Source organism: Burkholderia sp. BCC1640 (genome assembly GCF_902833125.1).
GTDB lineage: Bacteria > Pseudomonadota > Gammaproteobacteria > Burkholderiales > Burkholderiaceae > Burkholderia > Burkholderia diffusa.
Genome location: NZ_CADFEF010000008.1, coordinates 56205 through 113875 on the forward strand (window position 1 = coordinate 56205; position 57671 = coordinate 113875).

At 68.1% G+C, this 57671-nt stretch carries 54 protein-coding genes (2 of these 54 cut by a window edge); 32 read left to right on the forward strand and 22 right to left on the reverse strand.

Annotation, left to right across the window (positions count from 1 at the left end):
- A protein-coding gene (locus tag HWX25_RS11100) for a DUF4148 domain-containing protein (protein WP_059528494.1) crosses the window boundary here: on the forward strand, positions 1–122 show its end. Its footprint begins 172 nt before the window's first position; only the last 122 of its 294 coding nucleotides appear in the window; its start codon lies beyond the left edge, outside the window; its stop codon occupies positions 120–122.
- A gap of 230 nt (positions 123–352) precedes the next feature.
- Here HWX25_RS11100 and HWX25_RS11105 read toward each other — a convergent pair whose 3' ends face one another.
- From HWX25_RS11105 to selD, 3 genes are all read right to left on the reverse strand, one after another.
- Complete coding sequence (locus tag HWX25_RS11105) at positions 353–1432, reverse strand: purine nucleoside permease (RefSeq protein ID WP_059528497.1); 1080 nt, start codon at positions 1430–1432, stop codon at positions 353–355.
- 235 nt (positions 1433–1667) lie between these two features.
- Entirely contained in the window at positions 1668–2264 is a 597-nt protein-coding gene (locus HWX25_RS11110) for a LysE family transporter (RefSeq protein WP_059814928.1), read from the reverse strand.
- A 70-nt stretch (positions 2265–2334) separates the two neighbouring features.
- Positions 2335–3399, reverse strand: a complete 1065-nt coding sequence (gene selD, locus HWX25_RS11115) for a selenide, water dikinase SelD (protein WP_175908508.1) — start codon at positions 3397–3399, stop codon at positions 2335–2337.
- Positions 3400–3513: 114 nt separating this feature from the next.
- Between selD and HWX25_RS11120 the strand changes: the two genes are divergently transcribed.
- Complete coding sequence (locus HWX25_RS11120) at positions 3514–4350, forward strand: DMT family transporter (RefSeq protein ID WP_175908509.1); 837 nt, start codon at positions 3514–3516, stop codon at positions 4348–4350.
- A 96-nt stretch (positions 4351–4446) separates the two neighbouring features.
- On the opposite strand, the gene HWX25_RS11125 is transcribed toward HWX25_RS11120, so the two are convergent.
- Positions 4447–5955 (reverse strand): PLP-dependent aminotransferase family protein, encoded by a 1509-nt coding sequence (locus tag HWX25_RS11125; RefSeq protein ID WP_175908510.1) that lies wholly within the window; start codon positions 5953–5955, stop codon positions 4447–4449.
- Between the two features lie 126 nt (positions 5956–6081).
- Between HWX25_RS11125 and HWX25_RS11130 the strand changes: the two genes are divergently transcribed.
- Positions 6082–7365 carry a 4-aminobutyrate--2-oxoglutarate transaminase gene (locus HWX25_RS11130; protein ID WP_175908511.1) on the forward strand — a complete coding sequence of 428 codons (1284 nt, stop codon included), beginning with the start codon at positions 6082–6084 and terminating at the stop codon, positions 7363–7365.
- 89 nt (positions 7366–7454) lie between these two features.
- The gene (gabD, locus tag HWX25_RS11135; RefSeq protein ID WP_044845770.1) at positions 7455–8924 is read left to right on the forward strand and encodes an NADP-dependent succinate-semialdehyde dehydrogenase; all 1470 of its coding nucleotides are present in this window, start codon (positions 7455–7457) and stop codon (positions 8922–8924) included.
- 116 nt (positions 8925–9040) lie between these two features.
- Here the strand turns inward: gabD and HWX25_RS11140 are convergent, their stop codons facing one another.
- Together HWX25_RS11140 and HWX25_RS11145 are read right to left on the reverse strand one after the other, a co-directional pair.
- The gene (locus HWX25_RS11140) at positions 9041–10585 is read right to left on the reverse strand and encodes a PAS domain-containing methyl-accepting chemotaxis protein (RefSeq protein WP_175908512.1); all 1545 of its coding nucleotides are present in this window, start codon (positions 10583–10585) and stop codon (positions 9041–9043) included.
- A 396-nt stretch (positions 10586–10981) separates the two neighbouring features.
- Positions 10982–12526, reverse strand: coding sequence for a PAS domain-containing methyl-accepting chemotaxis protein (locus HWX25_RS11145; RefSeq protein ID WP_175908513.1), 1545 nt, complete (start codon positions 12524–12526; stop codon positions 10982–10984).
- 485 nt (positions 12527–13011) lie between these two features.
- Here HWX25_RS11145 and HWX25_RS11150 point away from each other — a divergent pair, with 485 nt between their 5' ends.
- Positions 13012–13539 (forward strand): DUF523 domain-containing protein, encoded by a 528-nt coding sequence (locus tag HWX25_RS11150; protein WP_244138761.1) that lies wholly within the window; start codon positions 13012–13014, stop codon positions 13537–13539.
- A gap of 98 nt (positions 13540–13637) precedes the next feature.
- On the opposite strand, the gene pcaF is transcribed toward HWX25_RS11150, so the two are convergent.
- Positions 13638–14840, reverse strand: coding sequence for a 3-oxoadipyl-CoA thiolase (pcaF, locus tag HWX25_RS11155; protein ID WP_059599074.1), 1203 nt, complete (start codon positions 14838–14840; stop codon positions 13638–13640).
- 227 nt (positions 14841–15067) lie between these two features.
- On the opposite strand from pcaF, the gene HWX25_RS11160 reads away from it, so the two are divergent.
- Positions 15068–15856: an IclR family transcriptional regulator gene (locus HWX25_RS11160; protein ID WP_059528522.1), complete on the forward strand. Its 789-nt coding sequence runs from the start codon at positions 15068–15070 to the stop codon at positions 15854–15856.
- A 161-nt stretch (positions 15857–16017) separates the two neighbouring features.
- On the opposite strand, the gene HWX25_RS11165 is transcribed toward HWX25_RS11160, so the two are convergent.
- Both HWX25_RS11165 and HWX25_RS11170 read right to left on the reverse strand, forming a co-directional pair.
- Positions 16018–17133 carry a succinylglutamate desuccinylase/aspartoacylase family protein gene (locus HWX25_RS11165; RefSeq protein WP_175908514.1) on the reverse strand — a complete coding sequence of 372 codons (1116 nt, stop codon included), beginning with the start codon at positions 17131–17133 and terminating at the stop codon, positions 16018–16020.
- Between the two features lie 44 nt (positions 17134–17177).
- Positions 17178–17930: a transporter substrate-binding domain-containing protein gene (locus HWX25_RS11170; RefSeq protein ID WP_244138762.1), complete on the reverse strand. Its 753-nt coding sequence runs from the start codon at positions 17928–17930 to the stop codon at positions 17178–17180.
- A 184-nt stretch (positions 17931–18114) separates the two neighbouring features.
- Here HWX25_RS11170 and HWX25_RS11175 point away from each other — a divergent pair, with 184 nt between their 5' ends.
- Positions 18115–19035: a LysR substrate-binding domain-containing protein gene (locus HWX25_RS11175; protein WP_175908516.1), complete on the forward strand. Its 921-nt coding sequence runs from the start codon at positions 18115–18117 to the stop codon at positions 19033–19035.
- Between the two features lie 34 nt (positions 19036–19069).
- On the opposite strand, the gene HWX25_RS11180 is transcribed toward HWX25_RS11175, so the two are convergent.
- Positions 19070–20401, reverse strand: a complete 1332-nt coding sequence (locus HWX25_RS11180; protein WP_175908517.1) for an MFS transporter — start codon at positions 20399–20401, stop codon at positions 19070–19072.
- 56 nt (positions 20402–20457) lie between these two features.
- On the reverse strand, positions 20458–21648 hold the full coding sequence (locus tag HWX25_RS11185; protein ID WP_175908518.1) for a M20 aminoacylase family protein: 1191 nt from the start codon (positions 21646–21648) through the stop codon (positions 20458–20460).
- Between the two features lie 167 nt (positions 21649–21815).
- Here HWX25_RS11185 and HWX25_RS33695 point away from each other — a divergent pair, with 167 nt between their 5' ends.
- Positions 21816–21950, forward strand: coding sequence for a hypothetical protein (locus HWX25_RS33695; RefSeq protein ID WP_279610112.1), 135 nt, complete (start codon positions 21816–21818; stop codon positions 21948–21950).
- An 85-nt stretch (positions 21951–22035) separates the two neighbouring features.
- Positions 22036–22614 (forward strand): peroxidase-related enzyme, encoded by a 579-nt coding sequence (locus HWX25_RS11190; protein ID WP_175908519.1) that lies wholly within the window; start codon positions 22036–22038, stop codon positions 22612–22614.
- Positions 22615–22683: 69 nt separating this feature from the next.
- Here HWX25_RS11190 and HWX25_RS11195 read toward each other — a convergent pair whose 3' ends face one another.
- Together HWX25_RS11195 and HWX25_RS11200 are read right to left on the reverse strand one after the other, a co-directional pair.
- Entirely contained in the window at positions 22684–23559 is an 876-nt protein-coding gene (locus HWX25_RS11195; protein WP_175908520.1) for an SDR family NAD(P)-dependent oxidoreductase, read from the reverse strand.
- Between the two features lie 198 nt (positions 23560–23757).
- A complete protein-coding gene (locus tag HWX25_RS11200; protein ID WP_175908521.1) occupies positions 23758–24336 on the reverse strand; it encodes a TetR/AcrR family transcriptional regulator in 579 nt (192 codons plus the stop codon).
- Between the two features lie 202 nt (positions 24337–24538).
- Here HWX25_RS11200 and zwf point away from each other — a divergent pair, with 202 nt between their 5' ends.
- The gene (zwf, locus tag HWX25_RS11205; protein WP_175908522.1) at positions 24539–26014 is read left to right on the forward strand and encodes a glucose-6-phosphate dehydrogenase; all 1476 of its coding nucleotides are present in this window, start codon (positions 24539–24541) and stop codon (positions 26012–26014) included.
- 99 nt (positions 26015–26113) lie between these two features.
- Here the strand turns inward: zwf and HWX25_RS11210 are convergent, their stop codons facing one another.
- Positions 26114–27058 (reverse strand): LysR family transcriptional regulator, encoded by a 945-nt coding sequence (locus HWX25_RS11210; RefSeq protein WP_175908523.1) that lies wholly within the window; start codon positions 27056–27058, stop codon positions 26114–26116.
- A 101-nt stretch (positions 27059–27159) separates the two neighbouring features.
- On the opposite strand from HWX25_RS11210, the gene HWX25_RS11215 reads away from it, so the two are divergent.
- From HWX25_RS11215 to HWX25_RS11270, 12 genes are all read left to right on the forward strand, one after another.
- Complete coding sequence (locus HWX25_RS11215; RefSeq protein ID WP_059528553.1) at positions 27160–28362, forward strand: MFS transporter; 1203 nt, start codon at positions 27160–27162, stop codon at positions 28360–28362.
- 29 nt (positions 28363–28391) lie between these two features.
- Complete coding sequence (locus HWX25_RS11220) at positions 28392–28715, forward strand: hypothetical protein (RefSeq protein WP_059689337.1); 324 nt, start codon at positions 28392–28394, stop codon at positions 28713–28715.
- 16 nt (positions 28716–28731) lie between these two features.
- A complete protein-coding gene (locus HWX25_RS11225) occupies positions 28732–29688 on the forward strand; it encodes an LLM class oxidoreductase (RefSeq protein WP_175908524.1) in 957 nt (318 codons plus the stop codon).
- 149 nt (positions 29689–29837) lie between these two features.
- Positions 29838–30644 (forward strand): 2,5-didehydrogluconate reductase DkgB, encoded by an 807-nt coding sequence (gene dkgB / locus HWX25_RS11230; RefSeq protein ID WP_175908525.1) that lies wholly within the window; start codon positions 29838–29840, stop codon positions 30642–30644.
- Between the two features lie 64 nt (positions 30645–30708).
- Positions 30709–31824, forward strand: a complete 1116-nt coding sequence (locus HWX25_RS11235; RefSeq protein ID WP_175908526.1) for an alkene reductase — start codon at positions 30709–30711, stop codon at positions 31822–31824.
- Positions 31825–31844: 20 nt separating this feature from the next.
- A complete protein-coding gene (locus tag HWX25_RS11240; RefSeq protein WP_175908527.1) occupies positions 31845–32849 on the forward strand; it encodes an aldo/keto reductase in 1005 nt (334 codons plus the stop codon).
- 171 nt (positions 32850–33020) lie between these two features.
- Positions 33021–33602 (forward strand): DUF3455 domain-containing protein, encoded by a 582-nt coding sequence (locus tag HWX25_RS11245; RefSeq protein ID WP_175908528.1) that lies wholly within the window; start codon positions 33021–33023, stop codon positions 33600–33602.
- Positions 33603–34164: 562 nt separating this feature from the next.
- Positions 34165–35553, forward strand: coding sequence for an NCS2 family permease (locus HWX25_RS11250; protein ID WP_059815004.1), 1389 nt, complete (start codon positions 34165–34167; stop codon positions 35551–35553).
- Positions 35554–35789: 236 nt separating this feature from the next.
- The gene (locus tag HWX25_RS11255) at positions 35790–36383 is read left to right on the forward strand and encodes a hypothetical protein (RefSeq protein WP_175908529.1); all 594 of its coding nucleotides are present in this window, start codon (positions 35790–35792) and stop codon (positions 36381–36383) included.
- A gap of 213 nt (positions 36384–36596) precedes the next feature.
- Entirely contained in the window at positions 36597–37517 is a 921-nt protein-coding gene (locus tag HWX25_RS11260) for a LysR substrate-binding domain-containing protein (RefSeq protein ID WP_175908530.1), read from the forward strand.
- A 225-nt stretch (positions 37518–37742) separates the two neighbouring features.
- A complete protein-coding gene (locus tag HWX25_RS11265; RefSeq protein WP_059528597.1) occupies positions 37743–38525 on the forward strand; it encodes an ABC transporter substrate-binding protein in 783 nt (260 codons plus the stop codon).
- Between the two features lie 258 nt (positions 38526–38783).
- The gene (locus HWX25_RS11270; RefSeq protein WP_175908531.1) at positions 38784–39899 is read left to right on the forward strand and encodes a succinylglutamate desuccinylase/aspartoacylase family protein; all 1116 of its coding nucleotides are present in this window, start codon (positions 38784–38786) and stop codon (positions 39897–39899) included.
- A 132-nt stretch (positions 39900–40031) separates the two neighbouring features.
- On the opposite strand, the gene HWX25_RS11275 is transcribed toward HWX25_RS11270, so the two are convergent.
- Entirely contained in the window at positions 40032–40838 is an 807-nt protein-coding gene (locus HWX25_RS11275; RefSeq protein ID WP_059689331.1) for a MetQ/NlpA family lipoprotein, read from the reverse strand.
- Positions 40839–41145: 307 nt separating this feature from the next.
- On the opposite strand from HWX25_RS11275, the gene HWX25_RS11280 reads away from it, so the two are divergent.
- From HWX25_RS11280 to HWX25_RS11320, 9 genes are all read left to right on the forward strand, one after another.
- The gene (locus tag HWX25_RS11280; protein WP_059467242.1) at positions 41146–42306 is read left to right on the forward strand and encodes a porin; all 1161 of its coding nucleotides are present in this window, start codon (positions 41146–41148) and stop codon (positions 42304–42306) included.
- A 221-nt stretch (positions 42307–42527) separates the two neighbouring features.
- The gene (locus tag HWX25_RS11285; protein WP_059528608.1) at positions 42528–42788 is read left to right on the forward strand and encodes a DUF2866 domain-containing protein; all 261 of its coding nucleotides are present in this window, start codon (positions 42528–42530) and stop codon (positions 42786–42788) included.
- Between the two features lie 133 nt (positions 42789–42921).
- Positions 42922–43305, forward strand: a complete 384-nt coding sequence (locus HWX25_RS11290; protein WP_059528611.1) for a DUF6232 family protein — start codon at positions 42922–42924, stop codon at positions 43303–43305.
- Positions 43306–43376: 71 nt separating this feature from the next.
- On the forward strand, positions 43377–43604 hold the full coding sequence (locus HWX25_RS11295; RefSeq protein ID WP_059528614.1) for a hypothetical protein: 228 nt from the start codon (positions 43377–43379) through the stop codon (positions 43602–43604).
- Positions 43605–43844: 240 nt separating this feature from the next.
- Entirely contained in the window at positions 43845–46115 is a 2271-nt protein-coding gene (locus HWX25_RS11300; RefSeq protein ID WP_175908532.1) for a TonB-dependent hemoglobin/transferrin/lactoferrin family receptor, read from the forward strand.
- Positions 46116–46164: 49 nt separating this feature from the next.
- Positions 46165–47256: a ChuX/HutX family heme-like substrate-binding protein gene (locus HWX25_RS11305; protein ID WP_175908533.1), complete on the forward strand. Its 1092-nt coding sequence runs from the start codon at positions 46165–46167 to the stop codon at positions 47254–47256.
- Entirely contained in the window at positions 47253–48161 is a 909-nt protein-coding gene (locus HWX25_RS11310; protein ID WP_175908534.1) for a helical backbone metal receptor, read from the forward strand. Before HWX25_RS11305 ends, HWX25_RS11310 begins: the two co-directional genes overlap by 4 nt.
- A gap of 15 nt (positions 48162–48176) precedes the next feature.
- Positions 48177–49265, forward strand: coding sequence for an iron ABC transporter permease (locus HWX25_RS11315; RefSeq protein WP_175908535.1), 1089 nt, complete (start codon positions 48177–48179; stop codon positions 49263–49265).
- Positions 49266–49283: 18 nt separating this feature from the next.
- Positions 49284–50114 (forward strand): heme ABC transporter ATP-binding protein, encoded by an 831-nt coding sequence (locus tag HWX25_RS11320; protein ID WP_175908536.1) that lies wholly within the window; start codon positions 49284–49286, stop codon positions 50112–50114.
- 36 nt (positions 50115–50150) lie between these two features.
- Here the strand turns inward: HWX25_RS11320 and HWX25_RS11325 are convergent, their stop codons facing one another.
- Both HWX25_RS11325 and HWX25_RS11330 read right to left on the reverse strand, forming a co-directional pair.
- Entirely contained in the window at positions 50151–50762 is a 612-nt protein-coding gene (locus tag HWX25_RS11325) for a trimeric intracellular cation channel family protein (protein ID WP_175908537.1), read from the reverse strand.
- Positions 50763–50770: 8 nt separating this feature from the next.
- Positions 50771–52897, reverse strand: a complete 2127-nt coding sequence (locus HWX25_RS11330; protein ID WP_175908538.1) for a PBP1A family penicillin-binding protein — start codon at positions 52895–52897, stop codon at positions 50771–50773.
- Positions 52898–53104: 207 nt separating this feature from the next.
- On the opposite strand from HWX25_RS11330, the gene HWX25_RS11335 reads away from it, so the two are divergent.
- Entirely contained in the window at positions 53105–53902 is a 798-nt protein-coding gene (locus HWX25_RS11335; RefSeq protein ID WP_175908539.1) for an aminoglycoside phosphotransferase family protein, read from the forward strand.
- Positions 53903–54009: 107 nt separating this feature from the next.
- On the opposite strand, the gene HWX25_RS11340 is transcribed toward HWX25_RS11335, so the two are convergent.
- The 5 genes from HWX25_RS11340 to HWX25_RS11360 all read right to left on the reverse strand — a co-directional run.
- Positions 54010–54846, reverse strand: a complete 837-nt coding sequence (locus tag HWX25_RS11340) for a bifunctional allantoicase/(S)-ureidoglycine aminohydrolase (protein WP_175908540.1) — start codon at positions 54844–54846, stop codon at positions 54010–54012.
- Positions 54847–55547: 701 nt separating this feature from the next.
- Complete coding sequence (locus HWX25_RS11345) at positions 55548–55991, reverse strand: hypothetical protein (protein ID WP_059528642.1); 444 nt, start codon at positions 55989–55991, stop codon at positions 55548–55550.
- Between the two features lie 376 nt (positions 55992–56367).
- Complete coding sequence (locus HWX25_RS11350) at positions 56368–57027, reverse strand: isoprenylcysteine carboxylmethyltransferase family protein (protein ID WP_175908541.1); 660 nt, start codon at positions 57025–57027, stop codon at positions 56368–56370.
- A gap of 167 nt (positions 57028–57194) precedes the next feature.
- On the reverse strand, positions 57195–57359 hold the full coding sequence (locus HWX25_RS11355; RefSeq protein ID WP_175908542.1) for a hypothetical protein: 165 nt from the start codon (positions 57357–57359) through the stop codon (positions 57195–57197).
- A gap of 261 nt (positions 57360–57620) precedes the next feature.
- Positions 57621–57671 carry the 3' end of an HIT domain-containing protein gene (locus HWX25_RS11360; protein WP_059689320.1) on the reverse strand. Its footprint extends 369 nt past the window's final position, so 51 of the gene's 420 nt are visible here — the last part of the coding sequence; the start codon falls outside the window, past its right edge; it ends in the stop codon at positions 57621–57623.

Sequence of the window (57671 nt, forward strand, 5' to 3'; positions counted from 1 at the left end):
GCCGCGACGGCACGCTGGCCTGGCTGCGCAAGGCGAATTCGTATCCGCAAGGTCTCGAACTCGCGCAAGGCCCGTATCGCTCGATGCCGGAAAGCAACCAGCTCGCAGGCGGGGCCCGCTGAACGTCGGTAAACGCGCAACGCCGCGCAGCGGATGATCCGCCGCGCGGCGTCGCGATACCGCCGTCCAACATTCGATTAGTCAGTTAGTTGCAGGAGTCTGTGATGAACGACCACCTTCCTTCGCCGCTCGATCATTGGGACGACACCACGCCGGTGTGGACGCCGTTCCGTTCCGCGCCGCAATCGCATTGACTACTTCGCGCCGACGTCTCGTCGACAGCGTGCGCCCGTCAACGGCGCGGCACGCCGTCGCGCCATTCGCCCCAGTGCGTGACGATGTCCTGCACGAGCGGGTTGCCGGCGCGATACAGGTTTTCGGTCGCCGGCGCGAAACCGCCTTGATCCGCGTAGTTCAGCAGGTTGTCCGCGCTCGTCTGCCCCGCATACGGCCGGTCGAAATCGGAGCCCGTGCGCAGCACCGCGACGCGCGACAGGTCGACCCGCTTCACGCTCGCCGCGCGCTTGAGCGCTTCGTACGTCGCGTTGTCTTCCTGCGCAGTCATGCAGTAGGTGCCCTTGCCGTCGGTGAGGATCTTCGTCCACTGACGCGCGCGCTCGCCGATCAGCGTGCCCGAGAACCACGTATTGCCCGATGACGTGTCGCACTGGATCACCGTCGGCGGCCGGTTCGCCGGCGCATACGTGAACTTCGCGCGCGCGGCTTGGGCCTGCGCGCTGTCGGCGAGCACGACGTTGCGCGAGAGCGCATACGCCGCGTCCGTCAGCTGCGGGTTGAGCTGGAATACTTCGGTGCGGTAGTCGAGCGGCGGCTTGTCGTTCGGGCTCTTCGTATTGATACCGAGAAAGCCGGTGTTCCAGCCGGCCGGAATCTCGCGCGCATCGAGTTCCCACTGCAGGCTGAAGTCGACCAGATATTTCGACCAGGCGGCGGAACCGACCGTGCCTTGCGCGGGGTCGACGCCCGCGATGCCCGACACGAGGAAATACGTGCGGCGCAGGTCGAAGCGCTGCGAGAACGTGAGCGCCATGATCGTCGCGGAGGCGTTCGCGTAGCCCATGCCGGTCGTCACCACGCACACGTCCTGCTTGTTGCAGTGAACGGCCGGATAGTCGGGCGACAGGCCGGGCACGGTGATGTCGCGCCACGGGCCGAGCCGGTCGAGCCATGCCTGGCCCTCCGGACCGAACATCGTGATGATCATGACCTTGACCGGGCGGCCCTGTGCACCGGTCTCGGCGAATGCAGCATTGCCCGCATCGTTGCCCTGGTGATCCTGCGCGATCGACGGCGCGGTCGCACAGGCGGCAAGCGAGAATGCAGCGGCGGAAAGGATGGAGCGAGTCAGCATCGGCGTTCCTTGTTTCGGTGATGTTGGGTGAGAACGGCTCTCGGAGACTGCGCGAGGGAGTATAGAACGCGCGTGCGCGATGCGGAACCCGGCTACGAAACGGCCCGCGGCGTTCGATCACGCGGTTCGTGTGCGCGTGGTTCGAACGATATCCGACAAAAAATCAGGAATGCCATTCGATTGGGCGACGCGACATCGCCGCTATCGATCGTGACCGGCGACGGCATCCGATTCGCTAAACGCGCAGCATCCCCGCGACGCCATAACCGAGCACGACGAGCGCCGCCAGCACATGGCTTGCCACGAGCCATCGGGGCGACTTCACGATGCGCCCGATCGCGCTGCCGCCGAACGCGAACACGAGTTGTCCGGCGAGACTGCCGGCAAACACGCACGCGGCGCCGAGCAGCCAGTGCCGGTGCGCGCCGGCAGCGGCGGTGGCGGTGGCATAGCCATAAAACAGCAGGATGGTCAGCGGATTCGCGAGCGTGACGACGAACATCGACGTGAACGGGCGCGTGCCCGGCGGCGGGGCGGCGCCATCCAGCGTGCGGCGCCGATCCTTCAGCGCCTGCCACAGCATGCGTGCGCCCATGGCGAGCAACACGAGCGCGCCGACGAAGCGGAACAGCGGCAGGTACGACGCGAGCGTGCTCGCGAGCATCGCGCCGAGCGTGAACGCGACGAGCGCATAGCAGCCGTCGGCCGACGCCACGCCGACCGCCGCGCGCACGCCGCTCGCGGTGCCGGCGCGCATCCCGTGGTTCGCGATCATCAGCGCGACGGGCCCGACCGACAGCGCGATCGTCAGCCCGAACAGGAAATCGTTCATCGGTCGTCGATGCCTTCGAGAGAAGGCATCGATTCTAGCGACCGACAGTGATCCGCGATAAGGAAACGCGTCAGGCGACGTCGACGCGCGCGGGGCCGTCCACCATCTCGCCGATCACGGCCGCGCGATCGAAACCGTCGGCGCGGAAGCACGCGAGCACGTCGTCGACCGCGTCCGGCGCGCACGCGACCAGCAGGCCGCCGGATGTCTGCGGATCGGTCAGCAGCGCCTGCGCGACCGTCGGCAGCCCGTCGGCGAGCCGCACGTCGGCGCCATACGCCGCCCAGTTGCGGCCCGATGCGCCGGTGAACACGCCGTCGGCGACGAACGCCTCGACGCCCGCCAGCCACGGCAGCGACGCGTAATGCACGCGTGCGGTGAGATTCGCGCCGCGCGCGAGTTCGAGCGTGTGGCCGAGCAGCCCGAAGCCCGTGACGTCGGTCAACGCATGCACGCCCGGCAGCGCGGCGAGTTCGGCACCCGGCCGGTTCAGCTTGGTGGTCGTCGCAACCATCTGCGCGTAGCCTGCGTCGTCGAGCTGATTCTTCTTCAGCGCGGCCGACAGCACGCCGACGCCGAGCGGCTTGCCGAGCACGAGCACGTCGCCCGCGCGCGCGGCCGCGTTGCGCTTCACGCGCGACGGATGCACGACGCCGATCGCCGCGAGCCCGTAGATCGGCTCGACCGAATCGATCGAGTGGCCGCCCGCGACCGGAATGCCGGCATCCGCGCACACCGATTCGCCGCCGCGCAGCACGGCCGCGATCGTCTCGTGCGGCAGCACGTTGATCGGCATCCCGACCAGCGCGAGCGCGAGAATCGGCTTGCCGCCCATCGCGTAGACGTCGGACAGCGCGTTCGTTGCCGCGATGCGGCCGAAGTCGAACGGATCGTCGACGATCGGCATGAAGAAGTCCGTGGTCGCGACGATCGCCTGCTCGTCGTTCAGCCGGTAGACGGCCGCGTCGTCGGAGGTCTCGGTGCCGACCAGCAGGTCCGGGAACAGCGCCGGCGGCGTGGCCCGCTTCAGCAGTTCGGACAGCACGCCCGGCGCGATCTTGCAGCCGCAGCCGCCGCCGTGGGACAGGCTCGTGAGGCGCGGAACGGCGGGCGGGGTGAGGGGGGCTTCGGTCATCGTCGGCATCCGGTGAATAACAACGCTCCATTATCGACAATTCCGCGCGAGCGCGCCGGATACCCACATAATTGACGGCGCTCGCCGCTCCCCTTCCCGTCCGCGCCTTCGTTCATGGATCACCTGTTCATCGGTCTCGTGCTGTGCTCCGCGTTGCTGCACGCGATCTGGAATGCCTTCCTCCATGTCAGCGAAGACCGGCTCGTCCAGCTCGGCACGATGTCGCTGCCGTATCTCGCGTTCGGCATCGCCGGCGCCGTGCTGCTGCCCGCGCCGGCGCCCGCCGCCTGGCCATATGTCGCGGCGTCGGCGGTGCTCGAGGTCGCGTACTGCTTCACGCTGGCGCGCGCGTACCGCAACGGCGAGTTCGGGCAGATCTATCCGATCGCGCGCGGGATTTCGCCGCTGCTCGTGTCGGTGCTGGCGCTCGCGATGCTGCATGAGCGGCCGACGCCGTTCGGCTTCGCGGGCATCGCGCTCGTGTCGTTCGGCATCATGTCGCTCGCGCTGCGACGCGGCTTCCGGTTCTCCGGCGAAGGCGTGCCGTATGCGCTGCTCACGGGCGTGTTCATCGCCGCGTATTCGATCTGCGACGGAATCGGCTCGCGCGTGTCCGGCAGCGCGCTCGGCTACATCGCTTGGGTGTATCTGCTGTGGAGCGTGCCGCAGCTCGTGCTCGTCTGCGTGCTGCGCGGCGGCCCGCGCGCGGTGCTCGCGTCGCGCACCGCGCTCGCGCAGGGCGCGATCGCCGGCACGATCTCGCTCGCCGCATACGGGATCGTGATCCTCGCGTATCGATACCTGCCTGTTGCGACGGTGTCGGCGCTGCGCGAGACGAGCTCGATCTTCGCGGTCGCGATCGGCTGGTTCGTGATGCGCGAGCGGCCCGGCGCGCAGCGGCTCGCCGCGTGTGTGCTGGTGGTCGCGGGCGCGGTGTTGATTCGGCTGTAGCGCATGCCGACGATCGGTTCGCACCTCGGAGGCGATCGTTGGCTCACCTGTCGACGGCCCGCCCCGCAGCGCGCGCATGCCGCCGTGCCGTTCCCGTCAGACCGTCGCGACGACCCGGTCGAACGCCCGCTCGTCGATCGCCTCGGCCAGCGTCGCAAACGCCGTCGCGATCTCATCCTCCGGCACACACGCATAACCGAGCAGCAAGCCCGATGCCGCACGTTCGCGCTGCGCGTAATAGCCGGACAACGGCCGCACGACGATGTTGCGTTCGAGCGCGGCCTGCGCGACCGCGCGATCGTCGACACCGTCCGGCAGCCGCGTGACGAGATGCAGCCCCGCATCGCTGCCGAGCGCCTGCAGCGTGTCGCCGTAGCGGCGCGCGACCGCGTCGAGCAGCACCTCGCGGCGCTGCCCGTACAGCGTGCGCATCTTGCGGATATGCGACACGAAGTGCCCTTCCGCGATGAACTCCGCGAGCACCGCCTGCTGCAACAACTGACCTTCGCGATACAGCTCGGCGCTCGCGGTCGCGAAGCTCTCCGCGAGCGGCTCCGGCGCGACGAGATACCCGACCCGCAGCCCCGGGAACAGCGTCTTGCCGAAGCTGCCGACGTAGATCACCTGCCCGGCCGTATCGAGCCCCTGCAGCGACGCGAGCGGCCGGCTGCCGTAACGGAATTCGCTGTCGTAGTCGTCCTCGATGATCCAGCAGCCGTGCTGGCGCGCGTATTCGAGCAGCATCCGCCGCCGCGCGAGGCTCATCACCATCCCGAGCGGATACTGATGCGACGGCGTGACGAGCATCAGCTTCGGCGGCTCGGCGAGATCGGCGGCCGACGGCGCGATCCCTTCGTCGTCGACCGGAATCGGCCGCGTGGTGAGCCCCGACACGTTCAGCACGCTGCGCACGCCCCAGTAGCACGGATCCTCGGTCCAGATCGCGTCGCCCGGATCGGTCAGCAGCCGCACCGCGAGGTCGATCGACTGGTGGATCCCGGTCGTGATCACGATCTGCTCGGGCGTGCAGCGCACCGAGCGCGACGTGCGCAGATAGTCGGCCAGCGCCTCGCGCAACAGCGCGAGCCCGCCGCCCGGCGCGTAGGTCAGCAGGTCCGGACGCAGGCGCCGCCAATACTTGTTGTGCAGCCGCGTCCACACGCGCGCCGGAAATCGCGACACATCGGGCACGCCCGGCATGAACGCGCCGCCCTGGCGCTTCGACACGCCCGCGCCTTCGACGAGCCGCGTGCCGCGCGAGGACAGCCGCCGCGCGGAAGCAGGCACCACCGCCGGCCCGGCGCCCGCGTCGGCCGGCGCGCCGACGATCTCGTCCGGCGCGCTGTCGGCGACGAACGTGCCGCGCCCCGTCGCCGAGTTCACGTAGCCTTCGAGCGCAAGCTGTTCGTAAACCTGCGTGACCGTGTTGCGGGCGATCCCGAGCTCCGCCGCCAGCAGCCGCGACGACGGCACGCGCGTGCCGGCCGGCAGTTCGCGCGACAGGATCGCCTGCTGCAGCAGGCGGTGCAGCTGCCGGTAGATCGGCTGTTCGCCGCCGCGCACGAGGCGCTGCGCCAGCCAGTCCGACAACACGCTTGCGCGCATGATTGGCTCCTGAATATTTATTGAAATGGCTCTGATTGCCAGAGCCAAATGTGATTATAGTCGCCTCCATGGGCTGCCAACGCGGCCGATTTTTATCCCACCGGGCAAAACATCAAGGAGATGACCGTGAAGAATGCCGACCTGCAGGCCCGCAAGAACGCCGCCACCCCGCGCGGCGTCGGCGTAATGTGTGATTTCTACGCAGCCCGCGCCGAGAACGCGGAGCTGTGGGATGTCGAAGGCCGTCGCTTCATCGATTTCGCCGCCGGCATCGCGGTGCTGAACACGGGCCACCGCCACCCGAAGATCGTCAAGGCGATCGCGGATCAGCTGAACAGCTTCACGCACACCGCTTACCAGATCGTCCCGTACGCGTCGTACGTCGAACTGGCCGAAAAGATCAACGCGCGCGCGCCGGGCGACTTCCCGAAGAAGACCGCGTTCTTCACGACCGGCGCCGAAGCCGTCGAAAACGCGATCAAGATCGCGCGCGCGGCAACCGGCCGTCCGGGCGTCATCGCGTTCTCGGGCGGCTTCCACGGCCGCACGATGATGGGCATGGCGCTGACCGGCAAGGTCGCCCCGTACAAGCTGAACTTCGGCCCGTTCCCGGGCGACGTGTTCCACGCACCGTACCCGAACGCGCTGCACGGCGTGACGACGGCCGACTCGATCAAGGCGATCGAGATGCTGTTCAAGGCCGACATCGATCCGAAGCGCGTCGCCGCGATCATCTTCGAACCGGTCCAGGGCGAAGGCGGCTTCAATCCGGCGCCGGCCGAATTCGTGCGCGCGCTGCGCAAGATCTGTAACGAGCACGGCATCCTGCTGATCGCCGACGAAGTGCAGACGGGCTTCGCGCGTACCGGCAAGCTGTTCGCGATGCAGCACTACGACGTGCTGGCCGACCTGATCACGATGGCGAAGAGCCTCGCGGGCGGCATGCCGCTGTCGGGCGTCGTCGGCCGTACCGACGTGATGGACGCGGCTGCCCCCGGCGGCCTCGGCGGCACGTACGCGGGCAACCCGCTGGCCGTCGCGTCGGCGCACGCGGTGCTCGACATCATCGACGAAGAGAAGCTGTGCGAACGCGCGACGCAGCTCGGCGACGTGCTGAAGGCGAAGCTGAATTCGCTGCAGGCCGACGTGCCGCAGATCGCCGACGTGCGCGGCCCGGGCGCGATGATCGCGGTCGAGTTCCTGAAGCCGGGTTCGGGCGAGCCGGACGCGGAATTCACGAAGCGCGTGCAGGCGCGTGCGCTCGAGCGCGGGCTGCTGCTGCTCGTGTGCGGCGTGTACTCGAACGTCGTGCGCTTCCTGTTCCCGCTGACGATCCCGCAGGCCGTGTTCGACGAAGCGCTCGTGATCCTCGAGGAAGTGCTGAAGGAAACGGTCGGCGTGCCGGCCTGAGTTCCCGTCCGCTTCAATTGAATGCGCCGCCGCCGTCTTCGTGACGGCGGCGGCCGTTTCATCCGTCATTTTCAACGCAGGCGATTCATATGAGCACTGTTCAGGAAACCCTGGCACTGAAAGATCCGTCGCTGTTCCGCCAGCAGGCGTACGTCAACGGCGAATGGCAAGGCGCGGCGAACGGCGAGTCGTTCGAAGTCCGCAACCCGGCAACCGGCGGCCTGCTCGGCACCGTGCCGGCGATGGGCACGGCCGAGACGCGTCACGCGATCGAAGCCGCGAACGCCGCATGGCCGGCGTGGCGCAAGAAGACCGCGAAGGAACGCGCGGCGATCCTGCGCAAGTGGCACGACCTGATGATGGAAAACGCCGACGACCTCGCGCTGATCCTGACCACCGAGCAGGGCAAGTCGCTGGCCGAGGCGAAGGGCGAGATCGGCTACGCGGCGTCATTCCTCGAGTGGTTCGCGGAGGAAGGCAAGCGCGTGTACGGCGACACGATCCCGACGCCGGCGAGCGACAAGCGCATCGTCGTGACGAAGGAAGCGATCGGCGTGTGCGCGGCGATCACGCCGTGGAACTTCCCGGCGGCGATGATCACCCGCAAGGTCGGCCCGGCGCTCGCGGCAGGCTGTCCGATCGTCGTGAAGCCGGCTGAAGCGACGCCGTTCTCGGCCCTCGCGATGGCCGTGCTGGCCGAGCGCGCGGGCGTGCCGGCCGGCGTGTTCAGCGTCGTCACGGGCGACCCGAAGGCGATCGGCGGCGAACTGACGTCTAACCCGATCGTGCGCAAGCTGTCGTTTACCGGCTCGACGCCGGTCGGCCGCCTGCTGATGTCGCAATGCGCGGCGACGGTCAAGAAAGTGTCGCTGGAGCTCGGCGGCAACGCGCCGTTCATCGTGTTCGACGACGCCGATCTCGATGCGGCCGTGCAGGGCGCGATCGCGTCGAAGTACCGCAACAGCGGCCAGACGTGCGTGTGCACGAACCGCTTCTATGTGCACGAAGCCGTGTACGACCAGTTCGCGCAGAAGCTCGCGGCGGCGGTCGGCCAGCTGAAGGTCGGTCGCGGCACGGAGCCGGGCGTCACGCAAGGCCCGCTGATCAACGAAGCGGCCGTGCTGAAGGTCGAGGCACACATCGAGGACGCGCTCGCGAAGGGCGCGACCGTCGTGACGGGCGGCAAGCGCCACGCGCTCGGCCACGGCTTCTTCGAGCCGACCGTGCTGACGGGCGTCACGCCGGCGATGAAGGTCGCGAAGGAAGAGACGTTCGGGCCGCTCGCGCCGCTGTTCAAGTTCGGCAGCGACGACGAGGTGATCCGCCTCGCGAACGACACCGAGTTCGGTCTCGCCGCGTATTTCTACAGCCGCGACATCGGTCGCGTGTGGAAGGTCGCCGAGGCGCTCGAATACGGGATGGTCGGCGTCAACACGGGCCTGATCTCGAACGAAGTCGCGCCGTTCGGCGGCGTCAAGCAGTCGGGCCTCGGCCGCGAAGGCTCGCACTACGGCATCGACGATTACGTCGTGATCAAGTACCTCTGTCTCGCCGTCTGACGGTTCGGGGCCTGTCGCGTCCGTGACAGGCCCTGACCGCCCGGCCGGAACCGGGCGGTCCCGACGCGGGCCGGTGCCCCTCTCCGCCGCGCCCGCGTCACCTCCCTCCGCCGCCTTCAACGAAACACGTTCACCGCATCGACGAGCCGCGTCGCCTGCTGCTTCAGGCTTTCCGACGCAGCCGCGCTCTGCTCGACCAGCGCCGCGTTCTGCTGCGTGATGTTGTCCAGATGCACGACTGCCTGGTCGACCTGCGCGACGCCCGTGCTCTGTTCCGCCGTCGACGAGCTGATCTCCGCGATCAGGTCCGACACGCGCTTCACCTGCGTGACGATGTCCTCCATCGTCTTGCCCGCGCCGTCGACGATCCGTGCGCCCGACTCGACCCGCTCGACGCTCGCGCCGATCAGCGTCTTGATTTCCTTCGCCGCGTTCGCGCTGCGCTGCGCGAGCGCCCGCACTTCCCCGGCGACCACCGCGAAGCCGCGCCCCTGATCGCCCGCGCGCGCCGCCTCGACCGCCGCGTTCAGCGCGAGGATGTTGGTCTGGAACGCGATGCCGTCGATCACGCCGATGATGTCGGAAATCTTGCGCGAACTCGCCGTGATGTCGTTCATCGTCGTCACGACCTCGCTCACCGCCTGCCCGCCGCGCTCGGCCGCCTCGCTCGCGGAAACCGACAACTGGTTCGCCTGCAGCGCCGTCTCCGCATTGCTCGACACCGTGGCCGTCATCTCGGCCATCGACGCGGCCGTCTGCTGCACGCTGGTCGACGCCTGCTCGGTGCGCGCGCTCAGGTCGTTGTTGCCCTGCGCGATCTCGTTGCTCGCGCGCTGCACGTTGTGCACCTGCTCGCTGACGTCGTCGACGAGCCAGCGGAACATCAGCCCGAGCTGGTTGATCGTGCGCAGCGTCATGCCGATCTCGTCGACGCGGTTCATCGCCACGCCGGTGCGGCTCTCGCCGGTCGCGACGCGCAACGCCTGGTCACGCAGTTGCATCAGCGGACGCGCGATCTGCGCATCGAGCCACAGGCCGGCGGCCACCGACACGCCGACCGTCGCGGCGCCGAACGCCGCGAGTCCGCCGCCGGTCAGCCCGCATGCCCAGCCCGCGCCGACGACGGCCGGCGCCAGCACGCACAGCGTCGAATGCAGCCGCGCGCGCACCGACATCGTCTGAAACAGCGACGCGACGCGCATCAGCCCAGTCCGGACGATCAATCCCTTGTGGAAGCGGCGATTGCCGGCCTTGCCTTCGCGGAACGCGCGATACAGCGCGTCGGCCGCCGCGATCTCGTCGCGCGTCGCCTTCGTGCGCACCGACATGTAGCCGGTCGGCTGCCCGTTGCGCATCACCGGCACCGTATTCGAACGGACCCAGTAGTGGTCGCCGTTCTTGCGGCGATTCTTTACCAGTGCGGTCCATGGTTCGCCGTTCTTCAGCGTCGCCCACATGTCGGCGAACGCCTCCTTCGGCATATCCGGATGCCGCACGATGTTGTGCGGCTGACCTTCGATTTCCTCGGGGGAAAATCCGCTGACCTGAATGAACGCGGCATTCGCGTATTTGATGTAACTGTCCGCGTCGGTGGTCGACATCAGCGTCGCGTCATCGGGGAATTCGAATTCGCGTTGCGTGACAGGCTGGTTATTGCGCATGGTGTGGAGTTCCCGGTTGCGAATCTTGTGTCCGCTTGTGGATTGGATCGAGACCGTACGCATCGCGGCTGTCCCGCATGCGTTCGGTCACACTCCTGCGCTTTCGGCAAATCCGGCGAAAACATTATGCCGGCTGCGGGTAAATATGCATTAATTTCGCATCATCTTGATTCAGCCGAAAACTTTGTTTACACGTGAATCAAAAACCCCGTTTTATCAAATACTTTGCCGTCAATTGTCAGATCAATGTAAACATATCCTCCGCCCGGATTAGTGAATAAATCCGGGTTCGGAAATGAGAATCCCTCTCGTTCGATACATTCGAATCGAATCGGAAAGCCGGGATTTAACCGGCTCGCCGCGACGGAACGCGCAGACGCCCGCGCCCCCCGCCGATTACCGAAACACGTTTACCGCATCGACGAGCCGCGTCGCCTGCTGCTTCAGGCTTTCCGACGCCGCCGCGCTCTGCTCGACCAGCGCCGCGTTCTGCTGCGTGATGTTGTCCAGATGCACGACTGCCTGGTCCACTTGCGCGACGCCCGTGCTCTGTTCCACCGTCGACGAGCTGATCTCCGCGATCAGGTCCGACACGCGCTTCACCTGCGTGACGATGTCCTCCATCGTTCTGCCCGCATCGTCGACCCGGCGCGCGCCCGACTCGACCCGCTCGACGCTCGCGCCGATCAGCGTCTTGATTTCCTTCGCCGCGTTCGCGCTGCGCTGCGCGAGCGCCCGCACCTCGCCGGCGACCACCGCGAACCCGCGCCCCTGTTCGCCCGCGCGCGCCGCCTCGACCGCCGCGTTCAGCGCAAGGATGTTGGTCTGAAACGCGATGCCGTCGATCACGCCGATGATGTCGGAAATCTTGCGCGAACTCGCCGTGATGTCGTCCATCGTCGTGACGACCTCGCTCACCGCCTGCCCGCCGCGCTCGGCCGCTTCGCTCGCGGACACGGCGAGCCGGTTGGCCTGCAGCGCGGTCTCGGCATTGCTGTCGACGGTGGCCGTCATTTCGGCCATCGACGCCGCGGTTTCCTGCACGCTCGACGCGGCCTGTTCGGTGCGCGCGCTCAGGTCGTTGTTGCCTTGCGCGATCTCGTTGCTCGCGCGCTGCACGTTGTGCACCTGCTCGCTGACGTCGTCGACGAGCCAGCGGAACATCAACCCGAGCTGGTTGATCGTGCGCAGCGTCATGCCGATCTCGTCGACGCGGTTCATCCGCACGCCGCGGCGGCTTTCGCCGGTCGCGACGTTCAGTGCCTGGTCGTGCAGCCGTTTCAGCGGACGCACGATCTGCGCATCGAGCCACAGGCCGGCCGCCACCGACACGCCGGCCGTCGCGGCGGCGAACGCCGCGAGCCCGCCGCCGGCCAGCCCGCATGCCCAGCCTGCACCGACGACGGCCGGCGCCAGCACGCACAGCGCCGAATGCACGCGCGCGCGCACCGACATCGTCTGCGGCAGCGACGCGATCCGCAACAGCCCGGTCCGCACGATCAACCCCTTGTGGAACCGACGCTGGCCGGCCTTGCCTTCGCGGAACGCGCGATACAGCGCGTCGGTGGCCGCGATCTCGTCGCGCGGTGCCTTCGTGCGCACCGACAGGTAACCGTGCGGCACGCCGTCGCGCATCACCGGCACCGCGTTCGCGCGCACCCAGTAGTGATCGCCGTTCCGGCGGCGGTTCTTCACGAGCGCGGTCCACGGCTCACCGCTCTTCAACGTCGCCCACATGTCGGCGAACGCCTCCTTCGGCATATCGGGGTGCCGCACGACGTTGTGCGGCTGACCGACGAGTTCGTCGTTCGAGAAGCCGCTCACGTATTCGAACGTCGTGTTCGCGTACGTGATGATGCTGTCGGCATCGGTGGTCGACATCAGCGTGACGTCGTCGGGAAATTCGAATTCTTGTTGGGTGACAGGTTGGTTGTTGCGCATGCAAGGCTCCGAAAGGCGGATCCGTCTGCGGGATCCGCGCGGCGCGAAAATCACGCTCAGTAGCCGAAAAACGGTTTATCGCTTTACGACGGTCTCGTCCTTACTGTCGGCAATCACCGGGAAATCCTGAGTCCGAAAGCGCCGGAAAATTCGAATTCCGTCGTCGACATGATTTCGATCAAGTAATCCCGCGATAATCGCGTCCGGCGCTTTGCGGATACGGCCCGATGCTTTGCTGGATTACGTCAGGCGACGCATCGGTTCACATAACCATTGCGCACAGCGAAACGATTCAGCCTGCTCGGCTCCATTCGACCGGCATTTGAATTCGATGAAAAAATCCAACGATCAATGGAATCGGTCGTGCCGGAATGCGGCGGCGGACATGCCGCTCGGTGCGAGATCCTCCGTCATCCGTACGCGCGCGAACGCAACCCGCGCGTAGAATTTCCGCTTGCTCAACACCGCCCGCTCGGAGAACGACATTGCACAACGCGTCGCGGCCGCCGGCCTCGCCGAAGATCCTCGTCAGCATGTGCGTGCTCGGTCACCCCGTCCGTTACAACGGCTCGGCGAAGACCGCCGCGCATGAAACGCTCGCACGATGGCAGCGCGAAGGGCGCCTGGTGCCCGTGTGTCCGGAACTGGCGGGGGGATTGAGCGTGCCGCGTCCGCCCGCCGAAATCGCGGACGGGGAATCAGGGCAACGCGTTCTGTCGGGCGTCGCGCGCATCGTCGACGTGCACGGCACCGACGTAACGGCGCCGTTCATCGACGGCGCGCGCACCGCGCTCGCGCTGGCACGCGCGCACGACTGCCGCTACGCGATCCTGGCGGACGGCAGCCCGTCGTGCGGAAGCAGTTTCATTTACGACGGGAGTTTCGCGGGCCGGCGGCATGTCGGCGCCGGTGTGACGGCGGCGCTGCTGCGCCAGCATGGCATCGAGGTGTTCGCGGACACCGAAATCGACGCGCTCGTCGCACGCCTCGCGCAACGAGCGCAAGCTGAATGACGATGTGGCCGGCACGACGATCGCGTGCCGGCCACACCGTTTGAAGCGGGAACCCGGTCAAGCGGCGTGAACTCCCGCCGCTCCCCCGGATGACGCGATCAGACGCGCTCGATCGCGATCGCGATGCCCTGGCCGACGCCGATGCACATCGTGCACAGCGCGAAGCGGCCGTTGGTGCGATGCAGCTGATACATCGCGGTCGTCACGAGGCGCGCGCCCGACGCGCCGAGCGGATGGCCGAGCGCGATCGCGCCGCCGTTCGGGTTCACGCGAGGATCGTCGTCGGCGACGCCCAGCATGCGCAGCACCGCGAGGCCCTGCGACGCGAACGCTTCGTTCAGCTCGATCACGTCGAACTGGTCGATCGTCATCCCGAGCCGGGCGAGCAGCTTCTGCGTGGCCGGCGCGGGGCCGATGCCCATCACGCGCGGCGCGACGCCGGCCGTCGCGATGCCGAGCACGCGCGCACGCGGCGTCAGGCCGAAGCGCTTCGCGGTGGCTTCGTTCGCGAGCAGCAGCGCGGCGGCGCCGTCGTTGACGCCCGATGCGTTGCCGGCCGTCACCGAGCCGTCCGGACGCACGACGCCCTTCAGCTTCGCGAGCGTCTCGAGCGACGTTTCGCGCGGATGCTCGTCACGCGAAAAGACGACCGGATCGCCCTTCTTCTGCGGAATCGTGACCGGCACGATTTCCTCGGCGAGCGTGCCGTCCTGCTGCGCACGCGCGGCCTTCTGCTGGCTGCGCAGCGCGAACAGGTCCTGGTCGGCGCGGCTGATGTTGTAGTCGACCGCGACGTTCTCGGCCGTCTCCGGCATCGAATCGACACCATGCAGCTGCTTCATCAGCGGATTGACGAAGCGCCAGCCGATCGTCGTGTCGTAGATGTCGGCCTGGCGCGCGAACGCGCTGGCGGCCTTGCCCATCACGAACGGCGCGCGCGTCATGCTTTCGACGCCGCCGGCCACCATCAGCGCGGCCTCGCCCGACTTGATCGCGCGCGCGGCCACGCCGACCGCGTCCATCCCGGAACCGCACAGGCGGTTGATCGTCGAACCCGGCACGCCCTCCGGCAGACCCGCGAGCAGCGCGGACATGCGCGCGACGTTGCGGTTGTCCTCGCCGGCCTGGTTCGCGCAGCCGTAGATCACGTCGTCGATCGCCGTCCAGTCGACGTCGCGGTTGCGCTCGACGAGCGCCTTGAGCGGCACCGCGCCGAGGTCGTCGGCGCGCACGCCGGACAGCGCGCCGCCGTAACGGCCGATCGGGGTACGAATCGCATCACACAGAAAAGCTTCGGTCATCAGTGTCTCCGGTCTCATGCAAGGCTGGGAAGTTAATGAAACGCGCCCCTTGCATTGCCCGCCGGGATGCGCTTAAATGTTCTATATACGAACATAAGATCGTGTATCGAACGTTCAACGCATCATAGGGAGTGCGGGGACGACCTGTCAAGCGCCCGGTCCGCGGTGCGGTTGGCGTGTCAGGCCCCATGCGCTATCTTCTCGGCTGCACGACAATCCGACCGTTCATGACAACCGAAGACATCCAGACGAAACCGGGCGACTCCTATGTGCAGTCGTTCGCGCGCGGCCTCGCGGTGATCCGCGCATTCGACGCCCAGCGCCCGGAGCAGACGCTCACCGAGGTCGCCTCGGCCACCGGGCTCACGCGCGCCGGCGCGCGCCGGATCCTGCTGACGCTGCAGACGCTCGGCTATGTCGAGGCCGACGGCCGGCTGTTCCGGCTCACGCCGAAGATCCTCGAACTCGGCTTCGCATATCTCACGTCGATGCCGTTCTGGAGTCTCGCCGATCCGGTGATGGAGCAGCTGTCCGCGCAGATCCACGAAAGCTGCTCGGCCGCCGTGCTCGACCGCACCGAGATCGTCTACGTGCTGCGCGTGCCGACCCACAAGATCATGACGATCAACCTGTCGATCGGCAGCCGCCTGCCCGCGTACTGCACGTCGATGGGCCGTGTGCTGCTGTCCGCGCTCGACGACGCGGCGCTCGACGAAACGCTCGCGCAGAGCGGCATCCGCGCGCACACGCCGCGCACGATCACCGACATCGGCGAGCTGAAGGCGACGATCGCGCAGGTGCGCCAGCAAGGCTGGGCCGTGGTCGACCAGGAACTCGAAGTGGGCTTGATGTCGATCTCGGCGCCGATCCGCAACCGGCGCGGGCAGGTGATCGCCGCGATGAACATCAGCGGCAACGCGCAGCGGCATACCGCGAAGCAGATGGTGAAGGAGTTTCTCGGGCCGCTGCAGCAGGCCGCGCAGACGGTGTCGGAACTGGTGGCACGGCGCGGGTAAGTGCACCGCGCGATGGCCGGATCGGCGCGACGGCCATTCGCGGACACAAAAAAAGCGGGGGGCGCGTGGCCGCCCGTTCAATGCTCCGACTCTCCTGTAACGCCCGGTCAATTCAACAAGCACGACATTGCGCGGCGCCGCTCAGGCACCGTGCCCACCACTCACGCCCCGAGCAGCATCCCCGTGCGCACCGGCACCGTCCCCGTCACGCGGCCGAGCGGCGCACCGGCCGTCACGAAGCGGATCGCGCGGCGCATGTAGAACACGCCGTCGGTGCCGCTCGACACCGTCGTGATCGCGTCGGTCAGCGGATCGACGATGTCGAACAACGGATCGCCCGCGCGAATCGTCGCGCCGATCGCCGCGCGGTGCACGAGAATCCCGCTCACCGGCGCGTAGAACTGCTCGCTGCCCGCGAGCGGCGTGGCCAGCGCGGCGAGCGGCGGCAGCGGCGTGCGCTCGCCGCGCACCGCACCGCACCACACCAGATAGTCGACGAGCGCATCGGCGTCGCGCGCCGCGTATTCGTGCGTCACGTCGCGCTGGCCACGGCATTCGACGGTCACGGCCACCGTGCCCGCCGCCATCGGCGTGCGTTCCGGCAGATGCTGCCGCAACTGCGTCCACATCAGGTGATGCGCATCGTCGAACGCGTGGCCGCCGGAATCCTCGGCGAGCAGCGACACCGCCGCGCCGAGATAGCGCGCGAGCGGCTCGACCTGCGGCCATGCCGCGTCGCTCGTGTACACGTGCATCACCGCTTCGAGCGAGCAATGCAGGTCGATCACGACGTCCGCGTCGTGCGACAGCTTCAGCAACGCAAGCTGCAACGCGTCGAATTCGGTACGCGGCGCGATCTCGTCGAGCGCCGCGCCGACGCATTCGCGCACGATCGCGCGATTGCGTTCGGGATCCGTGCCGAGCCGATCGCGCGCCCGCGCGGCGATGTCGGCGAGCGGCAGGAAGCCGCGATTGAAATTGCGTCCGCTCGCGAGATCGAACCGGCCGATGAATTGCCCGAGCAGATGGTGATTGAGCCCGATCGGGTTCGCGACCGGCACCAGCACGACCTCGGCCGCGAGCCGGCCGGCCGCGTCAAGCTGTGCGAGTCGCTGCTTGAGCGCGACGGCGGCGAGCATCGCGGGCGTCTCGTCCGCGTGCAGCGCGGCCTGCAGGTAGATCTTGCGGCCGGCGTCGGCCGGCCCGAAGTGAAAGCTGGTCAGCGTGCGCTGCGTGCCGATCGACGGCGACAGGAGCGGCGTGGTGCGAATCTGCATCGAGGGTCCCGAATGAAAAATGCGAGGGAAACGGCGCGTTCGGCTCAGTCGCCGTACGGGTTGAAATCGAAGTACTGCTTCGCGATCCGCTCGTACGTGCCGTCCTTCAGCATTGATGCGATCGCGCCGTCGATCGACGCCTTGAGCGCCGTGTCCGACTGGCGCATTCCGATGCCGACGCCGCGATCGCCCAGGTCGAGCGCCGCGCCGACGAACGCGAAGCCCTTGCCCTTCGGCTGGCGCAGAAATCCGTAGTCGGCTTCCACCGTGCCGAGCAGCGCGGCGTCGAGCCGGCCGTTGACGAGATCGGCGAACACGTCGTCCTGGCTCTTGTACGGCACCACGCCGACACCGGCCGGCGCCCAGTGCGCGAGCGCCCACGATTCGAACTGCGTGCCCGACTGCACGCCGACGCGCTTGCCGGCCAGCGACGCGGCCGTGCTGCCGAGCCCGCGCTCGGGCCGCGCGACGAGTCGCGACTTGAAGCGGAACAGTTTCGACGAGAACAGGATCTGCTTCTCGCGCTTCTCGGTGATCGCCATCGACGACAGGATCGCGTCGATCTTGCGCGCCTGCAGCGCCGGGATCATCCCGGAGAATTCCAGCTCGACCCACTGGCAGCGCAATTGCGCACGGCGGCAGATCTCGTTGCCGAGATCGACGTCGAAACCCTTCAGGCTGCCGTCGGGCGCCTTCGCGTCCATCGGCGGATAGGTCGGATCGATGCCGAGGCGCACCACATGCGCATCGAGCGCGTGCGCGGACGGCGCCGCGAAACCGATGCACAGGGAAGCCAGCGGAACGAGGAAGCGGCGGAAGCGAGGGAGGCGTGGCACGCGTTTCATGATCGGCGGAAGGCGGGAAGTGGGACAACCGGGATGGGCCGGACTGCCTGCGATCGTAGTGCGCGCGCGTCGCCGCCGGAACGCGCGGCTGTCTTATCATGATCAGTATTTCCGATCACCGGCTTCACGCTCGACCATGGCGTTCACGCTGTCCCAGCTCCGCATCTTCCAGGCCGTCGTCGAACACGGCAGCCTGCGCGCCGCCGCACGCGCGCTGGATCTCGCGCAGAGCGGCGTCACGCAGCAACTGCAGAGCCTCGAAGCGACGCTCGGCGCGACGCTGTTCACGCGCACCAATCGCGGGATCGTGCCGACGGCCGTCGGCCAGCGGCTGCTCGCGCGCTCGGGCGCGATCCTCGGCGAATGCGAACAGGTCGAGCACGAGATCCGTCAGCTGAGCGGCGCCTACGAAGGCACCGTCACGCTGGGCCTCGTGACCGAACCGCTGATCGATGCGTTCGCGCCGGTGCTGACCGCGTTCCGCGCGCGCTTCCCGAAGGTCGACGTACACCTGCGCACCGGCACGTCGCGAATGATGATCGGCTGGCTGCGCGAGAACGCGGTGGATTTCGCGATCGCGCTCGTCGCGAAGCAGACCGACACGACCGATCTCGCGGTCACGCCGCTGCATGCGTCGGCGCCGGTGGTCGTGTGTCGCAGCGGCCATCCGCAGCAGCACGCGCAATCGCTTGCCGAGTTGGCCGACTATGCGTGGGTGTCGACGCGTTCGCCGAACCTGAGCGCCGATCCGGTCGTCAACCGGCTGCTCGCGTATTTCGACGCGCACGGCCAGCCCGCGCCGACGATCATCGCAACCGTGGAAGGGATGTTCGAAACGCTGCAGCTCGTCACGCAGACGGATTGCCTCGCGCTCGAATCCGAAGCCGTGACGCGGCACGGGCCGTTCGCGGGCGCGCTCGCGAAAGTGCGCGTGCGCGAGCAGGCTGAATCGCAGGAAGTCTGCCTGCTGCAGCGCGCGGCCGTGCCGTTGACGCCTGCCGCGCAGGAACTGGCGACGATGCTCGCGTCGTACCTGAGGACCGTGCGCGGGCGGTAATCCACACGCGGATCACCGCCCGCGGCGCCGCACGTCAGTCCATCGATTCGCGCGCCGTCTCGCGCAGCATCGCGACCGCGATCAGCGACAGCACCACGCACACGGCCACGTAGCCGGCCGGCGCGAGCTTGCTGCCCGTCGTCTTCACGAGCCAGGTCGCGATCAGCTGCGCGGTGCCGCCGAAGATCGTCACCGCGAGCGCATACGCGATCGAGATGCCCGTCGCGCGCACGTGGCGCGGCAGCGATTCGCACATCAGCGCCATTTCGGATGCCGAACCGAGCGAATAGAACAGCAGCATCAGCGCGGTCAGCGGCAGGATCACCGACAGCGTCGGATGATGGTTCATCAGCCAGAACGCCGGGAACAGCAGCAGAACCAGCACGCCGCGTCCGACGAAGATCGGCATGCGCCGGCTGCCGAGGCGGTCCGACAGCCAGCCGAACAGCGGACACGTCACCAGCATCACGCAACCCGACGCGACGCCGACGAACATCGACAGCTTCATCGGCAGCCCGAGCGTGTGGATCGCATAGGTCGGCATGTAGAAAGTCAGGATGTAGGTCGACACCGTGCCGCCCATCACCGTCAGCATCAGCAGCAGCACGGTGCGCGTGTGCTGCGAGAACAGCTCGCGCAGCACGCCGCGTTCGATCCCGTGATGGCTGTCGCCGGGCGCATCGTCCGCGAGCCGGCGGCGCAGATACATGCCCACCGGCGCGATCAGCACGCCCACGAGGAACGGCAGGCGCCAGCCCCAGCCCTCGAGCGCGTCCTTCGTCAGCGTGTTCGACAGCAGCGCCGCGAAGCCCGATCCCATCAGCGCCGCGCCGCCTTGCGTCGCCATCTGCCAGCTCGCGCGGAACGCGCGGTGCGACGTGCCGCCCTGCTCGATCAGCGTGGAAGTCGCCGCGCCGAATTCACCGCCCTGCGAGAAGCCCTGCATCAGCCGTGCGCAGACGACCAGCAGCGGCGCGGCCACACCGACCTGCGCGTAGGTCGGCGCGATCGCGATCAGGCCGGTGCCGAGCGCCATCAGCATGATCGTCAGGTTCAGCGCGGCCTTGCGGCCCTTGCGATCCGCATAGACGCCGAGCACGACGCTGCCGAGCGGCCGCGTGAAGAAGCCCGCGGCGAACGTCGCGACCGACAGCAGCAGCGACGTGGTCGGATCGCTCGACGGGAAGAACAGCTTGCCGATCAGCACCGCGAAAAAGCCGTACACGGTGAAATCGAAGAACTCCAGCCAGTTGCCGATCACGGCCGCCGCGATCGCGCCGCGCTTCGTGACGGCCGGTGCGCCGTGCGTATCGGCTTCGGCAGCCCCCGCCGACGCGGGGTGCAGCGCGAGATGGTCTTTCTGCATCGTTCGGTTCTCCTCTCAATGCGGCCGGAAGCGCCGGCCGCGCGCCGCCGCCGGGGCTACTGCCCGAGGTACCGCTCGACGAGGCGCGTCCAGAACGCCGCGCCGATCGGCAGGTTGCGATCGTTGAAGTCGTACTTCGGGTTGTGCACCATGCAGCCGTCCTCGCCTTCGCCGTTGCCGAGCCGCACGAACGAGCCCGGCCGCTGCTGCAGCATGAACGCGAAATCCTCGCTGCCCATCAGCAGGTCGGCCTGCTCGACCACGTGCGCGTCGCCGACCAGCTCGCGCGCGACCTGCGCGGCGAAATCCGTTTCGGCATCCGTATTGACGACGACCGGATAGCCTTCGATGTACTCGACGTGCGCGGTCGCGCCGTAACTCGCGGCCTGCGCTTCGGCGAGCTCGACGATGCGGCGCTTGAGCAGCGCGCGCACGTCGGGGCTGAACGACCGCACGCTGAGTTCGAGGCGCGCGCCGTTCGGGATCACGTTGTTCGCGGTGCCCGCGTGCATCGAGCCGACCGTGACGACCGCCGGTTGCGACGGGTCGACGTTGCGCGCGACGATCGTCTGCAGCGCCATCACGATGCTCGCCGCGACGACCACCGGGTCGACCGTCAGATGCGGCCGCGCCGCGTGACCACCGACACCCTCGATCGAGATGATCGCCTTGTCGCCGGCCGACATGAACGGGCCGCGTCGCGTGAGGAACACGCCGGGCGCCGCGCCCGGATGGTTGTGCATGCCGAACACCGCATCGCACGGAAAACGGTCGAACAGGCCATCGTCGATCATCTTCTTCGCGCCGCTGTCGACGCCGTGCTCTTCCGCCGGCTGGAAATACAGATGCACGGTGCCGGAGAAGTTGCGCGTCTTCGCGAGGTGTTGCGCGGCGCCGAGCAGCATCGTCGTGTGGCCGTCGTGGCCGCATGCGTGCATCTTGCCGTGCGTGCCGCTCGCGTACGGCAGGCCGGTCGCTTCGAGGATCGGCAGCGCGTCCATGTCCGCACGGATGCCGATGCTGCGCGTGCCGTCGCCGACGCGCAGCGTGCCGACCACCCCCGTCTCGCCGACCCCGCGCGTCACCTGCCAGCCCCATTGCTCGAGCTTGTCCGCGACGAGCGCGGCCGTCTCGTGCTCCTCGTACGCGAGTTCCGGGTGATGGTGAATATGATGGCGAATCTCGCGCAGCCCGCCGGCGGCGGGCATCAGATCCTCGATTTCGGTGAATCGGACGTCGGTGGTCATCAAGCGGCTCCTGCTGATCGTCAGCGTGTCAGCCCGCACGCGAACGGTTGCGTGCGGGAAAGCGAGCCACTATAGCGAGCCGATATCCGTTGAATAAGATGCGGAATTTTTCACCGCGATAAATTTATTTAATCAGGGTTTGTACCAGTGCGAGTGAGATCCCATGCTTGCATCGTTCGCTGACAGACTTGCTCCATCCGGCTAGAAACACGCTCTTCGGCGTCGGCAGCGTCATCCCACTTGGCGAGGAGCTGATGAACAACCCGATTCGCGGCCACATCATCGTCGACGTCAATGCATGACGCCACGGGCAACACGCGATGTTTCTTTTTCAGGCCGGCGGCTCGTGCGTCGAGACCGCCCGTGCCACTTCATCCAGGAGACCTCATGACCGCTGCAGACAACACGCCCGTCAGCCGCTTCCCCGTGCCGGCACTCGAATACCTGCCCGACGACATTCGCGAACGGATCGCGGCCGTCCAGGAAAAATCGGGCTTCGTCCCGAACGTATTCCTCACGCTCGCGCATCGCCCGGACGAGTTTCGCGCGTTCATGGCGTACCACGACGCGCTGATGGACAAGCCGGGCAACCTCACCAAGGCCGAACGCGAAATGATCGTCGTGGCCACCAGCAGCGTGAACCAGTGTCAGTACTGCGTGATCGCGCACGGCGCGATCCTGCGCATTCGCGCGAAGGATCCGCTGATCGCCGACCAGATCGCGACCAACTATCGCAAGGCCGACATCACCGCCCGACAGAAGGCGATGCTCGACTTCGCGATGAAGGTTTCGCAAACCGCGCACCTGGTGGGCGAAGCGGACTTCGATACGCTGAAGTCGCATGGCTTCACCGACGAGGACGCCTGGGACATCGCGGCGATCTCGGCGTTCTTCGGGATGTCGAATCGCATCGCGAACGTGACGAACATGCGGCCCAACGCGGAGTTCTACGCGCTGGGCCGCTGAAGGCCGCCGGCAACGGCGATCGCTGTCGACGACCGGCGCGGCGCTCAAGCGAACCCGCGATGCCCCGGCTTACCCGACCTTCTTCAACGCCTGCAGCCCATCCGGGAGCTTCGCGTCCGGGAACATCGTCGACAGCGTCGCATCGCGCCACCGCGCCGCCTCCTCCGCGCGCTGCGCTTCCGCCTGCTCGCACACGAACAGCGCATCGCCGCCGAGCAGCAGACGCATCGGCACGTCGTCGCGACGCGACAGCTCGACGATCAGCGCCGCGATCCGTGCGGGATCGCCGACCTCGTGGCCGCCATACGCGCCGAGCAATTCGAGAATCTTCCCGACCGACGGCTGATAGTCGGGCAGCAAGCCGTCGACCTCGCGCTTCGCCTGCGCCGCCCATTCGGTGCGCATCCCGCCCGGCTCCAGCGTGCACACGCGCACGCCGAACGGCGCGACTTCCTTCGACAGCACGTCGCTGAACCCGCCGACCGCCCACTTCGCGGCCTGATACGCGGACAGGCCGGCCGTCGCCGTGCGCCCGCCGACCGACGACACCTGGAAGATGTGGCCCGCGCGCTGCGCACGCATCGTCGGCAGCACTGCGCGCGTCATGTTGACCACGCCGAACAGGTTCGTTTCGATCTGGTCGCGGAAATCGTCGGCGGCCATCTGCTCGAACGGCGCCGTATGACCGTAGCCCGCGTTGTTCACCAGCACGTCGATGCGGCCGAACGCGTCGCGCGCAGCCGCCACCGCATGCGCGGCCGCGGCGGCGTCGGTCACGTCGAGTTCGATCGGCAGCAGCCGGTCGCCGTACCGCTCCTCCAGATCCGCGAGCCGCGCGGGATCGCGCGCACCGGCCACCAGACGATCGCCCGCCGCCAGCACCGCTTCCGCGATCGCACGCCCCAAGCCGCGCGCGGCCCCTGTTACCAGCCAGACTTTCGACATTTTCCACTCCTCGACAAGGTTGAAACCACAAAATGAATGATTACTCACTCATTAATATGGGCGCTGACACGATGGTTTTCACCGTGCGTCGCCCTGCCTGAAACCGCCTTCCGTCGCGGCGGACGCGCCGATCCGAACGCGCCGCCGATCATCCGCCTCGCGCTGTCCGCCGCGCAGCCCGCCCGGCGGGCCGTTCGCTCAGACCGCGTGCAGCACGGCCCACAGCGCACGAAACCCGGCCTCCCGGTATCCGTCGGCCAGCGCCGGATCGCGCGCGATCGATTCCATCGCCGTCTCCGCGATCGACGTGAACAGCGCCGCGCAGAACGCGTGCGCATCGTCGGCCTTCAGCCCGCCCGCCGCGGCAACCTGCGCGCGCAGCAGCGAGCCGATCGCGCCGAACCCTTCGGCCCCGGCCGCGCGATGCGCGTCGTCGATGCGGCCGCTCACGCCGAGCTGCTGCAACGCGCGGCGCCCGTCCGGGTTCGCGACGCCCCACGACACGTAGCCGTTCCACGCATGCCGCATCGCCTGTTCGGCCGGCGCATGCTCCGGAAACCCGGTCATCATCGCCTCGCGCATCTCGGCCTTCAGGCTCAGGTACAGCGCATTCAGCAGCGCATCCTTGGTCTCGAAATAGGTAAATACCGTGCCTTCCGCGACGCCGGCGAGCCGCGCGATGCGCGCGGTGGTCGCGCTCGCGCCGTCCTCCGCGAGCGCGCGGGCGGCGGCGGCGAGGATGGCGTCGTGCTTGTCAGGACTGCGCGGTCGGGCCACGTTCGATTCCTTTAATGAGTGAGCGCTCAATCATAATCACGGCATGCAAGCAATGCAAGTGCTGTTACAACGCGGGAACACATACGCAATCGATCAAAAGCGTGCACTATTAGCGTTTTCACGTACTGGCGCGCCAACGCACCGGCGCCCGGCGCTTCGACGTTCGTTCCACGCTCACACCGCTTCAGACCGCGATCCACTCATGACGAATAAGCCCAACCAGACCGAAGCCGACCAGCCCGTCGACATGATCATCTTCGGCGGCGGCGGCGACCTGGCCGCCCGCAAGCTGTTGCCCGCGCTGTACATGGCGCACCTGCACTGCAACCTGCCGCCGGAGACGCGCATCATCGCGGTCGGCCGGCGCGACTGGGGCATCGACGGCTATCGCAAGTTCATGGACGAGCAATCGCGTCCGTTCATCGACGACAAGGCGTTCGACGCCGACGCGTGGGCCCGTTTCCTCGACCTGTTCAAGTACGTACTGATCGACGTGAACGCGCCGGAAGACTACGCGCGCCTCGCCGACGCGGCGCGCGGCGATGCGATCCGCGTGTTCTACCTGTCGACATCGCCGGAGCTGTTCACGACGATCTGCGACAACCTGTCGGCCGCGCACCTCGTCGACGCGCGCTCGCGCGTCGTCCTCGAAAAGCCGCTCGGCCACGATCTCGCGTCGGCGCAGGCGATCAACGACGCGGTCGGCAAGCATTTCGCGGAATCGCAGATCTACCGGATCGACCATTACCTCGGCAAGGAAACCGTGCAGAACCTGATGGTGCTGCGCTTCGGCAACCCGATCTTCGGGCCGCTGTGGCAGGCGCCGAGCATCCGCAGCGTGCAGATCACGGTGGCGGAGACGGTCGGCGTGGGCAGCCGCGCGGGCTTCTACGACCATACCGGCGCGCTGCGCGACATGGTGCAGAACCACCTGCTGCAACTGCTGTGCATCGTCGCGATGGAGCCGCCGGTGTCGCTCGACCCGGACGCGGTGCGCGACGAGAAGCTGAAGGTGCTGCGCTCGCTGCGGCCGATGGCGCTGTCGGACGTCGCGCGCGACACGGTGCGCGGCCAGTACACGGCCGGCGCGGTCAACGGTCAGCCGGTCAAGGGCTATCTCGAGGAAGACAACGTGCCGGCGGACAGCCACGCGGAGACCTTCGTCGCACTGCGCGCGCACATCAACAACTGGCGCTGGGCGAACGTGCCGTTCTTCCTGCGCACCGGCAAGCGGCTGCAGCGCCGCCAGTCGGAAATCGTGATCGAGTTCGCGGACATGCCCTTCTCGATCATCCCGAGCGGCCCGCGCCACTACAGCAACCGCCTCGTGATCCAGCTCCAGCCGGAAGAGTCGATCCAGTTGCAGATGCTCGCGAAGGAGCCGGGCAGCGGGATGAAGATGGTGCCGGTGAGCCTGAACCTCGACCTGCAGCAGGCGATTCCGGAACGGCGCGCGGAAGCGTACGAGCGGTTGCTGATCGACGTGATCCGCGGCCGCCTCACGCACTTCATGCGCCGCGACGAACTCGAGGCCGCGTGGTCGTGGGTCGAGCCGATCCTCGACGGCTGGAAGCAGCTCGGCGATCGCCCGCGGCTCTACACCGCGGGCACGTTCGGACCGGCGGCATCGTCGGCGCTGCTGGCGCGCGACAACATGTCGTGGTCCGAGGAAGCGTAAGCGCTGCACGACGGCGTGCCCGCGGCGCAAGCGCCGTGCGGCACGCCGGATCACACCCGGGCCACCGCCGCCCCCCGCTTCCCTTACGGCGCGCCGCCGTTACAGCGGCCCCATCCAGGCGGCCTTGCGCCGCGTCGGCGCATCGCTGCCGCTGCTCCCGCCGCCCAGCGCTTCGATCATGTAATCGACGAACGACGCGATCCGCGACGAGATCGCGGTGTTCCGGTAATACACCGCGTTGATCGGCTGTTCGACTTCGAGCGTCTGCCGCGCGAGCACCTGCACGAGCCGGCCGGCCTCGCGATCCTGCGCGGTCATGAAATCCGACAGGCACACCATGCCCGCCCCCTCCAGCGCGAGCTGCCGCAGCGTCTCGCCGCTCGACGACCAGATGGCGGGCTCGATGCGGCTCGGCTCGCCGTCCGCGCCGAGGATCGGCCACACGTTCAGCGATTCCGGCTGCGTGAAGCCGAGCAGCGTGTGCTTGGCGAGATCCTCGACCTTGCGCGGCTGGCCGTGCGCTTCGATGTACGCGGGGCTCGCGAGGATGCGCAGCCGGCTGTTGCCGATCCGCCGGCTGTGCAGCGTCGAATCCTTCAGGCGGCCGATCCGGATCGCGACGTCGGTGCGCCGCTCGAGCAGGTCGATGATCCCCTCGTTGCTGTTCAGCTCCAGCTCGACCTTCGGGAAGCGTTCGCGGTAGCCGCGCACGAGCGGCACGATCACGTGCAGCATGAACGGCGTCGCGGCATCGACGCGCAGCCGCCCCGACGGCATCTCGCGCCGCGCGAGCATCTGCTCCTCGGCGTTCTCGACCGATTCGATGATCGCGCGCGCATCCTGCAGGAACGCGCGCCCTTCTTCGGTCAGTTCAAGCCGGCGCGTGGTCCGGCGCAGCAGCGTGGTCTTCAGCTTCTCCTCGAGCCGCGCAAGCGTGCGGCTCGCCGCCGACACTGTGACGTCGAGCTGCTGCGCGGCGGCGGTGATCGACCCGGTGTCGACCACGGCGGCAAAGGCCTGGAGTTCGTCGAGCGTGATTTTCATTGTTGACCTGAAATCAAAACAATTTGGTTTATAGACCAGTTTTTCCGCAAAAGTAAAGGCGGCACACTGCGATCCATTCTTACTGGAACCTGGATCCCGCCATGCCACTCGCCCTGCTTGCGCTGACCATCAGCGCCTTTGCCATCGGCACGACCGAATTCGTGATCGTCGGGCTGATCCCGACGATCGGCGCCGATCTCGGCGTCAGCCTGCCGTCGGCCGGCCTGCTCGTCAGCCTCTACGCGCTGAGCGTCGCGATCGGCGCGCCGCTGCTCACCGCGCTCACCGGCCGCGTGCCGCGCAAGACGCTGCTCGCCGCGCTGATGGCGCTGTTCACCATCGGCAACCTCGTCGCCTGGCAGGCGCCGGGCTACGAATCGCTGATCGTCGCGCGCGTGCTCACCGGCCTCGCGCACGGCGTGTTCTTCTCGGTCGGCTCGATCATCGCGACCACGCTCGTGCCGAAGGACAAGGCCGCCAGCGCGATCGCGACGATGTTCAGCGGCATGACCGTCGCGTTCGTCGCCGGCATTCCGCTCGGCACCTTCATCGGCCAGCACTTCGGCTGGCGCGCGACGTTCCTGATCGTCGCGCTGTTCGGCCTCGTCGCGTTCCTCGGCGCGGTTGCCTTCGTGCCGCGCGGTCTTCCGCGAACGCCGCCGGCGCCGCTCGCCCGCCAGTTCCGCGTGCTGGCCCAGCCGCGCCTGCTGCTCGTCTATGCGATGACGGCGGTCGGCTACGGCGGCTCGCTGATCGCGTTCACCTACATGGCGCCGCTGCTCGAACAGATCGCCGGCTTCACGCCGTCGCAGGTCAGCCTCGTGCTCGTCGGCTACGGCGTGTCGGTCGCGTTCGGCAACGTGTGGGGCGGCAAGCTCGCCGACCGCGTCGGCCCGGTCAAGGCGCTCAAGCAGATCTTCCTGCTGCTCGCGATCGTGCTGCTCGCACTGACCTTCACGGTGCACGTGAAGTGGCTCGCGGTGCTGACGATGCTCGCGTGGGGCGCCGTCGCATTCGGCAACGTGCCGGGCCTGCAGGTGTACGTCGTCAAGCAGGCGCGCCACTTCGCGCCGGACGCCACCGACGTCGCATCGGGCTTCAACATCGCCGCGTTCAACCTCGGCGTCGCCGGCGGCTCGTCGCTCGGCGGCCTGATCGTCGCGAACGTCGGCCTCGGCCATACGCCGTGGATCGCCGCCGTCGTCACGCTCGGCGCGTTCGCGCTGACCGCGCTGAGCGGCCGCCTCGACCGCGGCCAGGGCCTGCCCGAACGCACGGCCGAACCCGTCGAACTCGCCCATTGAACGTCACTTGTTTGCAGGAGCCGCCCAGCATGAACGCATCGACCCGACGTCCGCCGTTCGCCGGCAAGACTTTCGAAGTCCGTTACGACGGCCTCACCGCCCTCAACGCATATGACGAGGACGGCCTCCACATGCGCTACGAGATCACCGAAGGCGCGTACGCCGGCGCGACGGGCGAAGTCGCCTTCACGTGGCAGCACGTCGCCGGCGAGACCTACGCGATCTCGTGGCAGGAAGCCGACCGCGCGACGGTCGTGCACCTCGACGATTTCGCCGCCGGCACGTCGCGCGCGTTCTTCACCGCGTCGTCGCTGGACTTCTACCGGCTCGCAGGCAGCCTGCGCGCCATCTGAACGGAGACGCCCGACCATGTCCACTTCACTCGACAAGCTCGCCGACGGCGGCTTCAGCATCGGCGTCGAACTGCCGCTCGACAACGACTGGTCGCCGGCCGGCGACGCGAAGCGCCAGCATGACGGCCGCCGCCCCGGCGTGCCCGACCTGGAAATCCACGCGGAGCTCGCGCAACTGGCCGACACGCTCGGCTTCCGCGCGCTCTGGGTGCGCGACGTGCCGGTGTACGACCCGTCGTTCGGCGACGCCGCGCAGGTGTTCGAGACCTTCTCGTATCTCGGCTACCTCGCCGGCATCACGCGCGACATCCTCCTCGGCACGGCGGCCGTCGTGCTGCCGCTGCGCGAACCGCTGCTCACGCTGAAATCGGCCGCGACGATCCAGGAACTCAGCCGGGGACGCCTGCTGCTCGGCGTCGCGAGCGGCGACCGGCCGGTCGAATATCCGCTGTTCGGCCGCGACTTCGCGTCGCGCGGCGCGAACTTCCGCGACCAGATCGCGCTGCTGCGCGACGGCGCGCGCGCGCATCTGCCGCCCGGCCTCGACGTGCTGCCCGCCGCGCGCTCGCCGGTGCCGCTGCTCGTCGCCGGTCTCGCGCAGCAGACACCCGCCTGGATCGGCGAGCACATGGACGGCTGCCTCGCGTATCCGGGCACGCCGGCCGATCACGTGCAGCGCGTCGCGAACTGGCGCGCGGTGGCCGGCAGCAAGCCGTACGTGAGCTTCATCCACCTCGACCTCGCGGACGATCCGCACGAGCCGCTGCAGCGGCACCGCTTCGGCGCGCGCGCCGGACGCATCGCGCTGACGGAGGAACTCGCGGCGATGCGCGACGCGGGCGTGCAGCACATCGGCCTGCATTTCCGCCGCAACCGCCGCCCGCTCGACGAGACGATGGCCGAGATCGCGTCGGACGTGCTGCCGGCATTCCATGCGAATGCCGCTGCGAACGCGCTGACAGCCACCGCCTGAGGCCGGCACGCCGCCAGCCAGCCGAATCCACGACCGATATTTGACTTCAAATCAAATATTTTTGACCTCTAGAGGCGTTTATCTCATCAGTCCAGGACGCCAGAATGGCTTCCATAACGCAATCGGTCCACCTCTTCCAGGAACACAAGATGAGCAACATTCCCGCATTCGGCCTCGGCACTTTCCGCCTGCAAGGCCAGGTTGTCATCGACTCGGTCCGCAACGGTCTCGAAGTCGGCTATCGCGCGATCGACACCGCGCAGATCTACGGCAACGAAGCCGAAGTCGGCGAAGCGATCGCCGCATCGGGCGTGCGCCGCGAAGACCTGTTCCTCACGACGAAGATCTGGGTCGACAACTACGCGCCGGAAAAACTGGTCGCCAGCCTCGAGGAAAGCCTGCGCAAGCTGCGCACCGACTACGTCGACCTGACGCTGATCCACTGGCCGGCTCCGGAGAGCGGCGTGTCGGTCCAGACGTTCATGACCGCGCTCGCCGACGCGAAGGCAAAGGGCCTCACGCGCCGGATCGGCATCTCGAACTTCAACATCGAACTGACGAAGGAAGCGATCGCGGTGGTCGGCAAGGATGCGATCGCCACGAACCAGATCGAACTGAGCCCGTACCTGCAGAACCGCAAGCTGGTCGAGTTCATGAACGGCGAAGGCATCCACGTGACGTCGTACATGACGCTCGCATACGGCAAGGTGCTCGGCGACCCGGTGATCGGCGCGATCGCGCAACGTCACGACGCGACGCCGGCGCAGGTCGCGCTGGCCTGGGCGCTGCAGCTCGGCTACTCGGTGATCCCGTCGTCGACAAAGCGCGAAAACCTCGCAAGCAACCTGCTCGCGCAGACGCTGCGCCTGACCGACGAGGACATGGCGCAGATCGCCGCGCTCGAGCGCAACGGCCGCGAAGTCGACCCGGTCGGCCTCGCGCCGACGTGGGACTGAACGCACCGCCCCCTCAATCGAACCGTCCGCGGCCAGCCGGCCGCGGCACCGACAGGAATCCATCATGACCCAGGACCCGCTTTTTCAACCGCTGCAATTCGGTTCGCTGACACTGCCGAACCGCATCGTGATGCCGCCGATGACGCGTTCGCGCGCCAGCCAGCCCGGCGACGAAGCCAACGAACTGATGGCCGCGTATTACGCGCAGCGCGCGAGCGCGGGCCTGATCGTCAGCGAAGGTACCTACATCGCGCCGCTCGGCAAGGGCTACGCATGGACGCCCGGCATCCACACGCCGTCGCAGGTCGCCGGCTGGCGCAAGGTGACGGACGCCGTCCACGCCGCGCACGGCCGCATCTTCGCGCAGCTCTGGCACGTCGGCCGGCTGAGCCACACGAGCCTGCTCGGCGGCCGGCAACCCGTGTCGTCGTCGCCGCTCCAGGCGAAGGGCGTGAACGTGTTCGTCGCCGGTCAAGACGGCACCACGCCGGGCTTCGTGCAGGCCTCCGAGCCGCGCGCGTTGTCCGTCGACGAAATCCGCGAGATCGTCGATCAATATCGCGCCGCCGCGCGCAACGCGATCGAAGCCGGCTTCGACGGCGTCGAGCTGCACGGCGCGAACGGCTATCTCGTGAACCAGTTCATCGACTCGAACGCGAACACGCGCACCGACGCGTACGGCGGCTCGCTCGAAAACCGGCTGCGCTTCCTGCGCGAAGTCGCGCAGGCGCTGATCGAAGGCACCGGCGACGCGTCGCGCGTCGGCATCCGCCTCGCGCCGCTGACCACGCTGAACGGCTGCGTCGACGACGATCCCGAGACGACCTACCTCGCCGCCGCGAAGCTGCTCGGCGAACTTGGCGTCTGCTACCTGCACATCGCGGAAGCCGACTGGGACGACGCGCCGCTGATGCCGGTCGAATTCAAGCAGCAGCTGCGTGCAGCGTTCCCGGGCGTGCTGATCTACGCCGGCGCGTACACCGCCGAGCGCGCGCGCGAAGCGATCGCCGCCGGCTGGGCCGACCTCGTCGCCTTCGGCCGCCCGTTCGTCGCGAACCCCGACCTGCCCGAGCGCCTGCGCACCGGCGCCGTGCTCACGCCGCACGACCGCAACACGCTGTTCGGCGGCGGCGCACGCGGCCTGACCGACTATCCGACGCTCGCGCAGGCCGCGGCCTGAGCGATCGACAGGAGTCCGACATGAGAATCACGTCCCCTTCCCGCGTAGGATTCGGCACCGCGCCGCTGGGCAACATGTATCGGGACATCCCGAACGAGGAAGCGCTGGCGACCGTCGACGCGGCTTGGGAAAGCGGTATCCGCTACTTCGACGCGGCGCCGCTGTATGGCGCCGGCCTCGCCGAGCTGCGCCTCGGTGAAGCGCTCGCCGGCCGCCCGCGCGACGAATATTCGCTCGGCACGAAGGTCGGCCGCCTCGTGCTCGACGAGCACGAGGATGCGTCGCAGCGCGATCTCGGCGAGAAGGGCGGGCTGTTCCGCCATGGGCTGCCGAACAAGGTCGTCTACGACTACACGGAAGACGGCACGCTGCGCTCGATCGAGGCGAGCCTCGAGCGGCTGCGCACCGACCGCCTCGATACCGTGTGGATCCACGATCCGGCGATCGACTTCCACGGCGAGCGCTGGCTCGAAGTGTTCGACATCGCGATGTCGGGTGCGGCCAAGGCACTCACGCGGCTGCGCGACGAGAAGGTCATCAAGGGCTGGGGCCTCGGCGTGAACCGGATCGAGCCGTGCGAGCTCGCGCTCGAGCGCTCGGACCCGGACGGCTTCCTGCTCGCCGGCCGCTACACGCTGCTCGACCATGCGGGCGCGCTCGAACGGCTGATGCCGGAAAGCGCGGCGCGCGGCCTCGGCATCATCGTCGGCGGCCCGTACAACTCCGGCGTGCTCGCGGGCGGCACGCACTTCGAATACCAGCCGGCCACGCAGGAGATGCTCGGCCGCGTCGCGCGCATCCGGCAGATCAGCGAGCAGTTCGGCGTCGACGTCCGCGCGGTGGCGCTGCAGTTCTCGCTCGCGCATCCGGCCGTCGCCGCCGTGATCCCCGGCGCGAGCCGGCCCGATCGCATCGACGAGAACCTGCGGCTCGCGTCGGTGCCGATTCCGGCAAGCCTGTGGGACGCACTGAAGGCCGAGCGCCTGATCGCGGAACACGCTCCTGCGCCGGCCGGCGCGGCCTGAGCCACATCCGCTCGACCGCCGCGACGAGCGGCCGCGCACATCCCTTCCCTTGCAATCGCGGCGACTATCGCCGCGATTGCCATTTCCGAATTGCAGCCTGCGCAATCGCCGCCTAACGTTTACACGATCGACTCCGCACGACCGTCACCCGATCTGAAAGGACGCCCCGCCATGCCAAGCCGCTTTCCGACACGCGACATGCTGCGGGCCATCGCGGCCGGCCTTTCGTTCGCGGCCTGCACCCTGCCGGCCTACGCCGACGATGCAACCGGTCTCGTGCCGCCCCAGCCGGCGTCGCCCGTGCTCTCGACGACCGCGACCGGCGTTCAGATCTACGCATGCGAATACGACGCCGGACACCGGCTCGCATGGGCATTCCAGCGCCCGGAGGCGATGCTGTTCGACGCCACCGGCGCGCTCGTCGTCCGGCACGGCGCGGGGCCGTCGTGGGAAACGCTCGACGGCAGCCGCATCACCGGCAAGAAGCTCGCGGAAGCGCCCGGCGCGCGCCCGGGCAGCATTCCGCAGCTCCTGCTCGCCGCGACGCCGGCCGCAACCGGCACGCTCGCCGGCGTGCGCTTCGTCCAGCGGCTCGATACCGTGGGCGGCACACCGCCGGAGGCGACGTGTGCGACCGAGCATGCGATCGGCCGCTTTCCGTATTTCGCGCGATACGTGTTCCTGAAGCAACGCGCGGCGGCATCCCGAAGCGCGGACGCCGCCGTCAGCGTGCTGATCACCACGTCCGTTTGATCAGTGATCCTGCATTTACCGATCGGATGCCCGACGCATGCATCGTCATCGATCCGGTCACGCACGCGGCCCCGGTATCATCCGGACTCACGTTGCGCACGGCGGCGCGGCGCGTCACGCGTGGCCGCATTCACGCACCTGCGCGGCCTCGATGAAAGACATTCGTAATCCCCGATGCGTCACCCGCTCCCGCCCTGCCCGCCGACCCGGCGTTCAAATAATCGCCTTAACGGATTCGAACTAGGCGTATACACGCGTTCCGCGACGACGAAGCCCCGTTGCACGCCGATATAAGCGCTGCGACATGCGCTGCATGCTCTTCCCCCAATGGGACGTGATGGGCCGTTCGCCTAACCTTCGCTACGGCAAAGCACACGTGACGGGGTCGACCACGCCACGCGTCGTACGACGCGGCACACGCGCGCCCTTCAACGCGCGGACGACGACACGAATCACGCGTGATGCGTCCCCACGACGCTGCCGATAATTTCAACCAGATACGAGACACCCTGACGACGGCCTGCCACAGGCCGTTTCAGCATGCTGATAAAGGAGCAAGCTCATGAGTGATACCCCGGTGCAGCCGACGGTCGGCGTCGGCGCGGAAGAAACGGACTTCGGCACCAAGGGAGTCATCGACCGGTACTTCGGCATTTCGTCGCGCGGCAGCACGCAGCGTCGCGAAATCGTCGCGGGCGTGACCACTTTCCTCGCGATGGTCTATTCCGTGTTCGTCGTGCCCGGCATGTTCGGCAAGGCCGGCTTCGACACGAGCGCGGTATTCGTCGCGGTCTGCCTCACCACCGCGTTCGGTTCGCTGCTGATGGGCCTGTGGGCGAAGCTGCCGATCGCGATCGGCTGCGCGATCTCGCTGACGGCGTTCACCGCGTTCGGCCTCGTGCTCGGCAAGGGCCTGCATCCGACCGTCGCGCTCGGCGCCGTGTTCCTGATGGGCCTCGTGTTCACGGGCATCTCGGTCACCGGCGTGCGTTCGTGGATCCTGCGCAACCTGCCCGCGGGCGTCGCGCACGGCACCGGGATCGGCATCGGCCTGTTCCTCCTGCTGATCGCGTCGAACGACGTCGGCCTCGTGATCAAGAATCCCGGCGCCGGCCTGCCGGTCTCGCTCGGCCAGATCACCGCGTTCCCGGTCATCATGTCCGTCGTCGGCCTGGCCGCGATCTTCGGGCTCGAAAAGCGTCGCGTGCCCGGCGGCATCCTGCTCGTCGTGGTCGCGATCTCGCTGATCGGCCTCGTGTTCGATCCGGCCGTGAAGTATCGCGGCATCTTCGCGCTGCCGTCGCTGAGCGCACCGGGCCACGCATCGCTGATCGGCGCGATGGACATCAAGGGCGCGCTGTCGATGGCCGTGCTGCCGAGCGTGCTCGCGCTCGTGATGACCGCCGTGTTCGACGCGACCGGCACGATCCGCGCGGTCGCGGGCCAGGCGGGCCAGCTCGACGAGAACGGCCGCATCATCAACGGCGGCCGCGCGCTGACCGCCGATTCGATCAGCTCGATCTTCTCCGGCTTCCTCGGCGGTGCACCGGCCGCGGCCTACATCGAGTCCAGCGTCGGCGTGGCCGCCGGTGCGAAGACGGGCCTCGCGGCCGCGGTGGTCGGCGTGCTGTTCCTGGTCGTGATGTTCTTCTCGCCGCTCGCGGGCCTCGTGCCGTCGTACGCGACGGCCCCGGCGCTGATGTACGTCGGCCTGCTGATGCTCGGCAGCGTGAGCAAGCTGCACATGGACGACATGGTCGATGCGATGTCGGGCCTCGTGTGCGCGGTGTTCATCGTGCTGACCGCGAACATCGTGACCGGCATCATGCTCGGCTTCTCGACGCTCGTGATCGGCCGCATCGCCAGCGGCGAATTCCGCAAGCTCAACGTCGGCACCGTGCTCATCGCGGCCGTGCTCGTCACGTTCTATCTCGGCGGCTGGGCGATCTGACCGCGCATCGTGCGCGACGTCGCCGGCAGAAGGACGGCGCGCATCGGGACGACACCGTCTCCTCCACCATCGTCGTCGATGGTCTCGCGGCCTGGAAACGCACGTTTCCGGGCCTTTTTTGTCGATGCGGCCGGCGTTGCGGCGCGCTGTCCGGCGAGACGGAAGGCGGCGAGCGGCGCGGCGCACCGCGAGTCCGAACGCGGTGCTACGATCACATTTTGTCCTCCGGAACGACCATGAATCCGTTCGGCATCGTCTCTGAATCAGACACGCGGACCGCGGCGAGCAAACCGCCGTTCATCCCGTCGTTCGGCTTCGTCGAAGTTCATGAATCGCGGCCGATCGACGCGCCGCCGTCGCGCATCATCGACGCCGTGGCCGCGCTCGACATGCGTGCCGATCCGGTCATCGACGCGCTGCTTGCCGTGCGCGAATCGCCGGCGGCCATCGCGCATGCGCTGGGCAACCGCCCCGCCGAAGCCGCACGCGAACGCTTCGGCTTCGATACGTTCACGCTGCTGCATCGCGACGACACGTCGCTGTCGCTGGGGCTCATCGGACGCTTCTGGCGCCCGACGCCCGACGTGCGGACGATCGACGACGCCGCGGCCTTCGTCCGGCACGACGATCCGCGCGACGCGAAGCTGGTGCTGCGGTTCGAGGTCGTCGGACTGTCGTCCGGCACGCGCCTGCTGCGCACCGAAACCTTCGTGCACTGCCCGAGCACGCGCACGCGCCTGCTGTTTCTGCCGTACTGGCTCGCGATCCGGCTCGCGAGCGGCTGGATCCGCCGCCGCACGCTCGCGGCCGTCGAACTGGCGCTTGCCTGACACACCGGGCCGCCACGATAACTTCACGCGGTGTGTCGTCACGCGGCGCATCTCGGCAACGTCACGCACCGCACGCACCGCACGCACCGTCGTCTGCAATCCTGATCGCCGCGCCTTGCGGTTTTTGTTCCGCCCGGCGTTCGCCGTCGCGGCGCGCTACCCTATCGATCTTCAAGCCGGCGCCCCCGCCCGCCGCCAGATCCGAACCGATCGATGACCCGCATCCGAAACCACCTGAACATCGCGCAGCTCCAGGCGTTCGTCTCCGCCGCGCATCACAAGAGCCTGCGCGCCGCCGCGCGCGAACTCGGCGTCACCCAGCCCGCGATCACGCATACGATCCGCGAACTGGAAACGGCGCTGAACGCGGAACTGCTCGCGCGCAGCGTGCGCGGCGTAGAGCTGACCGCGTGCGGCCATGCGCTGCTGCCGCGCGCCGAGCAGTTGCTCGGCGACATGCGCCGCACCGTCGAGGCCGTCGAGCAGGTGAAAGGGGAAATGTCCGGACGGGTCGCGGTCGGCACGATGCCGTCGATCGCGCTGACCGCACTGCCGCACGCGGTCACCGCCTTCCGCCGGTCGATGCCGAACGTGAGCCTGCATCTGGAGGAAGTGACGGTGCCGGACGCGCTCGCGCAATTGCGCAACGGCACGCTCGACATCGCTGCGATGCACCATGTGCCCGCGCTCGACCGCGATCTCACGCAAGTGCCGCTGCTGTCGACCGAGTTCACCGTCGTGATGCGCGAAGGCCACCCGCTCGCGCACGCGCGCCGGTTAGAGGAATTGCTCGACGCCGAATGGATCGTCACGGTCGGGGCCGAGCAATTCCCGCACAGCGTGATGGTCGGCATGTTCGAGGCGCGCGGGCTGCCGCTGCCGAAGCGCCTGCTGCGCTCGCCGATGTCGTTCGCGGTGACGCTCGGGCTCGTCGCGCGCTCCGACGTGATCGGCTGCTTCACGCGCCCGCTGGCCGCGATGGTGGCGCCGCTCGGGGTTCGCACGGCCAACCTCGACGAAAGCATGCCGCGCTTCGACCTGTCGATCATCGCGCGCCGCGACCTGCTGCCGACGCCGGCCGTGTCGCAATTCGTCACCTGTCTGCAGCGCGCGGTCAACGAAACGCTCGGTTGAATCGTTCCTTCGTCTGAAACGGTCGCGCGCAGCATGCGCGGCCGTCGGGTCCGGTATCGGGGCATGTCCTAGGCGCCCTGCCGGTATTTTGTCTTGATAATCTTGCGCACGTCGCGCGCCCGCATCGGGCAGCGAAACGGACAGTCCGACGCGAAGCCGCGCCGGACCGAAGGCTTACGGCGCGGCACAACCGCGCACCCATCGAACAAAACGAGGAGTCACCGAGTGAAAAAGATTCTTGCGGCTGTGACCGTAGCCCTGCTCGCCGTATCGGCCGGCACTGCATACGCGAAGGACTGGACGACCGTGCGCTTCGGCGTCGACGCAAGCTACCCGCCTTTCGAATCGAAAGGCGCCGACGGCAAGGTGGTCGGCTTCGACGTCGACCTCGGCAACGAAATCTGCCGCCGCATGAACGCGAAGTGCGTGTGGATCGAAAACGACTTCGACGGGATGATCCCGGCGCTGAAGGCACGCAAGTTCGACGGCGTCCTGTCGTCGATGTCGATGACGCCGGCGCGCCAGGAACAGATCGCGTTCTCGTCGAAGCTGTTCAACACGCCGACGCGCCTCGTCGCGAAGAAGGGCGCCGGCCTGATGCCGACGGCCGAATCGCTGAAGGGCAAGTCGGTCGGCGTCGAGCAGGGCACGATTCAGGAAACCTACGCGAAGACGTACTGGGCCCCGAAGGGCGTGAACGTCGTGCCTTACCAGAACCAGGACCAGGTCTACGCGGACCTGATCTCCGGCCGTCTGGACGGCGCGCTGCAGGACGCGGTGCAGGCTGAAATCGGCTTCCTGAAGACGCCGCGCGGCGCGAGCTTCGATTTCGCCGGCAAGGACATCGACGATCCGAAGACGCTCGGCAACGGCGCCGGTATCGGCCTGCGCAAGGAAGACACCGACCTGAAGGCGAAGATCGACGGCGCGATCGCCGGCATGCGCAAGGACGGCACGTACGACAAGATCGCGAAGAAGTACTTCGATTTCGACGTGTACGGCAAGTAACACCGCGCAACGCGCGCTTCGCATCCGCGCAGACGGGCTCCGGAAGGAGCCCGTTTTTTTTGCCCGCGCGCGCCGAAAGACCGCGTGGCACGCGTGAGCGAAGGGCCGCGGCGACGTTATTTTTTACGCAACAACCCGATGATTCGTAAGGGAAATCGACTTGCCATGTACGCGGTTTGATAGGTTCGCGGAAGGCAACGTACAATCGATCTTCCACGCATACCGGATCACTCGCGGCTGCGCCGCCCTCCCCTCATCATGCAAACGCAGACCCATCCGCTGATTTCCCCCGCCGTCGGCACCGAACGCCAGATCACGAGCTTCCACTACGGCCCGCGCGGCGGGAAGAAGGTCTACATCCAGTCGTCGCTGCACGCGGACGAACTGCCCGGCATGCTGGTCGCCGCGCTGCTGCGCCGCAAGATCGCCGCGCTCGAGACGGCCGGCAAGCTGCGCGGCGAGGTGGTCATCGTCCCTGTGCCGAACCCGATCGGCCTGTCGCAGCACGTGTTCGGCGATCACCTCGGCCGCTTCGAGCTCGGCTCGATGCAGAACTTCAACCGCAATTTCCACGATCTCGCAGCGCTCGTGATGCCGCGCATCGAAGACCGGCTGACGAACGACGCGCAGCGCAACGTCGCCGCGGTACGCACCGCGATGCGCGAGGCGCTCGACGAACAGAAGCCGCGCACCGAGCTCGAATCGCAGCGCCTCGCGCTGCAGAAACTGTCGTTCGACGCCGACATCGTGCTCGACCTGCATTGCGACAACGACGCGGTGATGCACCTGTATACGAACCCCGATCTGTGGGAAGACGTCGAGCCGCTGGCGCGCTATCTGGACGCGCAGGCGTCGCTGCTCGCGCTGAATTCGGTCGGCAATCCGTTCGACGAGATCCACAGCTTCTGCTGGTCCGATCTGCGCAGCCGGTTCGGCGATCGCTTCCCGATCCCGAACGGCGCGATTTCCGTCACGGTCGAACTGCGCAGCGAGCGCGACGTGTCGTACGAGCTTGCGGAGAAAGATTCGCAAGCGATCGTCGAATACCTGACCGAGCGCGGCGTCATCGACGGCACACCGGCGCCGCTGCCGCCGCTCGCGCATCCGGCCACACCGCTCGCGGGCACCGATCCGCTCGTCGCGCCGGTGTCGGGCGTGATCGTGTTCCGCACGCCGGTCGGCGCGTGGATCGAGGCTGGCCAGGACGTCGCCGACATCGTCGATCCGCTGACCGATCGCGTGATCACGCTGAAGAGCAGCGTGTCGGGCGTGCTGTACGCGCGCCAGGTCGTGCGCTTCGCGACCGCCGGGATGGAAGTCGCGCGGATCGCCGGCGCGACGCCGATCCGCACCGGGTCGCTGCTGTCCGCCTGAGCCCCCGGGCCGCCCGAGCGGCCGGCCCGTGCGCCGCATCGCGGCGCGCCAACGAAATCGCCCGCTTGCGCGGGCGATTTGCTTTTCGGTCCGGCGCGATGCCCGGCGACGCGGCCGGGCATCGGCCGACGTTCAGAACGCCGGCACGATCGCACCGCCGAACTTCTGGTCGATGAACTTGCGCACGTCGTCCGATTCATAGGCCGCGACGAGCTTCTTCACCCACGGCTTGTCCTTGTCCTGCGCGCGCACCGCGATCAGGTTCGCGTACGGCCCTCGCAGATCCTCGATCGCGATCGCATCCTTCACCGGCGTGAGCCCGGCCTTCACCGCGTAGTCGGTGTTGATCGACGCGGCGTCGAGGTCGGGCAGCGCGCGCGGCAGTTGCGCGGCGTCGAGCTCGACGATCCTGATCTTCTTCGGATTCTCGGCGACGTCGAGCGGCGTCGCGTTCACGCCGTTCGTGCCAGCGCCCGCCTTCAGCTTGATCACGCCGTATTTCTGCAGCAGCAGCAGCGCGCGGTTGCCGTTCGACGGATCGTTCTGGATCCCGACCTTCGCACCGGTCGGCAGATCCTTCAGCGACTTGAGCTTCTTCGAATAGAAACCCATCGGCGCCGTGTAGGTCAGCCCGACGTTGACGATCCGGTAGCCGCGCTGCTTGATCTGGCTGTCGAGAAACGGCTGGTGCTGGAAACCGTTCGCGTCGAGATCGCCCGCGTCGAGCGCCGCGTTCGGCTGCACATAGTCGTTGAATTCGATGACCTTGATCGCGAGGCCTTCGCGTGCGGCGACTTTCGTCACCTCGGTCCAGATCTGCGCGTCGGGGCCGCTCATCGTGCCGATCTTCAGCGTCTGGGAGTCGGCGTGCGCGCCGGGCGCGGCAAAGGCCAGCGCCGCGGCAAGCGCGCCGAGGCCGGTCAGGATCGAACGTCGCATGGTGTCCTCTTGTCCCGTGTCGTTGTTGAAGCGCGCATCGTGGCACGGGGCCGGAACGGCACCAACCAAGCTTATTTCATGTGCATATTCCGGATCCCGATCGAATCTCAGCCGAAATCGGTATAACTCCCCGCTGTACAACCGGGCAGAATCCAGTGTCGCTTCGGCACCACAGATTCGTCATATGACAAAGCCTGTCACATTCATTACGTGGCCCGCCGATAAAGTTGCGACCGGTCCGTGAAAGCGCCCATAGAGAGCGCCGGAACCGCAACTGGACACGCCATTTATTCGCTCGGAGAATCCTTTGAACAAGAAACTGTTGACCATCGCCATCCTCGCAGCAACGGCCGGCGCGGCACACGCACAAAGCAGCGTGACCCTGTATGGCGTCATCGATGCCGGTATCAGCTACGTGAACCACAGCAAGACCGCGAACGGCGGCAGCGGCAAGCTGTTCAAGTACGACGACGGCGTGGCCCAGGGCAGCCGTTGGGGCCTGCGCGGCACCGAAGACCTCGGTGGCGGCCTGAAGGCGATCTTCGTGCTCGAAAACGGCTTCAACAGCGGCAACGGCACGATCGGCCAGGGCGGCGCGATCTTCGGCCGTCAAGCCTACGTCGGCCTGAGCCAGTCGCAATACGGCACGGTCACGTTCGGCCGCCAGTACTCGTTCTCGACCGACATCCTCGGTTCGAACTACTCGACGGGCGGCAACACGGTCGCGGGTAACTACGCGTACCACGTGAACGACATCGACCAGCTCACGTCGAGCCGCATCAACAACTCGGTGAAGTTCCAGAGCGCGAACTACGCCGGCTTCACGTTCGGCGCGTTGTACGGCTTCTCGAACTCGACCGACTTCGCCGGCGCACCGTCGACGACGACGGGCACCACGACGACGGCCGGTTCGTCGCGCGCATACAGCTTCGGCCTGAACTACGCGAACGGCCCGTTCGCACTCGGCGCCGCATACACGGACATCCGCTTCCCGAGCCAGTCGACGCCGGCATTCTCGACGTCGATCGCGAACATCGCGCTGACGAACATCCGCGACCTGCGCACGTACGGCGTCGGCGGCCGCTACATCTTCGGCCCGGCAACGGCATGGCTGCTCTGGACGCGCACGCAGTTCACCCCGATCGCGGCTGGCGCGTCGGGCACGTTCTACAACGCGTATGAAGCAGGCGTGAAGTACGCGATCACGCCGGCCCTGTCGGCAGCAGCGGGCTACACGTACACGAACGCAACGCAAAGCGGCAACTCGGCGCACTGGAACCAGGGCAACCTGGGCCTCGACTACGCGCTCAGCAAGCGTACGGACGTGTACGGCCTGGTCGTCTACCAGAAGGCGTCGGGCAACGGCGTGCAAGCGCAGATCGGTTCGAGCACGAGCTACTTCAGCACGTCGGGCAACGGTTCGTCGAACCAGCTGGCCGCTCGCGTCGGTATCCGTCACAAGTTCTAAAGCATCCGCTTAACTTGTCCGCGCATTTCGCGGACGACGACGGCAAGAAGCGCCCCGCTCCACACGGGGCGCTTTTTTATGGGCTTTTAAGTTTCGCTTAATTCTGGGCTGAGAGGATGCTCTCACCCCCCCTGTTGGCCGCCTGAGCATCGGCGGCTTTTTTTTTGAGACCCACTACGGCACCGCCATCAACTGCCCACAAGACAGGATCGGAGCCCAAGATGATCGAAGATACCGTTTTCAGCCATCTGCACGCGATTCTGACGCGCCGGCATTCGCTGCCGGTCCAGAGCTGCCGCGTGTCGGTCGAAATGCAGCGCCCGTGGGGCCGCCCGTACCGGCTCGTCGAATGGACGATGCATCTCGACGCACCCGCGCGGCGCCAGATCGTGCCGGCCGAATCGACCGACGAGGAAATCGCCGAGGTCGTGGCGTCGCATGTGCCGGGCCGCCTGTACGGCGACGGCCGGCTGCAGTTCTGATTCCCCCCGTTACCCGCCATTACCCGCCGTTGCCCGCATCGCGGCCGGCCCGCACGCATCGTGCGGCACTCGGTCTCGTTTGACGCGGCAACGAAGTCTGCTACGCTGCGCGTTTTCGTCCACGCAACACACGATGGAAAACGCATTCAACGAACGCGGCGTGATGGTCACCCGCAACGGCCTGTCGGCCGCCGGGCAGGTCTTCCCGCTCCGTGACATCCGCAACGTCGATGTCGTCAAGATTCCGAAAAATCGCCTCGTGCCCTGGCTGATCTCACTGATCGGCGTGGCCACCGCCGTCGCAGGCGGCATCGGCGCATCGAGCGCCGCGCTGGTCGTCGGCGTGATGCTCGCGGTCGTCGGCTATCTCGCCTGGACCACGCAGGACATCACCTACCGCCTGATGGTCGAAATGCCCGACGGCAAGCGCGAAGCGCTGTCGAGCGTCGACGCCGAATTCGTCGAGCGCGTCGCGCAGGTCGTGCGCGACGCACGGACGGCGACGGCCGCCGGCTGATTTCCGCTGCGCGCGCCGACCACCTACTATGAAATGAGCGGCACGCCGCCGCGTCGTTCGAGGAGGTCGGCATGAACGCCCAATCGCTGTCCGGCATGCTGCGCGCGCAGGAACTGCTGCTCGTCTCGATGATCCGAGCGCTGCCGCCCGACACACGCAGCGCGCTCGTCGACCTCTACGCCGAACAGCTCGCGTTCGCCGAACAGGCCGGCTTCGAAGGCCACGGCGATCGCGCGACGCACGATGCGTTCATCGCGCATGCGCGCAACCTGCTGATTCGTATCGAATCGCTGGCCTAGGGCCAGCCTGCTTTCACCGCATGTCTCGCCGCGCGCGGCTCGCCCGATCCGCGCCGACGGCGCGCGTCCGCACGCGCCGCTTTTCGCCCTTGTATTGATAATGATTCCCATTTACACTGGCGAAATTATCAATTTCCTTTCAATTCGCCGTTCGCCGCCAGTCGCGCGCGAACGGGCCAGCCAGGTGAACGCGTCACCCAGCCAGCCTTCGGGCTAGTCATCGTCAATGGGAGACCACCTGTGCATTGCCATCCGCTCGCGCGGCGGCCGATCTGTGCCGCGCTGTTCGGCGCGTTCGGCCTGTCCGCCGCCCCGGCTCATGCCGATTCGCCGCCGCAAGGCGCCAACCCGCCACCTGCCGTCCTGACCGCCGCCGCGTCCATGCGCGGCGATGCGGCGCTGCTCGACCCCGTCACCGTCACGGCCACCCGCACCGCCACCGCCGCGAGTCGCACGGCCGCGTCCGTGTCGGTGATCACCGACGACGATCTCGAGGAACAGCAGGCCACCAACATCAAGGATGCGCTGCGCTACGAGCCGGGCGTCACGGTGCGCCGCACCGCGTACCGCCCCGGCAGCGCCGCGCTCGGCGGCGGCCGCGACGGCGATTCGAGCATCAACATCCGCGGCCTCGAAGGCAATCGCGTGCTGCTGATGGAAGACGGCATCCGCCTGCCGAACGCGTTCTCGTTCGGCCCGCTCGAAGCCGGCCGCGGCGACTACGCCGATCTCGACATGCTCAAGCGCATCGAGATCCTGCGCGGGCCGGCATCGGCGCTGTACGGCAGCGACGGGCTGACCGGCGCGGTGAACTTCATCACGAAGGATCCGCGCGACCTGCTGTCGATCTACGGCAAACCCGTCTACTTCTCGTTCAGGCCGAGCTACGACTCGGCCGACCGCAGCATCGGCGCGACCGTGTCAGCCGCGGGCGGCAACGATCGCGTACAGGGGATGATCATCGCCGATGGCCGGCGCGGCCACGAAGTCGACACGCGCGGCGGCGACAACTCGGCGAGCACGCTGCGCACCACGTCGAATCCGCAGGACGTCTATTCGGAATCGCTGCTCGGCAAGCTCGTGCTGACGCCCACCGCGCGCGACACGATCAGGTTCACCGCCGAAACCGTGCAGCGCCGCGTGAGCACCGACGTGTTGTCCGCGATCAACCCGCCGGCCACGCTCGGCCTCACGACCCACGACCGGCTCGAACGCAACCGTTTCAGCGTCGACTACGATTTCCGCGACGATGCGTTCCGCTGGTTCCAGACCGCTCATGCGCAGTTTTACTACCAGGACGCGAAACAGGACCAGTACGCGTTCGAGACGCGCGGCCGGCAGCCTTCGCGCTCCCGCGACAACCAGTACAAGGAGCGCACGTTCGGCGGCGCCGCGTTCGCCGAAAGCGGCTTCTCGACCGGCCCGTTCGCGCACAAGCTGCTGTATGGCGTCGACGGCAGCGTGTCGCGCGTGACGAACCTGCGCGACGGCACGGTGCCGGGCGTCGGCGAAGCGTTCCCGAACAAGGCGTTCCCCGACACCGACTACACGCTGTTCGGCGCGTTCGTGCAGGACCGGATCGGCTATGGCCGCCTGCTCGTCACGCCGGGGCTGCGCTTCGATACGTACCGCCTGAGCCCAACGCAGAACGATCCGCTTTTCACCGGCACCGCGGTGTCGACGAGCGCGAACGAAGTGTCGCCGCGCGTCGCGGTGCTCTACGAGATCACGCCCGCGGTCATTCCGTACGCGCAGTACGCGCACGGCTTCCGCGCGCCGACGCCCGACCAGGTGAACAGCAGCTTCTCGAACCCCGTGTACGGCTACACGTCGATCGGCAATCCGAACCTGAAGCCCGAGACGAGCGACACGTTCGAAGCCGGCCTGCGCGGCAAGGCCGGCACCGGCTACGGCATCGTGCGCTACAGCGCGGCCGCGTTCACGGGCCGCTACCGCAACTTCATCTCGCGCACGACGATCGCCGGCAGCGGCCGCCCGGCCGATCCGTTCGTATTCCAGTACGTGAACTTCGCCGACGCGCGCATCCACGGCCTCGAAGGCCGCGCCGAATGGGCGATGCCGAACGGCATCACGCTGAAGACGGCGATGGCGTTCACTAAGGGCTCGACGCAGAACGACGGCGCGGCGAGCCAGCCGCTGAACACGGTCAATCCGTTCTCGGCGGTGTTCGGCGTGCGCTACGAACCCGGCGAACGCTGGTTCGTGCAGACCGACCTGCTGTTCCAGGCCGCGAAACGCGACAAGGACATCGACAAGTCCGACTGTTCGAACAAGACGTGCTTCTCGCCGCCGTCGTCGTTCGTCGTCGATCTGCGCGGCGGCTACCGCTTCAACAAGCACGTGAGCGCGACGATCGGCATCCGCAACCTGTTCGACCGGAAGTACTGGAACTGGTCGGACGTGCGCGGGATCGCCGCCGATTCGCAGGTGCTCGATGCATATACGTCGTCAGGCCGCACCGTCGCCGTCAGCATGAAGGTCGATTTCTGATGCGCGCCGCCCGCGCTGCCACCCCAACCGTTACTTGAAGGAGTCCGACATGATGCAATCCGCCCTTCCCGGTCAGCCGGCCACGCCGGCCCGCGCGCCCGCCGCGTTGCGCGACGCGTTCATCAAACTCAAGACCGAGCGCCAGCTGCGCAACCGCGACGTCGCGCAAGCGCTCGGCGTCAGCGAAGGCGAGGCGCTCGCCGCGTTCGTCGGCGAACACGTCGTGCGGCTCGACGCGCGCTTTCCGGCGATGTTCGAGGAAATGCCGCGCCTCGGCCGCGTGATGGCGCTCACGCGCAACGACACGGCCGTCCACGAGAAAGACGGCGAATATGCGCAGATGAGCCATGACGGCCCGGTCGGCCTCGCGCTCGGCGACATCGAACTGCGCATCTTCTACCGCCACTGGGCGTCGGCGTTCGCGGTGCGCGACGAAACCGCGCACGGTCCGCTCAAGAGCCTGCAGTTCTTCGACGCGCAAGGTCATGCGATCCACAAGGTTTACCTGCGCGCGCACAGCGATCACGCGGCGTACGACGCGTTCGTCGAACGCTGGCGCGCGGCGTCGCAAACGCCGGGGCTCGACGTCGCGCCCGCCGCACCGAAAACGCCCGAGCGCGCGGACACCGAGATCGACGTCGCGGGCTTTCGCGCCGCGTGGGACGCGATGACCGACACGCATCAGTTCTTCGGCGTCACGCAGCGCTTCGGCGTGAGCCGCATGCAGGCGCTGCGCCTCGCCGATCCGCAATATGCGTATCCGGTCGAAGCGGCGCACGCGCTGCGTCACGTGCTCGAACGGGCCGCGTCGAGCGGCCAGCCGATCATGGTATTCGTCGGCAATGCGGGCATGATCCAGATCCATACGGGCCCCGTCGCGAACGTGCGCGAGGTCGGCGCGTGGATCAACGTGCTCGACCCGGGCTTCAACCTGCATGTGCGCGAGGACCTGATCGCCGCCGCGTGGGTCGTGAAGAAGCCGACGAGCGACGGCATCGTCACGTCGCTCGAGCTGTTCGACCGGCAGGGCGACCACGTCGCGCTGCTGTTCGGCGAGCGCAAGCCGGGTCAGGTCGAACGCGACGACTGGCGCGCGCTCGTCGCGACGCTGCCGTCGGCGGCGCGCGGAGACGCACGGTGAGCGCGCGATCGTTCCTGCCGCGTCGCCGCGTCGTGCTCGCGAGCGCGGTCGCCGGTGCGCTCGCGGGCGCGCTGCCCGGCCGAGCGCGCCCGCAAGCCGCGCAAAAGCGCGTCGTCGTGATCGGCGGCGCGCTCGCGGAAACCGCGTTCGCGCTCGGCGGCGCCGACGCGCGCGGTTACCGGCTCGTCGGCACCGATACGACCTGCACGTACCCGGACGCCGCGAAACGCCTGCCGAAGGTCGGCTATCAGCGCGCGTTGTCGGCCGAGGGGCTGCTGTCGCTGCGCCCCGATCTCGTGCTCGCGTCGGCGGAAGCCGGCCCGCCTGCCGCGATCGCGCAAGTGAAAAGCGCGGGTGTCGCGGTGACGACGTTCAACGAGCGGCATGACGTCGACTCGGTGCGCGCGAAGATCACCGGCGTTGCACAGGCGCTCGACGTGCGCGACGCGGGCACGGCGCTGCTGCGGCGCTTCGATCGCGACTGGCAGGCCGCGCGCGACGCGATCGCCACGCGCGTGCCCGGCGGCGCGCAGCCGCCGCGCGTGCTGTTCGTGCTGAACCATACGGGCAACCAGGCGCTCGTCGCCGGCCAGCGCACGGCCGCCGACGCGATGCTCCGCTACGCGGGCGCGCGCAACGCGATGCAGGGCTTCGATCACTACAAGCCGCTGACGACCGAGGCACTGGCTGCCGCCGCACCCGACGTCGTGCTGATCTCCGACGAAGGGCTCGCGGCGGTCGGCGGCCGCGACGCGCTGCTCGCCGCACCCGGCTTCGGCGCGACGCCGGCCGGCCGCGCACGGCGCGTCGTGTCGCTCGATGCGCTGTTCCTGCTCGGCTTCGGCCCGCGCCTGCCGCTCGCCGTCACGACCCTGCACCGGCGCCTGTCGGATGCGCTCGCCTGATTCCGGATCGACACGATGCCCGCTCACGCTTCACCTTTCCCCGCGCGATCGCACGTAGCGCGCACGGGCGCCGCACGCGTCGGCGCGACACGCCGCATCGCGCCCTTCGCGCTGGCCGCGCTCGCCGTCCTCGTGTGCGCCATGTCCGTCGTCGCGCTGTGCGTGGGCGCGTATCGCATTCCGTTCGCGGAAGCCTGGGCCGCGCTGAGCGGCGACCCGGCCGCGCAACAGGCACGCGCGGTGCTGGTCGACATCCGCGCGCCGCGCGTCATGCTCGCGCTGCTGGTCGGCGGCGGCTTCGGCGCGGCCGGCGCCGCGATGCAGGCGCTGTTCCGCAACCCGCTCGCCGATCCGGGGCTCGTCGGCGTGTCGAGCGGCGCGGCGCTCGGCGCAACGACGACGATCGTGCTCGGCCCCGCGCTGTTCGCCGCGCATGCAGGCGCGGTCGCGCTGCCCGTCGCCGCGTTCGCGGGCGCGCTCGCGGTCGCGGCGCTCGTCTACCGGCTCGCCGCGTCGCGCGGCCGGCTCGCGCTGCCGCTGCTGCTGCTCGCCGGCATCGCGATCAACGCGCTGGTCGGCGCGGCGATCGGATTGCTCACGTTCGTCGCCGACGACGCGCAACTGCGCTCGCTGACCTTCTGGAGCCTCGGCAGCCTCGGCGGCGCGCAATGGCCCGCGCTGGCGGCCGTCGCGCCGTGCGTCGCGATCGGCTGCGGGCTGCTCGCGCGCGACCGTGACGCGCTCAATGCATTGCAGCTTGGCGAAACCGAGGCGTTGCATCTCGGCGTGCCGGTGCAGCAGCTCAAACGCCGCGTGCTCGTCGCGGTCGCGCTCACGGTGGGCGCGCTCGTATCGTGCGCGGGCATCATCGGTTTCATCGGCCTCGTCGCGCCGCACTGCGTGCGCCTCGCCTGCGGCCCCGACCAGCGCATGGTGCTGCCCGGCGCCGCATTGCTCGGCGCGCTGCTGACGCTCGCCGCCGATCTCGCCGCGCGCACCGCCGCCGCGCCCGCCGAGATTCCGCTCGGCGTGCTCACCGCGCTGCTCGGCGCACCGTTCTTTCTCGCGCTGCTGTGGAAAAGCCGCGGCGCGCTCAGCGGCTAGATCCTTCATGCGCTCATCATGCTGACCGCCCAACATCTCGACGTCGCCCGCCGGCACCGCATCGTTCTGCACAACCTGTCGCTGTCGATCGAACCCGGCCGCGTGACCGCGCTGCTCGGCCGCAACGGCGCAGGCAAGAGCACGCTGCTGAAGACCTTGGCGGGCGAACTGACCGGCAGCGTCGCGCCGAGCGGCGTGCGCGTGACCGGCGACATCACGCTGAACGGCGAACCGCTCGCGCGCATCGACGCGCCGCGGCTCGCGTGCCTGCGCGCCGTGCTGCCGCAGGCCGCGCAACCGGCGTTTCCGTTCAGCGTCGACGAAATCGTGCTGCTCGGCCGCTATCCGCATGCACGACGCGGCGGCGCGCGGCACGTGATCGCACACCGCGATCGCGACATTGCGTGGCAGGCGCTCGAACGCGCGGGCGCCGAGACGCTCGTCGGCCGCGACGTCACGACGCTGTCCGGCGGCGAGCTCGCACGCGTGCAGTTCGCGCGCGTGCTCGCGCAGCTGTGGCCGGACGACGACGCGACGGAAAACGGCCCGCGCTACCTGCTGCTCGACGAACCGACCGCCGCGCTCGATCTCGCGCATCAGCACCGGTTGCTCGACACCGTGCGCACCGTTGCGCGCGAATGGCGGCTCGGCGTGCTCGCGATCGTCCACGATCCGAACCTCGCCGCGCGGCACGCGGATACGATCGCGATGCTCGCGGACGGCACGATCGTCGCGCACGGCGCGCCGCGCGACGTGATGACGCCCACCCATATCGCGCAGTGCTACGGATTCGCGGTGAAGATGGTGGAAACGGGTGACGGGTCGCCACCGGTCATGGTGCCGGCGTAGCGCACGCGTGTCGTCGTATCCGTGTGGCGGCCTCGCTCAATGCTCGACGTCCGCGACGCCGAACGTCCGCATTTTCCATCCGAGCCGCACCGCAAGCATGCGCGTCGTGAAGCCCGCCACCAGCGCGACCATCGACGCCAACCCGGCATCGATACCGAGATGCTGGCTCCCGACGTACAGCGTGCCCGTGAAGAACGCGACGCTCGCATACAGTTCCTCGCGCAAGATCAGCGGCATCTCGTTGCACAGCAGGTCGCGCAGCATCCCGCCGCACACGCCGGTGATCGCGCCGGCCAGCACGACGATGATCGGCGCGCTGCCCGTCGCCGCGCCAATATCGCAGCCGATGATCGTGAACGCCGCGAGACCGATCGCGTCGACGGTGACGAACAGCGTCTTCATCCGCGCGACGTGCCGCGCGGCCCACGACGCGACGGTCGCCGCGACGAGCGTGATCACCAGATATTCGGGATGCGCGATCCAGCCGAGCGGATAGTGGCCGAGCAGCACGTCGCGCACCGTGCCGCCACCGAGCGCCGTCACCGCGCCGACGAGCGCGAGCCCGAAGCGGTCCATCCCGCGCCGCATGCCCATCAGCGCGCCCGACATCGCCTCCGCGACGATCGCGATCAGATAAAGCGTATGCATCGCGCGCCTCAGTCTTCGGTACGGAACAGGTCGAGCACGCGTTCGCGCTCGGCCGCATCGACGGCCGCGGGCATCGGCTCGTCGGGCCTGCCCTTTTCGCCCGAAGCATCCGGCGCCTCGGCCGCCGGCGCGCCGCCGCACGCGAAGCGGCTGCGGATGTACGACGGCACGTCGGCCGTGCACGTGCCGCGCGTGTATTCGGCGTACACGAAATCGCCGTCGACGAGCGCGACGTCCTGGGGCGGCGTCGCAGCGACCTGCGTGCGTCCGTCGACGGCCGTCTTCATGTAGTCGAGCCAGACCGGCAGCGCGAGCGTCGCGCCGGTCGCGCGCCCCATCGGGCGCGGCGTGTCGTAGCCGAGCCACGCGACCGCGACGATGCCCGACGAGTAGCCGGCGAACCAGACATCCTTCGATCCGTTCGACGTGCCCGTCTTGCCGGCTGCGTCGTCGCGGCGCAAGGCGAGCGCGCCACGCGCGGTGCCGGCCTTCACGACGTCGCGCAGCATGCTGTCCATCATGAACGCGTTGCGCACCGACACGACGCGCGCGCCTTCAGGCGTCGTCGCCTCGTACATCGCGCCGCCGTGACGCTGCTTCACCGACAGGATCAGGCGCGGCTCCATCCGCGTCCCGCCGTTCGCGAACACGCTGTACGCGCTCGCGAGTTCGAGCGGCGTCACCGCGCCCGCGCCGAGCGCGAGCGGCAGCGACGCCGGATTGCGCTGCGCGTCGAAGCCGAAATGCACCGCCTGCTGCTGCACGTAGCGCGCGTCGGTGGCCTGCATCAGGCTGACCGCGACCAGGTTCTTCGAGCGCACGAGCCCGCGCCGCACCGGAATGAAGCCCTCGTAGCGGTTGCCGAAATTGCGTGGGCGCCACGGCCGCGCGCCGGTTTCCTCATGGGTCAGCGTGCGCTGCGTGTCGTCGACCAGCACGCCCGGAAAGTAGCCCTTCTCCAGCGCCGCCGAATAGACGAACGGCTTGAAGCTCGAACCCGGCTGGCGATACGCCTGCAATGCGTGGTCGAACACGTTGCGGTTGAAATCCGCGCCGCCGACGAGCGCGAGCATGTCGCCCGTCGCCGCATCCAGCGACACGAGCGCGCCTTCGAGCCCGCTGCGCGCATCGCGCCTCGCGCGCGGCTGCCGGCTCAGCGTGCGCTGGAGCGCGGCTTCGGCCGCGCGCTGGTCGCGCATCGAGATCGTCGTGGTCACGTCGAGGCCGAGCGTATAGGCGTCGTCGTGAAAGCGCTCGACCATCATCCGGCGCGCGCGCTCCGCGACGTACGGCGCCGCGATGATGCCGGGCGGCGGCGTGGTCGCCAGCGCGATCGGCGCGTCGATCGCCGCACGATAGGCCGCCTCGTCGAGCTCGCCGAGCGCATGCATGCGGCCGAGCACGTAGTTGCGCCGCGCGGTCGCGCGCGCCGGATTGACGACCGGATTGAACGCGGACGGCGCCTTCGGCAATCCGGCGAGCACGGCCGCTTCGCCCGCGCTCAGCGCGTCGAGCGGCTTGCCGAAATACACGTTCGCGGCCGCCGCGAAACCATACGCGCGCTCGCCGAGATAGATCTGGTTCATGTAAAGCTCGAGCAGCTTGTCCTTGCTGTACTCGCGCTCGAGCTTGATGGCCATCAGGATCTCGGCGAGCTTGCGGCTCAGCACCTTGTCGCGCGTCAGGTAGAAGTTGCGCGCGACCTGCATCGTGATCGTGCTGCCGCCCTGCCCCGGCTGCCCGGTCACGACGTTCGCGAACGTCGCGCGAGCGAGGCCGCCGATATCGATCGCGCCGTGCTGGTAGAACTTCGCGTCCTCGGCCGCGAGCAGCGCGTGCCGCATGAGCGGCGGAATGCGTTCGAGCGGCACGAATTCGCGGCGCTCGACGCCGTACTCGGCCAGCAGCTCGCCGTCGCGCGAGAAAATCCGCAGCGGCAACGCGGGCCGGTAGACGGCCAGGTGCTCGACGGATGGCAACTGCGTCCAGATGCGATCGATCGTCCATGCGCCGATGCCCGCGCACGCGAGCGTCAGGCCGAAGAGCGCGCCGGCGAAGATGCGCCATGCGCGGCGGCGCGGCGATGCGGGAGGCGGGGCCGGTGGCGTTGGAGGGTTGGCGGTGTGGTCGGTCATGCAGGCTCCTTCTTCAATGCGGCGAACGCGGGCGCAACAGGCGCCCGTCGGTCACGGAAGGCGCGCATTGTCGAAGGGATGCCGGGATACCGGAACATTCTTTAGCCTAAGTTTGGCTGGCTAAATTTTATTTAGGAATGGTTGCGCGGCAGCCGTGCCGGGTGCCCCGCGCGGCGCACGAGCCGGTTCGCCTGTACCATCGTCTGCATGTTCGACACGTATCTGCGCCTGTGGGACCTCGTTCCCGACGGCGGCCCGATCCTGACCGCGAGCGGCGGCGTGCTGCCCGTCGTCTGGCACGCGCGCCCCGCGATGCTCAAGGTCGCGACCTGCGACGAAGAGCGCCGCGGCAATGCGCTGATGACCTGGTGGAACGGGGATGGCGCCGCGCGCGTGTGGCTGCACGACAGCGACGCGGTGCTGCTCGAACGCGCGCAGCCGGCGCCGACGCTCGTCGGCCTGTCCGCCGCCGGCCACGACGACGATACGATCCGGATCGCATGCCGCGCGGTCGCGCGGCTGCATGCGCATCGCACACCGGCAGCGCCCGAGGTCGTGCCGCTGACCGACTGGTTCCACACGCTGCTGTCGCATGACACCGGCGATGACACGCTGCGGCGTTCGGCCACGGCGGCGCGCCGGCTGCTGGCCGCGCCGCCCGTCGACGACGTCGTCGTGCTGCACGGCGACATCCATCACGGCAACGTGCTGCACTTCGGCGATCGCGGCTGGCTGGCGATCGACCCGAAGGGTTTGCGCGGCGACCGCGCGTTCGATTACGCGAACCTGTTCTGCAATCCCGCACACGACATCGCCGTCGATCCCGCCCGCTTCGCGCGGCGCGTCGCGCTCGTCGCCGAGGCTGCGCAACTCGACCGCCGCCGGTTGCTGCAGTGGATTCTTGCGTGGGCCGGTTTGTCGGCGGTCTGGCTGATCGAGGACGGGCTGTCACCCGATACACGGCTGCAGGTCGCGCGGCTGGCCGCCTCGGCGCTCGACGCGTAGCATGCGACGACAGTCCGGCCGCCGCGTCCACTGCATCGCACGGCGGCATCAATAAAAAAACCCGCCGGCATGCACCAGCGGGTTTTCGTGTCCGACGTGCGCGACGCTTAGCGCGCCGGATTCAGCGTCAGGTTCATGTGACGGTTCACATCCTTGTACAGCAGGTAACGGAAGCGGCCGGGGCCGCCCGAATAGCATGCCTGCGGGCAGAACGCGCGCAGCCACATGAAGTCGCCCGCTTCCACCTCGACCCAGTCCTGGTTCAGGCGATACACGGCCTTGCCTTCGAGCACGTACAGGCCGTGCTCCATCACGTGCGTCTCCGCGAACGGAATCACGCCGCCCGGCTCGAACGTCACGATGTTCACGTGCATGTCATGACGCATGTCGCTCATGTCGACGAAGCGCGTCGTCACCCATGCGCCGTTGGTGCCCGGCATCGGAATCGGCTCGACATCCTGCTCGTTGGTCACGAACGCTTCGGGCAGCGCAATGCCGTCGACGATCTGATAGTGCTTGCGGATCCAGTGGAAACGCACGGCGGCATCGCTGACGTTGTGCAGCGTCCAGTCGGCGCCCGGCGGGATGAACGCGTAGCCGCCCGGCTTCAGCGTGTGCTGCTTGCCCTGCAGCGTCAGTTCGGCCTCGCCTTCGACGACGAACAGCACGGCTTCGGCGTTCTTGTCCTGCTCGGGCTTGTCGCTGCCGCCGCCCGGATTCACTTCGACGATGTACTGCGAGAAGGTTTCGGCGAAACCCGACAGCGGACGCGCGATCACCCACAGGCGCGTGTTGGTCCAGAACGGCAGCCAGCTCGTGACGATGTCGCGCATCACTCCCTTCGGAATGACCGCATACGCCTCGGTGAACATCGCGCGATCGGTCAGCAGATCGGTCTGCGGCGGGTGGCCGCCATGCGGCGCGTAATACGTTGTCTTAGACATAAAGCATCCAGGCAATGGGTTGGTCCGGCCCCGGGTCGCAACGGCAGGCGCGGCACGCGCGTGGGGCACGCATGCGACGGCGGGACATCGTTGCCGGGGTGGCTTGAAAGCGCGGGCGCCTTCGTTCGGTCGGCCAGGCTTCGCGACGGGCCCGCCCGGTTCAGCGGGCGGGGCGCCCCATGCTTGCGGGTCCGGCGGCCGGGCCGCGGACACTCGGGGTCATGCGGCGGGGCACGGGGGACGGCACGGTTCGATTCCGTACGCGGGCAGCGTTGACGATAGCGAAGTCGATTCGGATCGACCAATTAAATGTTGCGATGACATCCATTCGATTTCCCACTACCCGCCGTTGCGCGCGATGGCCCGACAACGCGTGCCGTGGACGCGTCGGCGCCTCAGGGAAATCCTGATGACCGGACGGCAACCCGTCGATCGGCGATGGCGAAATGGGGATGGCCGACCCTGCGCGGTTGCATGTCGATGCAACTGGCGATGTCGTCTACAAGCGGGAAAGGTGAAGCGGGAGAGAGCGTGCCAACCCGTCGAGCGGGGCCGGGTATGAACTGCCGAAGGGGATGAAGATCGCCGGCCTTGCCGGCGATGGCGGCCCGGCTGAGGCCGCCGGGCCGGCTGTCGGATCGGGTGCCGACGCGTTGGGCGCGCCGGTGCGCAGGCCGCGCACCGTGCCGCGCCCGCGGCGATCAGTCCCAGTCGCGGTGGTGGCGATGCTTGCGGTGACGATGGCCGCGATCGCCATAATCGCCGCCGCGGTCATACGAGTTGCGCGACAGGTTGCCGCCGAGCGCCGCGCCGGCGCCGCCGCCGACGGCCGCGCCCAGCAGGCCGCCCGTGCGGCCGCCCATCGCGTTGCCGGCCGCGGTACCCGCGCCGCCGCCGAGTGCGCCGCCGATGATCGCGCCGGTGCGCTCGCGACGGTTCGACGTCACGGCACCACCTGCGCCGCCGCCGATCGCGCCGCCGATCACGGAGCCGGTGCTGCCGCCGACCGCGCCGCCGACCGCTGCGCCGGCAACCCCGCCGAGCGCGCCGCCGAGCGCGTTGTTCATGTCACCGGCCAATGCCGGCACTGCGGTCGCGCCGGTCAGCACGGCGACGACGAGAGCGGGGGCGATTTTCTTCCACATTCCCGTATTCTTCCTTGTTCGCAATCTGGTTATCGAAGGTCCGCTCGATACGACGATCTGAATCGATCGACGTCGATGCCGGCATTGTGCCGAATCCCGGACCAATTCATTTCAATGAGCTTGCGGCGAAGAATAGCACCGGTCGAGCCTGCTTGCCGTCGACATTCTGGTAACAAGTTGTTTACCGAAAAAGGACCGGAAAATCTTGCCGAAAACCGCCGGGAACGCCCGCCGGCAGGAGCTCCGGCCATGGTCAAGCCCCGTTTTTCGGCGATGCGGAACGTGCCCGTCGCGCGGGTTCGGACACACGTGGCAACACATCGGCGGCATGCCGCGAGCCGGCGGAATCGCCCCGGTCGTTCAGGTCGAACGAGGGTCAGTACACGCCCGGAATCAGCCGCCAGGTGTGCGCGCAATACGCGTCGTATTCGGCGCCGAATTGCGTACGCAGCAGCGCTTCCTCGGAACGGATGCGCGCGACGAGCGGAATCAACGTCAACGCGACGAGCAGCAGCCCGACGCCCGAGCGGAACGCCAACGCCCAGCCGGCCGCATTGACGAGCAGGCCGAGATAGCTCGGGTTGCGGATCTTGCTGTAGATGCCGTCCGTCACCAGCGTGTGGCCCGGCTGGATCGCGACGAGCCCGCTGAAGCGCTTGCCGAGCACGAACACGGGCCAGAGGCGCAGCACGCCGCCCGCGACGTAGAGCGCGACGCCGATCCAGCGCACCGTGTCGCCGCCGAAGGTCCACACGTCGAGCCGGTCGGTCAGCGCCGGCAAATACGCGAGCAGGAACCCGCTCGCGCCGAAGGCCGCGAGCACCCAGCGATTGTCGCGGTTCTCGCGTTCGCCGGCGCTCAGGTTGCCTTCGGTAAACATCGCGACGACGGCAAGCGCGAGCGTCGCGACGGCAATGGCGATCAGTGGCGGATGCGAGAAGAAGGCGGCGAACCCGCCGATGCCGAGCACGGCAAGCCCGAGATAGACGAGCGTGGAGACGCTCGCAACGATTGCGAACTTGCGCGTAACGGCCATGGCTTGCCTCGCCGGAGTGGGCTTTCCTGTGAAGTATAGGAACCCGGGCGGGCGATGCGCACGCGCGCCGTCATGCGGCGCGCGAGTTTTCCCTGCGAGAAGCAGCGGCGGCGCGTCGAACGACGCGCTCGATCGACGCGCGGGCGGCGCCCGCGACCGCCGCCCAGTCAGCGAATGCGGAAGTTGCCGCCGATCCCGACGCTGACGGGCGGTGCGTAATAGGCCGGCGCATAGCCGTAATAGACCGGCGCGGGCGCGTAGCCGTAAGGCGGCGCGACATAGCAGCCGGACAGGCCGCCGATCAGCGCAAACGTGATGAGAACTTTGTACATGGCTCGATTCCCGGCGAAGAGGACACGTCGCATCGCGCGAAAGCCGTGCCGTCGCAACCCGTGACGGCCGGCACGAAGAGGCGACTGGCGCTTCCTGTCGCTCGATGCGGCAATGCGAATGCGCGGAGTCTAGCGCCGGAGCCGCCAGGCCGAGTTTCGCGAGCGGTTACACGTGTTACGTGGTGTGACCGCTGAAACAGGCGCGAACGGCGTCGCCGCACGCGCCCGCTGGCGCCACCCGAATCACGAGCCGTACAGGCGTTACACGAAATGCGCGCGGATGCGCTCGGCGAGCGATTCGAGCGTGGCCGC

Coding starts and splice junctions, on each gene's coding strand:
- pcaF (WP_059599074.1), bottom strand. CDS start 14,840: ATGACCGAAGCTTTTCTGTGTGATGCGATTCGTACCCCGATCGGCCGT.
- HWX25_RS11330 (WP_175908538.1), bottom strand. CDS start 52,897: ATGACCGACCACACCGCCAACCCTCCAACGCCACCGGCCCCGCCTCCC.
- HWX25_RS11110 (WP_059814928.1), bottom strand. CDS start 2,264: ATGAACGATTTCCTGTTCGGGCTGACGATCGCGCTGTCGGTCGGGCCC.
- selD (WP_175908508.1), bottom strand. CDS start 3,399: ATGACCGAAGCCCCCCTCACCCCGCCCGCCGTTCCGCGCCTCACGAGC.
- HWX25_RS11195 (WP_175908520.1), bottom strand. CDS start 23,559: ATGTCGAAAGTCTGGCTGGTAACAGGGGCCGCGCGCGGCTTGGGGCGT.
- HWX25_RS11120 (WP_175908509.1), top strand. CDS start 3,514: ATGGATCACCTGTTCATCGGTCTCGTGCTGTGCTCCGCGTTGCTGCAC.
- HWX25_RS11180 (WP_175908517.1), bottom strand. CDS start 20,401: ATGCAGAAAGACCATCTCGCGCTGCACCCCGCGTCGGCGGGGGCTGCC.
- HWX25_RS11145 (WP_175908513.1), bottom strand. CDS start 12,526: ATGCGCAACAACCAACCTGTCACCCAACAAGAATTCGAATTTCCCGAC.
- HWX25_RS11295 (WP_059528614.1), top strand. CDS start 43,377: ATGAACGCCCAATCGCTGTCCGGCATGCTGCGCGCGCAGGAACTGCTG.
- HWX25_RS11250 (WP_059815004.1), top strand. CDS start 34,165: ATGAGTGATACCCCGGTGCAGCCGACGGTCGGCGTCGGCGCGGAAGAA.
- HWX25_RS11220 (WP_059689337.1), top strand. CDS start 28,392: ATGAACGCATCGACCCGACGTCCGCCGTTCGCCGGCAAGACTTTCGAA.
- HWX25_RS11225 (WP_175908524.1), top strand. CDS start 28,732: ATGTCCACTTCACTCGACAAGCTCGCCGACGGCGGCTTCAGCATCGGC.
- HWX25_RS11240 (WP_175908527.1), top strand. CDS start 31,845: ATGAGAATCACGTCCCCTTCCCGCGTAGGATTCGGCACCGCGCCGCTG.
- HWX25_RS11260 (WP_175908530.1), top strand. CDS start 36,597: ATGACCCGCATCCGAAACCACCTGAACATCGCGCAGCTCCAGGCGTTC.
- HWX25_RS11215 (WP_059528553.1), top strand. CDS start 27,160: ATGCCACTCGCCCTGCTTGCGCTGACCATCAGCGCCTTTGCCATCGGC.
- dkgB (WP_175908525.1), top strand. CDS start 29,838: ATGAGCAACATTCCCGCATTCGGCCTCGGCACTTTCCGCCTGCAAGGC.
- gabD (WP_044845770.1), top strand. CDS start 7,455: ATGAGCACTGTTCAGGAAACCCTGGCACTGAAAGATCCGTCGCTGTTC.
- HWX25_RS11185 (WP_175908518.1), bottom strand. CDS start 21,648: ATGACCACCGACGTCCGATTCACCGAAATCGAGGATCTGATGCCCGCC.
- HWX25_RS11255 (WP_175908529.1), top strand. CDS start 35,790: ATGAATCCGTTCGGCATCGTCTCTGAATCAGACACGCGGACCGCGGCG.
- HWX25_RS11125 (WP_175908510.1), bottom strand. CDS start 5,955: ATGCGCGCAAGCGTGTTGTCGGACTGGCTGGCGCAGCGCCTCGTGCGC.
- HWX25_RS11165 (WP_175908514.1), bottom strand. CDS start 17,133: ATGCAGATTCGCACCACGCCGCTCCTGTCGCCGTCGATCGGCACGCAG.
- HWX25_RS11290 (WP_059528611.1), top strand. CDS start 42,922: ATGGAAAACGCATTCAACGAACGCGGCGTGATGGTCACCCGCAACGGC.
- HWX25_RS11345 (WP_059528642.1), bottom strand. CDS start 55,991: ATGTGGAAGAAAATCGCCCCCGCTCTCGTCGTCGCCGTGCTGACCGGC.
- HWX25_RS11305 (WP_175908533.1), top strand. CDS start 46,165: ATGATGCAATCCGCCCTTCCCGGTCAGCCGGCCACGCCGGCCCGCGCG.
- HWX25_RS11140 (WP_175908512.1), bottom strand. CDS start 10,585: ATGCGCAATAACCAGCCTGTCACGCAACGCGAATTCGAATTCCCCGAT.
- HWX25_RS11315 (WP_175908535.1), top strand. CDS start 48,177: ATGCCCGCTCACGCTTCACCTTTCCCCGCGCGATCGCACGTAGCGCGC.
- HWX25_RS11105 (WP_059528497.1), bottom strand. CDS start 1,432: ATGCTGACTCGCTCCATCCTTTCCGCCGCTGCATTCTCGCTTGCCGCC.
- HWX25_RS11245 (WP_175908528.1), top strand. CDS start 33,021: ATGCCAAGCCGCTTTCCGACACGCGACATGCTGCGGGCCATCGCGGCC.
- zwf (WP_175908522.1), top strand. CDS start 24,539: ATGACGAATAAGCCCAACCAGACCGAAGCCGACCAGCCCGTCGACATG.
- HWX25_RS11235 (WP_175908526.1), top strand. CDS start 30,709: ATGACCCAGGACCCGCTTTTTCAACCGCTGCAATTCGGTTCGCTGACA.
- HWX25_RS11275 (WP_059689331.1), bottom strand. CDS start 40,838: ATGCGACGTTCGATCCTGACCGGCCTCGGCGCGCTTGCCGCGGCGCTG.
- HWX25_RS11270 (WP_175908531.1), top strand. CDS start 38,784: ATGCAAACGCAGACCCATCCGCTGATTTCCCCCGCCGTCGGCACCGAA.
- HWX25_RS11210 (WP_175908523.1), bottom strand. CDS start 27,058: ATGAAAATCACGCTCGACGAACTCCAGGCCTTTGCCGCCGTGGTCGAC.
- HWX25_RS11355 (WP_175908542.1), bottom strand. CDS start 57,359: ATGTACAAAGTTCTCATCACGTTTGCGCTGATCGGCGGCCTGTCCGGC.
- HWX25_RS11350 (WP_175908541.1), bottom strand. CDS start 57,027: ATGGCCGTTACGCGCAAGTTCGCAATCGTTGCGAGCGTCTCCACGCTC.
- HWX25_RS11320 (WP_175908536.1), top strand. CDS start 49,284: ATGCTGACCGCCCAACATCTCGACGTCGCCCGCCGGCACCGCATCGTT.
- HWX25_RS11190 (WP_175908519.1), top strand. CDS start 22,036: ATGACCGCTGCAGACAACACGCCCGTCAGCCGCTTCCCCGTGCCGGCA.
- HWX25_RS11285 (WP_059528608.1), top strand. CDS start 42,528: ATGATCGAAGATACCGTTTTCAGCCATCTGCACGCGATTCTGACGCGC.
- HWX25_RS11340 (WP_175908540.1), bottom strand. CDS start 54,846: ATGTCTAAGACAACGTATTACGCGCCGCATGGCGGCCACCCGCCGCAG.
- HWX25_RS11175 (WP_175908516.1), top strand. CDS start 18,115: ATGGCGTTCACGCTGTCCCAGCTCCGCATCTTCCAGGCCGTCGTCGAA.
- HWX25_RS11325 (WP_175908537.1), bottom strand. CDS start 50,762: ATGCATACGCTTTATCTGATCGCGATCGTCGCGGAGGCGATGTCGGGC.
- HWX25_RS11335 (WP_175908539.1), top strand. CDS start 53,105: ATGTTCGACACGTATCTGCGCCTGTGGGACCTCGTTCCCGACGGCGGC.
- HWX25_RS11160 (WP_059528522.1), top strand. CDS start 15,068: ATGACAACCGAAGACATCCAGACGAAACCGGGCGACTCCTATGTGCAG.